Genomic DNA, 57,671 nt, shown 5'->3' on the forward strand with positions numbered 1-57,671 from the left:
GCTGCTCAGCACCATAACCGTACACCAGATTAATATTTTCTGCGCCAAGCGAATGGGCGGTATCAATGACATGTTGCACCATGGCGCGTTCGGCCACTTTATGCAGTACTTTCGGGAGGGTGGATTTCATCCGGGTGCCTTTACCGGCCGCCAGGATCACTACGTTTAACGCCATAAGAAGGGTCCCTGTAAATGGTGCGCTTAAGCTCTGTCGCGATATTCTAATTGATCAGGCTACAGATTACAGGGGGAGGGTGAAGTTTTGCTGAATATTGCCAGACGAAACAGCTGCCGGCTCTGACTTCATCCCGCACATCAGCACTATGCCGGCCCTGGTTACAGCTGATTCAGGCTATTTTGCCCGTCTGAGCAACACTGTGTTCTGGTTTAAAATCATCTCTTTATCTGCAACATTGATCGGTTCAAAGTCGACCCGCACAGCTGAATCGTACAGTGTCGGGTAACTGATAACCCTGAGCCGCACCGGTATCGGCTGATCTTCTGCAATTAACACATAGGCATGTTTGAGATCCAACATAGCGGCGTGGCGCCTGTGCAGCCAGAGTGTATTCAGCTGCGCCCCCGCAGGGTAGTCAATCCTGACATCATGCCAGTGCTGAGGATTCACCAAAGCATAAGGCGGCTTAGCCCTTGCTGTGTCCAGCATGGCTGAAAACAGCATCACAACCACAGCGATCACCCACAGATACCGCAATTGATGCAAAGGAGTCATGTTAATGTGGTCCCGGTAACATCAGCTGGCTGAGCAGCGTCAGCCCGGCCCAGTTCACTGAAATCCATACCATCAACCAGAGGCTGCTGCCGAAAATAACAGAGTGTTTTTCTATGATGAGCTTCATTTTTTTCTGACCTAATCAAACTGTAGAACCAGAGGCCCAACCGGGCCTCTGTTGTGATACCAACCAATGAACAACAGCTTTAGAAGCTTTGATGAAATTCAGTGACATCATCCAGCAGCGTAAAACCGGCTAAAGTTTTGTTGTTTTGCCGTTTTGCTTTCCCCTGCAATACAACTTGCAGTGCGGCTGAGGTTTCGTTTGCCAGAGCCTGCTGATAAAACTGTTTCAGCTGGGCTAACGTCAGGGATTCAACCGCGGCAATCAGCTGTTGTTTATCCGAAAAATCCAGTCTGTTGCGCAGCCAGTCGCGACTGAAGCTATCAAACTCTTCATCCAGGTTTGCCGGTGCCCGCTTTAATTCCAGTAGTTGCGTTTGTTTCAGGTTGTTAAACTCGGCTTCAGTCAGTTTTGCCAGCTGTTCGTTATACTGTTGCAGGAATAAATCGACCCGCTGCTGTAACTTCAAACCGGATAACACCGGGCTTTGGATCATCAGACCAAAACCGGCATGTTTATTCAGCGGCATTGGGATGGCCTGTACTACATAACCCAACTGTTCTTCAGTGCGGAGCTGGTTAAAAAACGCCTGATGCAGATGGCCTGACAACACCAGTGCCGCAGCTTTGCCGCTGTGTCCGCCATTGACTAAAAACTGCGCCCGGATCACTGAACTGTCGTTTTGTGGATTTGCCCGCTGCACTGTCAGACGCTGGCCTGGTTCAGGCTGCCAGCTGCGATAAGTCTGGTACTGGCGTGCGGTTTTTTTCGGGCCTGCCAGGGCTTTGGCAAAAGCAGATACATCCTGCTCAGCGTAGTTCCCTTGTGCCAATAAACGCAGCTGACTGTCCGCCAATGTCTGCTGAATGTATTGATTCAGCTCAGCCAAATTAATTTGTTTAACTGCGTCCAATAAGGCCGGCAGCTCATAACGGCCACTGGATAACACAGTTTTCACCAGCTCACTGGCCTGCTTTGCCTGCATTTGTTGCTCTGATGAGCGTAAGCTGCGTAACAGCAGGTCTTTACTCTGGTTAAATTGTTGCTCACTGATGGTTGCCGCCAGAGCTTTACCAATGTAACCGGTGAATGCGGCTTGTTTATCGGTAAAACCAGACAGTTTTAACACTAAATCATATTCATTCGCTTCCGGCTGTAATTTCATCCCTGCAGCACTGGCTTCCTGCAGCAGCGCCTGATTATTGATTAAAAAGTTAAACAACCAGAGGTGATGTAATACTGCCTGTTTGGCGCTGTTTTTTGCCTCCGGCTGGTGCCACTGCATCAATAATTGACCACGCGGCTGATCGGCAAAATGTTGGCTGCCGGCCAGCCAGGCACTGATCCCGTCAGCTTCCAATACTTTTACCGGTGTTTTGTTGCTGCTATGGTTGGTGGCGAAACTTTCCGGCTGGAAACGATTAAGCGCAGGTAAACTCATGGCAACTTTAGGCTGTTGCCAGCTTTGTATTTCATCCTTGTTAATATCAGTCACCGAATAGCGACCGGTAAAGTGCGGCACGTCCTGATCTGCCGGCTCGTTACGGCTGATATGCCATACAGTGAGCCGTTCCGGCACCAGTTGAGCCAGCAATGCATTCACAGCTTTTGGCTCAAATTTGTCATATTGATAAGGCGCGCTGATCACCGCTGGCAGCGGATAATATTGCATTGCAGCGCTGAGCCTGGCGGCATAACTAAAGCCATCGGTTTTTTCCAGGAAGTTAAACTGGTTTTGCAGTGAGGTGCGGATCTCATTGTAGTATTTTGCATCTACCCCCTTGCTGCGGATCAGGTCAAGGTATTGCATCATCACTGTGGTAATGGCTGGACGCTGTTTCATCCCGGCTTCGGTCAGCGCCATCACAATTTGCAGCGTGCCATAGTTGCCATACCATTTAGGGTCATAAGTAACCTGCACAGCATCCAGCAAACCCATGGTTTTCAGCTGCTGCGCCGGTGTACCCGGCATTTCAGAACTGATCAAGTGCGCAACAAATTCATTGGGTTTAACGCCAAAGTCGGCCAGATTGTTATCGATAATAAATTCCAGCTGCAGGCTTTGCGCTTCGGTGCCAGGCACATAATGCACCCGCTTCGGACCAAAGTTGCTAAAGTCAATCTTCGCCACAGGCCTTGGGCTATTGATCCCTTTATTTTTGATATCGGCAAAATAACGCTGTGCCAATAATCGCATTTGTGACAAAGGTTGCGGGCTGATTAACACCAGCTTCATCCGGTTGGCTGAATAGTGCTGCTGATAAAACGCCAATAACTCATCATGCAACTTGCTGTTGGTTTTATCACCCAGCGTTTCCAGATTACCAATCCAGAAACTATTTGCCGGGTGTTCACCCAATAATTGCGCCGCTATTTGCCGTTGTGCCCAGCCATCCTGATTACGGTTTAATGACCACTCCGAATTGACTGCGTTGCGTTCTTTATCCACATATTCGGGTAACAATAACGGCGCTTTAAAAAAGTCAGCAAAGCGGTCCAGTGCTTCCTCATACTTACTGTTATTAATTTCAAACATATAGTTGGTCAGCTGGTTGGTAAAAGCATTGGTGGTGCCGCCATGCTGTTTCATAAACTTCAGATAACCATCGGGTTGTGGGAAACGTTCAGTGCCCATAAACAGCAAATGCTCCAGAAAATGGGCTAAACCCTGCTGCTGTTTTGGATCGTTCAGCCAGCCCACATCCACACTTAACGCCGCTGATGATTTTTCGGCGGCCGGATCAGAGACCAGCACCACATCCAGCTGATTCTGCAGCGTAATAGCCAGGTACTGGCGCTGATCGTTAGGACTTGTTTTTATCTGCTGGCTCTGTACAACCGCAGCAGAAGACTGTCCGGTTATGGCAGGGTTTTGTGTGGCCAAGCTGTTCGCAGAAAACAGCAAACCGCTGCTAATAATGGCAATAGTCAGCGGTGTTAACGGGAAGGATTTGTTGAACATAAAAAGCTCCGTGTTTTAGTTGTGTGTTTGCAATCAGGTGTTGCTACAAACTAACCACGGAGCATTGGCTATTCGATAACCGGCAGCGGACTTTACTGTGACTTATTGCCTGAAAAGTTATAACCAAAGTTATAACCAAGCTTAACTAATTGATTCACAACTTCATTTTGCGTTGTAATGATGACGGAGCTGGCGTCATCATTAAAAGAAAACTGTGATTTTATCGGTAAAGTACTGCTCAGCTGACGCTGATAATCCTGCGTCACCAGGTTCAAACTGGCCAAAGCCCAGTTGCCATCAGCCATTAAATTGGTTGTCATCAACTTATCGCCGTATAAACCAACCTGATGCCGGTGTGCAACATTCAGTGTCAGCGGCAGTGTTTTGATTGGCTGATAATGGGCATCCAACAGATAAAACTTTCCCGTGGCATCAGCTGCAACATACTGATTTTTCCAGGGCAACAATAAACGGTAACCTTTTAATACCCGGCTTTGGCTGTTGGATTTTCTGTCGTAAATATTAACCAGCCATTCGTCTCCTATTTGTTCAGAAAAAATAATCTGCTCCCCGTTCAACACCGGGATGGCGTAGTGCACCTGCTGATTTTCAAAAGAGATGTTTTTGAGTTCGCTACTGTGCAGATCCAGCAGTTTTAACTGATATTGTTGCAGTAGCAGCAAATAGTCCGGCGTTTCGGCCAACACCATAAAGGGCTGGGCTTGCTCCAGACTGAGCTTTTTTTCACCGGTCTGCGGAAAAAAACGGGACAACTGATAGGTTGATTTTGCCTGTTCAACCAGCCAGAGCTGACCCGGTATGCGGCCATAGCTCAGGTTCAGCGCCTGACCATGAAATGAAAAATAACGCTGCACTGTCGTCAGATCTGCAAGTTGGACCTGAAAAAAATCTCTGTTTTGTGGTTTGAGCAAAAGACCAAAATAATTGCCTGCAGCATCGCGGCCAAAGCCGGTGAAACGTTCATGCCAGGGCAAAGCTGTCATGACACCATTCTGTATATTGAGTTTTTTATGCTTGTCGGCAAAATTAATCAGCAACTCTTCTGCATTAAGCCACATCAGGTTTAACTCATCAGCAACAACGGCCCCCTTCGCAAAGGACTCCTGCGCAATTAACTTTTTGTCGGCAACACGATAAATTTGTACGCTGTGACTGGCATCACTTCTGATCAGCGCAAGATGACGTTTATCCGGCGACAACACGGCGCCAAAATCGACACTGCCGGGCACAGAACTGTAGGTAAATTGCGTAAGCGCTGCGGTTTCGGTATCAAGCAGGTAGTACAAGCCATTGTGCTCACCTTTTTTGCGACCATTGAGCAGCACAAACTGATCTTTATAGGGCACCGCCTGGCCAATGTCAGATAATTCATCAAGTTCCAGCGTTCTGACAGGCACCTTTAAATCCGTGACCCCATACAAATACAACTTTGCTTTGCCATCTTCAAAAGAGGAAATAGCCAGGGTGTTGTTATTGACCATAGCGACAAGATGGTACAGAGCCTGTTCAGACACAGGGATACGTTGCAACTGACCTAACTTAAAATCGTATAAATAAGGTTGCCAAAGCCCGCTGTTACCCAGACTGCCGCTAAAGGTATGAAAGCGGCCGTCAGCGGACACGGACAAAAGTCGTTTTTCGCCGGCAATTTCAACCACAGGCTGGTGTGTGGCCATCAGCTGTTTTTTATCGTCCGGCAGCAGCGTGTAGAGAACCGTCAACATAACCAGTAATAAGACAGTGGCAAGGGGCCAAATTCTGAAGCGTTTCAGCGTGGGCTGCTGCGGCATGTCGGGCTGAGTTGGCGGGGAAAGGTACAGACTGCTGTCAGGCAAAGCAACATCAGCTGTAACCGCAGCTGCCGGATAAATAAACTGATAACCGCGTTTCATCTGCGACCTGATATAACGGGGGGTATCGGGATCGGTATCTTCCAAGAGCAGCCGCAGTTTGCTGATGGTTCTTCGAACTGCAGTGTCAGTGACCACCCGGCCTGACCAGACCTCGGCATGAAGTTCCTGCAAGCTGACAAAGCGATCCGGGTGCTGCATTAAATAACATAATACATCGATCACTTTTGGCTCGACCGGAAGCTCTCCCTCGTTGCTAAAAATACGCCGCCCGGGGACATCAACATTAAACTTCCCGATATTTACCACACTCATCAGCAAAACCACCTGTTAACCAAAAGCGCCCGCTCCAATCGCATGTTCACTATAAGAACCGGCATCCATGTTATGCAGAAGCTGTATCAAACAAAACTTCATTGAGCTTTTGACCGAACCTTGCCGACCATCAATTTATGTACTTAATAAATAATAACTTAATCTGTTGTCGTTCAACTGTTCGCAACAGCAGCGCCTGTTGTTGACAACAAGCGGCCGATTATACCTTTAATTTACAGTTGTAACATTCATCCGCGATAAATGCAGGTTCGAAGGAAGATGTGATAGATAAAAGTCCGGTGTCCATCGGGTTTGGTGTTGCAGTACGCCTGAATCAGCAATAAAAAAGCCACCTTGCGGTGGCTTTTTCAAACTCAGCAAAAATTACTTTTTGCGCAGTTTCTGGATCAGACGTAACTGAGCAATTGCTTCGGCCAATTGAGCCGCTGCTTCTGCGTAGTTAAAGTCAGCGCCGGCATGTTGCATCGCTTCCTGTGCCTGTTTTTGGGCGGCCAGGGCGGCTTGCTCATCCAGGTCTTCAGCACGGACTGCAACGTCGGCAAGCACGATCACACCATGCGGCTGAACTTCCAGCACGCCACCGGCAACATAAATCAGATGCTCTTCACCAAACTGTTTAACAATCCGCACCATACCTGGCTTGATGCCAGTCAGCAGTGGAATGTGGCCAGGTAAAATACCCAGTTCACCTTCGCTACCAGTAACCTGAATGGACTCAACAAGGCCAGAGAAAATTTTCTCTTCGGCACTTACCACGTCCAACTGTACTGTCATCGCCATTTCGCTCTCCTAAAGCTGTAAAATTACAGCTTCTTCGCTTTTTCGATTGCTTCGTCGATAGAACCAACCATGTAGAAGGCTTGTTCTGGCATGTGATCAAATTCACCTTCCAGAATGCCTTTGAAACCACGGATAGTTTCTTTCAGCGGAACGTATTTACCTGGCGAACCAGTGAATACTTCAGCAACGAAGAACGGCTGCGACAGGAAACGCTGGATTTTACGAGCGCGGAATACAGTAGTACGGTCTTCATCAGACAGTTCGTCCATACCCAGGATCGCGATGATGTCTTTTAACTCTTTGTAACGTTGCAGTACTGACTGTACGCCACGAGCCACTTCATAGTGCTCTTTACCGATCACCAGTGGATCTAACTGACGAGAAGTAGAATCCAGTGGGTCGATCGCCGGGTAAATACCCAGAGAAGCGATGTTACGGCTCAGAACTACTGTCGCGTCTAAGTGAGAGAACGTAGTCGCTGGTGACGGGTCAGTTAAGTCGTCCGCTGGTACGTAAACCGCTTGTACAGAAGTGATAGAACCAGTTTTGGTTGAAGTGATACGCTCTTGCAGTACACCCATCTCTTCGGCCAGCGTTGGCTGGTAACCTACTGCAGATGGCATACGGCCCAGCAGTGCTGATACTTCAGTACCGGCCAGGGTGTAACGGTAGATGTTATCTACGAAGAACAGTACGTCACGACCTTCGTCACGGAACTTCTCGGCCATGGTCAGACCGGTCAGAGCTACACGTAAACGGTTTCCTGGCGGCTCGTTCATCTGGCCATACACCAGTGATACTTTGTCCAGAACGTTTGAGTCGTTCATTTCGTGGTAGAAGTCGTTACCTTCACGGGTACGCTCACCTACACCGGCGAATACTGAATAACCGCTGTGCTCGATTGCGATGTTACGGATCAGTTCCATCATGTTTACGGTTTTACCAACACCGGCACCACCGAACAGACCAACTTTACCACCTTTTGCAAACGGACATACCAGGTCGATAACCTTGATACCTGTTTCTAACAGTGCGTTTGAAGCAGCCTGATCTTCGTAGCTTGGTGCAGAACGGTGGATAGCCCAACGCTCTTCTTCACCGATTGGACCGGCTTCGTCGATTGGCTCGCCCAGCACGTTCATGATACGGCCGAGTGTTGCTTTACCTACTGGTACGTGAATCGCTTTGCCAGTGTTGGTCACTTCAGCACCACGACGCAGACCGTCAGTTGAACCTAACGCGATGGTACGAACAGTACCGCCACCTAACTGCTGCTGTACTTCAAGTACTAAACCAGCCAGGTCGCCGTTTGTTACGTTTAACGCGTCATAGATACCAGGTACCGATTCTTGTGGAAAGTCGATATCCACAACGGCGCCAATGATTTGGACTACCTTACCTTGACTCATGTTAATTCCTCTAATTTCTCAAACCTGTAAACCTAAGCGTTAAACAGCGGCAGCACCGGCGACGATTTCGCTCAGTTCCTGCGTAATTGCTGCCTGACGGGCTTTGTTGTAAACCAGTTTCAAGTCATCCATCAGGTTGCCGGCGTTATCGGTAGCGGCCTTCATTGCCACCATCCGCGCTGCCTGTTCGCTGGCTGCGTTTTCCACAACACCCTGATAAACCTGAGACTCTACGTAGCGGTCCATTAACTTCTCGAGGATAGCTTTTGGATCTGGCTCGTAAATGTAGTCCCAGCTGTGACTTCTGGCTGACAGCTCTGCTTTTGGCAAAGGTAAGAGTTGCTCAATCACTGGCTCTTGCTTCATGGTATTTACAAAGTTGTTGTATACCAGGAACAAACGGTCAATTTTGCCTTCAGAATATTCATTCAGCATTACCCGCACAGTACCAATGACATCAGCCAAACGTGGTGTATCGCCTGAACCCACTTGTTGTGCAACTACTTTACCGCCAAAACGTTTGAAGAAGGCAGTGGCTTTGTTGCCGATCACGGCAAACTCAGCATTAGCGCCTTGTTCTTTCCACGCTTTGAGGTCGATCATCACACGTTTAAATTCGTTGGTATTCAAGCCGCCGCAAAGACCCCGGTCTGTTGATATCACAATGTAACCGACGTTTTTCACCGGACGTTCTGTTAAGAACGGGTGACGAAACTCGAGGGTACCATTGGCGATATTACCGATCACTTTGCGCATACCTTCAGCGTATGGACGGCTTTGTGCAACCCGCTCTTGCGCTCTGCGCATTTTGCTGACTGCAACCTTTTCCATAGCGCTGGTGATCTTACGAGTATTGTTAATACTCCCGATCTTACTTTTTATCTCTTTTGCGCCGGCCATGACTAATCTCCGAAAATTTCAACGAAGGGTGGTGTTGCCACCACCCGATGCCAACACCTGATTACCAGGTTTGAGTCGCTTTAAACTTCTCAATCGCGCCTTTGATAGTGGCTTCGATTTGGTCGTTGTAGTTACCGGTTTTGTTCAGATCAGCCATGAATGCGCCGTGCTCTGCGTGCATATAAGCCAGCAGGGCAGCTTCGAAGTCGAGAATTTTCGCAACTTCAACGTCTTTCATGTAGCCTTTTTCGATGGCAAAAATCGACACGCCCATATCAGCAACGCCCATTGGCGCATACTGTAACTGCTTCATCAGTTCAGTTACTTTCTGACCATGGTCTAACTGCGCACGGGTCGCGTCGTCCAGGTCTGAAGCAAACTGAGCAAATGCCGCCAGTTCAGAGAACTGAGCTAATGCCAGACGAATACCACCGCCAAGCTTTTTGATGATCTTGGTTTGCGCAGCACCACCAACACGAGATACCGAAATACCAGCGTTAACTGCTGGACGGATACCGGCGTTGAACAGGTTAGATTCTAAGAAGATCTGACCGTCTGTGATTGAAATCACGTTGGTTGGTACGAATGCAGAAACGTCACCACCCTGGGTTTCAATGATTGGCAGTGCAGTTAAAGAACCGGTTTTACCTTTCACTTCGCCGTTGGTTAAACGCTCAACATAATGCTCGTTTACACGAGATGCACGCTCTAACAGACGGCTGTGTAAATAGAATACGTCGCCCGGGTAAGCTTCACGTCCTGGTGGACGGCGTAACAACAGAGAGATTTGACGGTAAGCAACAGCTTGTTTTGACAAGTCATCGTATACGATCAGCGCATCTTCACCGCGGTCACGGAAGTATTCACCCATGGTACAACCAGAGTATGGTGCCAGGAATTGCAGCGCAGCAGCTTCAGAAGCAGATGCAACAACCACGATAGTGTGGGCCAGTGCACCGTGCTCTTCCAGCTTACGTACTACGTTGGCGATGGTCGAAGCTTTCTGACCGATACAAACGTAAATACATTTCACGCCAGAAGATTTCTGGTTGATGATGGCGTCGATGGCCAGAGCTGTTTTACCAGTCTGACGGTCACCGATGATCAGCTCACGCTGGCCACGGCCGATTGGAATCATCGAGTCTACTGATTTGTAACCAGTTTGCATTGGCTGGTCAACCGATTGACGGTCGATTACGCCTGGAGCAATTTTTTCTACCGGTGCAAATGCAGCAGCTTGTACCGGGCCTTTACCGTCGATTGGTTCACCTAAAGTGTTCACCACACGACCTAACAGACCTGGACCTACCGGCACTTCTAAAATACGGCCAGTGGCTTTTACTTTGATACCTTCACGCAGGTCCGCATATGGACCCATAACTACGGCACCTACAGAGCTGCGCTCTAAGTTCAGTGCGATAGCGTAACGGTTACCAGGAAGCTCAATCATCTCACCTTGCATACAGTCAGCAAGGCCATTGATACGGATGATACCATCGGTAACAGACACGATAGTACCTTCGTTACGAGCTTCACTGACAACTTCAAACTGAGCAATACGTTGTTTGATCAGTTCAGAGATTTCAGTGGAATTCAGTTGCATGCTCTAATCCCCAATTATGACTGCAGCGCAGTGGCTAAACGGTCTAACTTACCGCGAACTGAGCCATCAATAACCATATCACCGGCTTTGATTAACATACCACCGACAACAGTCGGGTCTACGCTACAGTTCAACTTAACATTGCGTGCTAAACGCTGTGACAAAGCTGTGACAAGCTTTTCCTGTTGTGCCGCGCTCAGAACCGTGGCAGAAACAACATCAACAGTTGCTTCTTTTTCGTGTTCGGCTTTTAACAACAAAAATGCTTCCAACACAGCAGGCAACGCCAATAAACGTTTGTTTTCAGCCATCACTTTAATCAAGTTCTGACCTTGTTCATTGAGTTGCGCACCACAAACCTGGATAAAAAACTCAGCCTGTGCTTCTGCACCGCTGTTGTTTTGCAGGCGCTCGGCAACAACAGCGTTGTTTGCTACTTCAGCAGCAAAAAACAGCATGTCGGCCCAGGCCGCCAAAGCGTTTTGTTCAACTGCATAGTCAAACGCCGCTTTGGCATAAGGACGAGCGACAATCGTCAGTTCAGACATGGCTCTTCCTCTTTATAGTTCTGCAACCAGTTTTTCCAGGATGTCGCTGTGGGCAGCTTCATCAATCGAACGTTGAAGAATACGTTCTGCACCGGCAACTGCCAGAGCAGCAACTTGCTTACGTAACTCTTCTTTCGCCCGGATGCGTTCAGCTTCAACTTCAGCTTTGGCCTGAGCCAGGATTTTCTCCCGCTCTGCCTGCGCTTTCACCGCAGCTTCGTCAATAATCTGCGCTTCGCGTTTTTTAGCCTGGTCGATCAGGGCAGAAGCTTGAGCTTTTGCTTCGATCAGCTGTTTCTTTGCATTCTCTTGCGCTAAACGCAGGTCCTGTTCGGCGCGATCACTCGCGGCCAGGCCATCTGCAATTTTTTGCTGGCGAGTTTCAATGGCGCCGATAATTGGTGGCCATACCCATTTCATACAGGCGATGACGAACACCAAAAACGCGATTAACTCACCAATGAGAGTGGCGTTAATATTCACGAACGCTTCTCCTTAATTACAAAAAGTAAATGTTCTGTTGGCTGCCAATTAGATAGCGAACAGCATGTACAGACCGATAGCAACACCGATCATCGCGATGGCGTCGATCAGACCAGCAACGATAAACATTTTACCTTGTAATGAAGGAGCTAATTCTGGTTGACGTGCAGCAGACTCCAGGAACTTACCACCTAAAGTACCGAAACCAATCGCAGTACCTAAAGCACCGAAACCGATTAACAGAGCTACAGCGATGTATTTTAAACCTAATACCATTTCCATGATTTTCTCCGAGTTTCTAAAGTTAAAGTTAAAGTTAAAACGAAATCGATATTAATGATGCTCGTGCGCCATACTCAGGTATACCACTGTTAACACCATGAAAATAAAGGCTTGCAGTGTAATAACCAGAATGTGGAACATCGCCCATGGGAAGTGCAGTGGTAACTGCCATACACCCAGAAGTGCAATCAGAATGAAGATCAGCTCGCCGGCATACAGGTTACCGAATAACCGCAGCGCCAGTGACAGTGGTTTGGCTAATAACGCCACCACTTCCAGAATAAAGTTGAACCAGTACAACCAAGGGGTATTAAACGGCTGAGTGGTCAGCTCTTTAATAAAACCGCCGATGCCTTTGATCTTGATGGAGTAACCAATCATCAGGATAAACACACCAATGGCCAGAGCGAAGGTCATGTTTAAGTCTGTGGTTGGTACAATTTTCATGTAAACGTGCGCCGGATCATAACCCATGGCAGCACCGATCATTTGGGCTGCGTAAGGGATGAAGTCAACAGGCACTAAGTCCAGCAAGTTCATCAGGAATACCCAAACAAAGATAGTCAGGGCTAAAGGCGCAATAACGGCGCTCTTGCCATGAAAGGTACCTTTGACGGTATCGTTGATAAACTCCACGACCATTTCAACGGCACATTGCCATTTGGTCGGGACACCGGCATTGGCTTTTTTGGCCACTGCACGGAAGGAGAACAGGAACACAAGTCCCATAAGAATTGACCAGCCTAAAGTATCAACGTGCCAGGTCCAAAAACCCTCGCCGACACTCCAGTTGGTCAAGTGGTGGGTAATATACTCTTTGCTTGTAAGCTCAGCACCAGATGCCATCGTTAGTCCCAATTATCGTAGTTAATCAAAATCGGTAAAAACACCTGTAATATCAAAGCGGAAACAATTCCGGCAAAAAATAGCCAATCGACTATTACAGCGTGTTTCAGCACTGCCATCACCAGCAATGCCATCAATAAAAATTTGAAGGTTTCGCCGCGATAAATGGACTTCAGAATCAGCTGTAACTGATCAGTCCCGCGAAAACGAAACACATACCACGTAAAGACACAATGGGGCACAACTACACATAACGCGCCATACAGGGCAGATTTAGCGCCTAAGGCATCAAAAGCCAGATAAACGCCAGCTGCAACTAACAATGCAGCAACAAACTGCCAGATAAAAGTCTTAAAAATCAGTCTGAAGCGCTGTTTTGTTGTGGTTAAAGTCAACGAATACCACCTGTAGAATGCTCAAACTACAGCGCAAAAAACTCGCGCAAGTATACTTAACTGCCTTATTTTTGCAACCAAAAGCGGCGCTAAGGCTTGATTTGTCGGTATTTTGGTAAACTAACTGCTTAGTTTTCAGTCGGGGTCAGACCAAGCTTTTCCAAAATGCCATCCAGTTCGTTCAGATTGCTATACCCGATCACCAGTTCGCCTTTGCCTTTTTTGCTGTAACTGATACTGACAGGCGCGGCAAAACGTTCACTTAACCGCTGCTCCAGCGCTGCTACGTCCGGGTCTTTTACCTTAGGTTGTGCTTCTGGTGCAGGTTCCAATAAACGACGCACCAGACTTTCTGTTTCACGTACTGTCAGCTGCTTAGCGGCAATAATACGACCGGCATCAGACTGCTGGCTTTCACTGAGCGCAAGCAAAGCCCGGGCATGACCCATTTCAATATCACCATGCTCCAGCAGGGTTTTCACATCGTCGGCCAGCTGATTCAGACGCAACAAGTTGGTCACAGTAGTGCGGGATTTGCCAACAGCGTCAGCAACCTGTTGATGAGTTAATTCAAATTCGGTTAAAAGCCGCTGTAATGCCACAGCTTCTTCCATGGCATTGAGATCTTCCCGCTGAATATTTTCAATCAGTGCAATGGCAACAGCAGCTTCGTCAGGCACGTTTTTGATGATACAAGGCACTTCGGCCAGACCGGCAATTTGTGAAGCGCGCCAGCGTCTTTCACCGGCGATAATTTCATAAGACTCAGCAGCAAGTTCGCGCACAACTATTGGCTGGATGACCCCCTGGGCACGGATAGAACTGGCTAAATCGTCCAGTGCTTCCTGCGACATGTCTTTGCGGGGTTGGTATTTGCCTGGTGTTAACCACTCAATCGGCAACTTTTGTAATTCGTGTGGATGACTTTCAGGCTGAGTTTCAGCAACTTCCTGGACCTGAACCTGCGGCCGGCCTGAAGTTAATAATGCGTCCAGACCCCGTCCTAAACCACGTTTTTTTACCGACATTGCGCCTTAATTCCTTAAAAATTCAGACAGAAGCTGCTGTTTTTACTTGTTTTTTATCCGAACGCCGCAAAATTTCCCCTGCCAGTGCCAGGTAGGCTTTTGCGCCGGTCGAGCTTTTGTCGTAATACATTACCGGAGTACCAAAACTGGGGGCTTCCGCCAGCCGGACATTACGTGGGATCACGGCACGATATACTTTTTCACCAAAATGCCGTTTTAACTGTTCAGAAACGTCGTTGGCCAGCCGGTTGCGCGGGTCGTACATAGTACGCAAAATGCCTTCAATTTTCAGATCGGCATTGACCACAGCAGCCAGTTTATTGATGGTTTCCACCAGAGCAGTTAAACCTTCCAGCGCATAATATTCACACTGCATCGGCACTAATACTGAATCAGCTGCTGCCATGGCATTGACGGTCAGCATATTGAGCGAAGGCGGGCAATCAATAAAAATAAAATCGTATTGGTCGCGGTAGTTTTTCAGTGCATTACGCAGGCGCAGTTCGCGGGCAAACACGTCCAGCAAACGCACTTCAGCTGCTGTGACATCTGAATTGGCAGCCACCAGGTGATAACCACCGGCAGTTTCTTTTACCACCACTTCCGGCAGTGGTTTTTCGTCCACCAACAACTCATAGGCTGTTGCCGGCACTTCGTATTTATCAACGCCACTGCCCATAGTGGCATTGCCCTGCGGGTCTAAATCAATCAGTAATACTTTACGTTTGGTTGCCGCCATCGAAGCGGCCAGATTGACTGCGGTTGTGGTTTTACCTACACCACCTTTCTGATTCGCAATAGCGATGATTTTTCCCACAGCATTCCCTCGAAAGTAAATCAGCCTGGTATTTTTTCGACGATGACCAAAAAGCGCTGCCCGGTCAGTTCCGGTACCAGTAAAGTCTCGTTGGCGACAACTTTAACAAAATCCGGCAAAGCTGCAATTTCTTCTGCAACCTGCGCACCTTTCATGGCGAGAAATTGGCCATGATCTGCCGGCAAATGAGCACACCAGCCGATCATATCACTTAACGAAGCAAAAGCACGACTCAGCACCTGATCATAACCCTGTACCGGCTGATGCTCTTCCACCCGGCTTTGCAGTGGAGTTACATTCTGTAAACCCAGCTGTAATTTCACCTGATTTAAAAAACGGATCCTTTTGCCCAGACTGTCGAGCAGGGTGAACTGTTTTTCCGGAAAACAAATAGCCAGCGGAATACCAGGTAAACCAGGACCAGTGCCAACATCTATAATGCGCTGCCCTTTGACAAAAGGAGCCACCGCCAGACTGTCCATAATGTGTTTGACCAGCATTTCCATTGGGTCGCGCACTGATGTCAGGTTGTAAGCGCTGTTCCATTTGTCCAGCAACTGCACATACTGCACCAGTTGTTGCAGTTGTTGTTCTGACAATTGCAGACTGGTTTGTGCCACCAGCTGACGTAATTTTTCTAACATGCAAACACAACCTTAAGCAGATTTACGCAACAAACCCTGTTTTTTCAGGAACACCAGCAACAGTGAAATAGCGGCTGGCGTAATGCCGGAGATCCGTGAAGCCTGACCCACGGTTTCAGGTTGCGCCTGATTCAGTTTCAGCACCACTTCATTGGATAAACCTTTGACCACGGCATAATCAAACTGAGCCGGCAAACGGGTATTTTCGTTGCGCTCCTGTTTGGCAATTTCGTCCTGTTGCCGGTTGATATACCCTTCGTATTTGATCTGGATTTCCACCTGTTCAGCTGCCGCCGCATCACTGAGGGCAGGCCCAACACCTTCAATAGCCATCAGATCCTGATAATTCACTTCAGGGCGGCGGATCAGATCTTCCAAGCTGGCTTCACGGCTTAACGGCGTTTTTAATAACGCATTTACTTCTGCCAAAGCCACATGCTGCGGATGGATCCAGCTTTGTTTCAGGCGCTGGCGTTCCAGTTCTATCTGTTCCATTTTGGCGTTAAATGCCGCCCAGCGGGCGTCGTCCACCAGGCCAAGTTCACGGCCTTTGGTGGTTAAGCGTAAATCGGCGTTGTCTTCACGTAACATCAGACGGTATTCAGCACGGCTGGTGAACATGCGGTACGGTTCTTTGGTTCCCATGGTGGTCAGATCGTCGACCAAAACGCCGGTGTAAGCCTGATCGCGGCTTGGCACCCAGGCTTCTTTTTCCTGTACAAACAGTGCGGCGTTTAAACCGGCCAGCAAACCCTGAGCACCGGCTTCTTCATAACCTGTGGTACCGTTAATTTGACCGGCAAAGAATAAACCTTTGATAAATTTGGTTTCTAACGATGTTTTTAGATCTCTTGGATCAAAAAAGTCATATTCAATGGCATAACCAGGGCGGGTGATGTGTGCATTTTCCAGACCCGGAATTGAATGCACTAAAGCCAGCTGCACATCAAAAGGCAGGCTGGTTGAAATACCGTTTGGATACAACTCGTGGGTGGTTAAACCTTCAGGCTCGATAAAGATCTGGTGTTTGTCTTTATCTGCAAAACGATTGATCTTGTCTTCAATCGAAGGGCAATACCTTGGGCCAATACCTTCAATCACACCAGTGTACATAGGCGATCTGTCTAAACCACCACGGATAATATCGTGCGTTTTTTCATTGGTGTAAGTGATAAAACAAGGGATCTGCTGCGGGTGATCGCTGACTTTGCCCATAAAAGACATCACAGGCAGTGGGGTATCACCAGGCTGAGGCTGCATTTTGTTAAAATCGACACTGCGCGCATCAATTCTTGGTGGCGTGCCGGTTTTTAATCTGCCAACTCTGAAAGGCAAGGCTCTTAAACGTTTTGCCAGGGCGATTGATGGTGGATCGCCTGCTCTGCCGCCTGAATAGTTTTCCAGGCCAATGTGAATCTGGCCACCGAGAAAAGTGCCAACAGTGAGTACCACAGTTTTAGCGGTGAATTTCAGACCCATCTGGGTGACAACACCACACACCTGATCCTGTTCAACAATTAAATCATCACAGGCTTGTTGGAAGATCTGCAGGTTTGGTTGGTTTTCCAGTATATTGCGGATAGCAGCACGATATAACTGACGGTCGGCCTGAGCGCGGGTAGCCCGCACAGCTGGGCCTTTAGAGCTGTTCAGAGTGCGGAATTGGATCCCAGCGAGATCTGTAGCTTTTGCCATAGCGCCGCCGAGTGCATCAATTTCTTTCACCAGATGGCCTTTACCAATACCACCAATCGCCGGGTTACAGGACATCAGACCCAGGGTCTCTACGTTATGGGTTAACAGCAAAGTTTGCATGCCCATGCGTGCGGCTGCTAATGCGGCTTCGGTACCGGCGTGGCCACCGCCGACTACAATCACATCGTAACTTTGTTGGAACAACATATCTGCCTCTGCAACTTCAAGGATAACGCGAAAAAAGGGCACGTATTGTAACTGGATCGGCACTGAAACGAAATGGCTAAAATCTGATCCGGATCCTCAGTTGACTTTAAATATATATAAGGATCTTTAAAGAGATCTTTTTATTATTCTTACTACTAAGCACCGAGTTTTAGGTGGATAACCAATTTTTGCTGAAAAGGATCAAGATCTTACGGAAGATCTAAACTGTGATCTGATCCGGATCTGTCTGCCGTGATCCTGTGATCAAGTTGAGGTTTTATCCACAGAGCAACAAAGTGAATATTTCATTAAGAGGATAATACCACGTTATTAAGCTAGTTATACGCTACTTATGCACATTTATATTTAAAGTATGATTAATTTGTGGATAAGCAGGTATAGTTGGATCATAACTCAGATCTGAGCTTTATCATGCATTTATCAGATTGATATTAAGAATTAGCCTGCTAAAAGACAGATACTTGGTTTTGTTGGTGTTTCATTGCTGATGCCAACATGGAAGTACGTTAGAAATCCAGTTTCTGGACAGTGACTTGTGTAGTTGGCGGGCTGAAAAGCCCGCTTTTTTTATTTCTAAATTCAGAGCTGTGTTAAGCACAGACCAAAAATAATGCCTGTGCCAGGTGTAAGCCGGATCAAACTTTTATATCAGTACTGTTTGAAAATTGTCTTTTAGCGCTGAAGCTCTGTCGTCGCTAAAGTTTTTATAAATTCAGGCAGCCAGGCACAAGCTGTGTCCTCAGGCAGTTCGGGTTGAAGTACATCAATATTCAAAGCTAAACCAAGACTTTGCGCGCCTTTTATCTGCAACAAAGCTTCCATTTTCCGACCGGCCTGACAAAAAGTATCATAGCTGGAGTCACCTAAAGTGATCACGGCATAAGAAACTGTGGTAAGATCACTTCGATCTTGTGCTAATTGATCCGCAAAGGGTTGGATATTGTCGGGCAGATCACCCGCACCGTAGGTCGAGGTGATCACTAACCAGATAGCGTTTCTGGATAGTTGTTCTAATTCGGGTGTCAGATGCAGCCTGACTTCATAACCCGCTTGTACCAGTGTATCAGCTACTTGTTCAGCAGTGTATTCAGCTGCGCCCATTTGGCTGCCCACGAGGATCTCAATCATCTGTCAAACCTTTGTCAGGAAAAATGATTGGCTATACTACTGGAATAAAAATGTGCAAAGCCACGCTTTTTGCACATTTGGGGTATTTTTACAGCAAAGCAGGCTCTGTAAAACTACAATAGCACAACCACCTATCGCCTGCGTGTTATTGAGGTTTATACAATATATGTCTGAGTCCCTGACTTTTTCCCAGCTTGATCTGCCAGATGCAATTTTGCGTGCAGTTACAGAATTGGGTTATGAAACTCCATCGCCAATCCAGGCGGCGGCCATCCCAAAACTGTTAGCGGGAGAAGACTTACTGGGTCAGGCGCAAACCGGTACAGGTAAAACTGCTGCTTTCGCGCTGCCACTGTTAGCCCGGCTTGATCCGGCCCAAAACGAACCACAAATTCTGGTATTAGCTCCAACCCGCGAACTGGCGATCCAGGTTGCAGAAGCATTCCAGGCTTATGCCCGCTTTATGCCGGCTTTCCATGTACTGCCTTTATATGGTGGTCAAAGTTATACCAACCAGCTGAAATCATTAAAACGTGGTTCTCAGGTGATTGTTGGTACCCCGGGTCGTATCCTTGATCACCTGGATCGTGGCACGCTGCAGTTAGATAAACTGCGCGCTATCGTGCTGGATGAAGCCGACGAAATGCTGCGGATGGGCTTTATTGATGACGTGCAGACCATTATGGATGCCACTCCGGCAGGCCGTCAGGTGGCGATGTTCTCGGCTACTATGCCGTCGCAAATCCGTGCTATTGCACAGAAACACCTGAAAAATGCCCAGGAAATCAAAATTGAATCCAAAACCAGCACCGTAGAGCGTATTACTCAGCGTTATGTCATGCTCGACAGTAATCAGAAGCTGGATGCGTTAACGCGCGTGTTGGAAGGCGAAGAATATGACGCCAGCATCATTTTTGTGCGTACCAAAAGTGCAACTGAGGAAATTTCCGAAAAATTAGGTGCTCGCGGTTATGCTGTAGCTTGCCTCAATGGCGATATGAACCAGGCCAACCGCGAACAAACCATTCGCCGCTTAAAAGCAGGTCAGATTGATATTATTGTGGCAACAGACGTTGCTGCCCGTGGTCTGGACGTTGAACGTATCAGCCTGGTTATCAACTATGACATTCCGTACGACAGTGAAGCTTATGTACACCGTATTGGCCGTACTGGTCGTGCCGGTCGTTTAGGTAAAGCCATTCTGTTTGTGTCACCACGTGAACGTCGTTTATTACGCACTATCGAACACGCTACCCGCCAACCGATTGAAAAAATGTCGCTGCCAACAGGTGAAGTGATCGAACAGCGCCGTATTGAGTCATTCCGTGAACAACTGGCCAACACCATCGAAGCTAAAAACTTAAGTTTCTTCCAGGACTTAATTAACGATTGGCGTGAAAAACTGGAAACAACAGATGCAGATTTAGCTGCGGCGCTGTTGTTCCTTGCACAAAAAGATCAGCCGTTAAACGTGGCCAAACAGTTCCCGGAAATCCGTGAACCTCATGCCCGTGGTGACAGACCGGATCGTCCTGAGCGTGGAGATCGTCCACGTTTTGAAAGGGGCGACAGACCAGAGCGCGGTGATCGCCCTGAGCGCGGCCCGCGTCCACGTCGTGAAATGCAAGGCAACTACAATACTTACCGTATTGAAGTGGGTAAAGAACACGGTGTGCGTGCAGGTGACATTGTTGGTGCTATCGCGAACGAAGCGAATATCGACAGCCAGTTTATCGGTAACATTAAACTGTTTGACCATTTCTCAACAGTTGAACTGCCGGCAGATATTCCAACCGAAATCTTCCAGCATCTGAAAAAAGTTTATGTGCGTAAGCAAAAACTGAATATCAGTGTGGATACCGGCGGTCATAGTGGTGGTGACCGGGGTGGTGATCGCGCTGAGCGTCCAGCCGGTGATCGTCGTCCTTCATCAGCGCCAGCTGGTGCAGGCCCGCGTCCAGGTGCAGCGCCAAAACGCCGTACCCGCGAATAACAGCGGATTGATAACAAAAAACCACCTTCGGGTGGTTTTTTTATGGCTGAAAATGCTCAGAGCCTGTGGTTGTTTGCCACTTTTTCATGAATAGCCCAGACGCTGTATGAATGACCGCAACAGATGCCGCTCAGCTATTCTCAGAGCACTTGGTTTGCCCAGAGTCTGACACCGGCGCCCGCACATATCAGGTGAGCACAAGCATGACTTTGAATAATGGGGCTGCGCCCTTGAAACTGCTGTGATTCCCCCTCAGATCCCACAGTATAAAACTGCTTCTGTCTGGAGATCCTGATGATTATTGCTTGCCCTCATTGTGCTGGATTAAATAGGGTGGCAGCTGCCAAATTGTCGGCAGTGCCTGTCTGTGGCAAGTGCAAAGCGCCTTTGTTTTCTGGTGTGCCGGTTGAGATCAACAATATGAATTTTGCCAATTTGGTACAAAAATCTGAATTGCCAATAGTGCTGGATTTTTGGGCCAGCTGGTGTGGCCCTTGCCAGAATTTTGCGCCTGTATTTGCCCTGGCTGCACGCGAGCTGGAACCCGACTTTCGTTTTGGCAAAATTAATACGGAACAACAGCAACAACTGGCTGCACAGTTTCAGATCCGCTCTATTCCAACCCTGATGTTGTTCCAGCAAGGTGAACTGATAGCCCAGTTATCCGGTGCTTTACCAAAACAACAGTTTTATCAGTGGTTGCAGCAACAAAAACCAAAACTGAAAAAAGCCGAATAAAGAAACATGTAAATTTTGTTTACAATTCAACGAATAACATTAATCTTTTTGGCTGGTGTTTTTCTGCGCTAATCCATTAGAGTTGCGTTTTTTTACAAACCAATCACAAATGGATCATTGATGAAAAAGTTAGCCTGGCCAGCCCTGTTGCTGTGCCTTCATGCCGAAGCAAAAAGTCCACAAGAGCAAAACTGGCAGTTGCTGGAAACCGAACATTTCCGGCTGATGTTTCCAAAAGAGTTTCAGGGGCTGGCGCAAAATGCCAGCCATGAGCTGGAGCAAAGCCGTGCTTTAGTATTAAAACAACAACAACGGCAGCTTGCCAAAAAAACGGATGTGGTGCTGCTTGACCCCGACAATGCTCCAAACGGTTTTGCCCTGCCGCTCAGTCACACACCAACCATGGCGCTTTTTGCCACAGCGCCGCAGTCTGACAGTGCTTTACATCATTTATCCGGCTGGATGCAGCTGGTTGCATTGCATGAATATATTCACCTGGTGCATCTGGCACAGCCGGAGCGTAGCGCCTGGCGTGACAAACTGAATCAGCTGTCACAGTTGTCAGATCTGACAAGGCTGGATAGCCCGCGCTGGGTCAGTGAAGGTTATGCCACTTTGCAGGAGTCGAAGCTGACCGGTAAAGGCCGGCTGTACAGCGCTTATGCTGAAGCCTGGTTACAGCAGCTGGCGCAGGAAGGTGCTTTACCACGTTATAACGAGTTGAATATTGCTGACGGACGTTATCAGGCCCGCGGTTTTGCTTATCTGGTGGGTGCCCGTTTTCTGGCCTGGCTGGAACAGAATTATGGTGTCGAAAAACTCGATACGGTCTGGACCCGTCAGGTGGCAATAAAAAATCGCAGCTTTGATCAGGCTTTTGAAGGTGTGTATGGCGTCAGTGCCCAGACTTTGTATCAACGTTTTGTCGCCGAATATAGTTTCCAGAGTATGCAGCTGCAGCAACAACTGCAGCCGCTGCAAGCCAAACTCTGGTTAAACAGCAAAGGCCGCCAGCAGAGCCCGGCGTTAAGTCCGGATGGTACTTTATTGGCTGTGGTGACTGATGACAGTCGTGAGCAAAGCCAACTGCAGGTGTTTTTAACTGCGGATAACCAAAAAGCCAGGGAAAAGTTTCAGCAAAGCCAGAAAGAACTGCTGGAAAACGACAAGCAGGATGTTGTTGATACTGAACCAGCCAGTTTTAACCCTGAGCAAAAATATCTGCTGGAACAGCGCAATTTCACTGGCATGCGTGACCCGCGTTGGTTAAATGCAGAGACATTAGTTTTTGGTGCGAACACCAAGGATCAATTTGGCAATTCGCAGCAGGATTTGTTTTTGTGGCACCTGCCTTCGGGTGAAGTGAAGGCGTTGAGTCAGAATGCTGGCTTACGCCGCTTTGATGTTAGCCCGGATGGCCGTTTTATTATTGCTGAGCGTCAGCAAGCCGGTTATGCCGATTTGGTACGGCTTGACATCGCCACCGGGGATATTCAGCCGCAGACTGAAGCTGCGCTTGAGCAAATTTATGATTTTCCTAGAATTTCACCAAATCAACAGCAACTAGCTGTGCTGCACTTTGCTCCGCAACAAGGCTGGCAATTACAGCTGCGTGATGTAGCCGGTCAGTTGCAGCAACTGGTGCCAATGCCGGAGGGTTATCAGTTTCTGTCGTATCCAAGCTGGAGCACTGATGGCAAGTCGTTGTTTTTTGTTGCCAGCCAGCAAGGACGTTTGTGCTTGTATCGATATGATTTATCAAGCAAAAAGCTTTGGCAGCTGACTCATGGCGCGGAAATGGTACAAATGCCGGTGCCAATGAAAAATGGTTCATTATTGTTGCAGCTGGTCAATCAGCAAGGGCCGGATTTGTATCTGACTGAACAATTTAATGCCGTTGAAGTGACAAGTTTTGCCGCTAATACCAACAGCGAAGGTTCCTGGTTACTGGCAAAAAACTCAATCAAGCCGGCCGTTGGTGATATCGCCAGCCAAACCCATACCAGCAGAACGGACACTGTGCCTGTACAAAATCATCTGCGGATGCCAGAGGTGCAGGTGCATCAGGGAGCGCCGGTTGGCGCCAGCCAACAGCCTTATGGTGTGGGTCCACAACAACAAAGTCTGACGCTGCATTACCACTTCAGTAACTTTACGCCTGATGCTATTGGCATTGCGTTAAAAGGTGGCGATCCGGTGAAAATGCTGGATTATCAGTTGGGTGTACAAAAGGACCTTAGCCACAACGATTTTAGCGCTGCTTTTGGCGCAGTGCGTTATCAGGGCTGGCCGGTTAAAGTTTTACTGTCACTGCAACAATCCAGGCTGGACCTGAGTGGTCAGCAAAATTTCGGGCAGGGTTTGGAAAAACAAAAATCTGCTTTATTGCAGCTGAGTTATCCATGGCGCGCCGGTGAGTGGCAATTTGACCAACAATTACAACTGCGTGAATTGGATTTAACCGGCAGTTTGGGTAACGGCGAGTTATTACCGGACGATCAAAACAGCAGTGCCAGTTTAGTGTTGACTCAGAGCTGGCAGCATCAACGCAACAGTTGGGGACTTGGTTTTGCCAACAGCTTTAGTTACCACCAGAGTGCCGGTGACAGCTGGCGTGGTGTGGACTGGGCACCTGAGGTGCATGGCCGCTGGCAAGACTGGATTTTAGCTGTGGAAGGCCGCTGGCAGCGCCGTTGGCAACAGGATGCGCTGCTGCGACTCGGTGGTTTTAGTTCAGCTGCGATGACTGCCGCAGTAGATCCAAACCGGATTTTGTCATCTGAACTGGCTTTTGCCACGCTGCAGGGCCAGGACTATCGTCGTTATCAGCTGAGCCTGGCGCATCAGTCGATGCCACCTTTGCGTCTGTTGTACCGTCGTCACCAGTTTGCCGGTACAGCGGATCTGGACACTTATGGTGTGGCTGTTGATCTGCCACTGAGTTTTGGTGTCGGGCCGGTCAGCCTCAGCGATCTGCAGTTGGATCTCGGCTTGTTCCGCATATCCCCTGAGGATGCAGAACAAGACACGGCGCTTTGGTTGCATCTGGGTTACCAGTTCTAAAGATCTGAGAATGCTGGCCTTGCCGGCCAGCTGTTGGCGCCGTTATAGTGCTTTACCATAAGCGATTTAGCGGCACTAACAAGAAGGAAATTTTATGTTAAAACAACTCTGTATCGCTGGTTCTTTTGTGTTGGCTTTACCCGTGCTGGCGCTGGAAGTCAGCAGTCCGGATATTCAGGAAGGTCACTTTATGGCAAAAACCTTCGAGTTTTCCGGTTTTGGCTGTGGCGGTGACAATAAGTCACCGGCACTGAACTGGAAAGACTTGCCGGCAGGCACCAAAAGTATTGCCGTAACAGTGTATGACCCGGATGCACCAACGGGTTCAGGCTGGTGGCACTGGTTGGTGGCCGATATTGCGGTGGAAAATACCGGTCTGGCGCAAGGCGCCGGTTCTGCCGGTGGTAAAATGCCTGCAGGCAGCCGCAGTTTCAACAATGACTATGGCATTAAAGATTTTGGTGGAGCCTGCCCGCCGGTAGGCCATGGGATGCACCGTTACCAGTTTACCGTCTGGGCTTTACCGGATGCAAAATTGCCGGTGCCGGACAACGCTAACGCTGCTGTTGTGGGTTACACCTTAAATTCCAAAGCATTAGCAAAAAAGACCCTGACAGCCACTTACGCCCGCTAAGATCAGCCGCTAAACAGTGCTGAGAATTGCCGGAAGTTAAAACAACAAAGCCAGCTTAATGCTGGCTTTGTTGTGAGTAGTGTTTAGCTGTTTTTAACAAGTGGGGTGCTGTTATGTGTTCGTGGCAGCTGTTATTTTCCGATACAAAACGAGCTGAAAATACGACCCAGCAAATCGTCTGAGCTAAATTCACCGGTAATTTCATTCAGATGTTGTTGGGTTAAACGCAGCTCTTCCGCCAGCAGTTCACCGGCCAGATGGTTATGCAGCTGATGTTCACCAATTTCCAGATGTTCCATAGCGCGTGCCAACGCATCGAGATGGCGGCGACGGGCAATAAAACTGCCTTCTGTGCTGGCTTCAAAACCAATACAGGCTTTGAGATGATCACGCAAAGCATCTATACCCTGATTGGTTTTAGCGGAAATATGGAACACCGGCGTGTCACCTTCGTTATTGGCGCCAATTTGTTCACCTGTTAAGTCGGCTTTATTGCGCACCACTGTCACGCCAAGAGTTTTGGGTAAACGTTCTATAAACTCAGGCCAGATTTGAGCCGGGCTTATTGCGGTGGTGGTGGTGCTGTCCACCATAAAGAGCACGCGGTCGGCTTGTTCAATCTCTTGCCAGGCGCGCTCTATGCCAATCTGCTCCACTTTGTCGGTGGCTTCGCGTAAACCTGCGGTATCGATGATATGCAGTGGCATACCGTCGATATGGATATGCTCGCGCAGCACGTCGCGGGTGGTGCCAGCAATGTCGGTGACAATAGCGGCTTCACGCCCGGCCAGCGCGTTTAATAAACTGGATTTACCGGCATTGGGGCGGCCTGCAATCACCACTTTCATGCCTTCGCGCAAAATACTGCCCTGAGTGGCCTGTTTTTGAATGCCGGCTAAATCCTGAATAATTTCTGCTAAATCGCCAGCCACTTTACCGTCGGACAAAAAGTCGATTTCTTCATCGGGAAAGTCGATGGCTGCTTCAACATAAATACGCAGGTAAATCACCTTTTCCACTAAATCATGGATTTTCCGTGAAAACTCACCCTGCAAAGACTGCATCGCAGAACGGGCTGCTTGCTCTGAACTGGCATCTATTAAATCTGCAATGGCTTCGGCCTGGGTGAGATCCAGTTTGTCGTTTAAAAAGGCCCGCTCAGAAAATTCGCCTGGTCTGGCAATACGTACATCCGGCAACTGCAATAACTGGCGCAGCAGCATATCCAAGAGCACCGGGCCGCCGTGGCCCTGCAGCTCCAGCACATCTTCGCCGGTAAAGGAGTTGGGGCCAGGGAAATACAGCGCAATGCCCTGATCCAGCACAGAACCATCAGCCGCATAAAAGGGCAGATATTCGGCATAACGGGCTTTGGGAATTTTACGCAAAATGGCGTGTGCCACCGCCTTTACCGCCGGACCTGAGATGCGCAATATGCCTACGCCTGCTCTGCCCGGCGCTGTGGCTTGTGCCGCTATGGTATCTGTGGCGAACATCTGAACCTCGAATTTTCTGCAGCAGCTTGTGCTGTTTTGTCATAAAAAAATGCCCATTAAAAGAATGGGCATTGTCAGGCGTTACGTCAAAAGGCGATTAGGCGTTTCGTACGTACAGGCCTTTTTTCTCCATACCGCGGTAGATGTAGAGCATCTGTGCCAGTGAAATCAGGTTGCTGATCACCCAGTACAGCACCAGACCACTTGGGAACCACAGGAAGAATACCGAGAATGCGACCGGCATCCACAGCATAATTTTGGCCTGCATTGGGTCTGTCACTGTCATTGGTGTTAATTTTTGCATGATAAACATGCTGATACCGTACAGCACCGGTAAAACATAATATGGATCTTTGACTGAAAGGTCGGTGATCCACAACATAAACGGTGCCTGGCGAAGCTCAACGCTTTCAACAAAGACCCAGTATAAAGCCAGGAAAATTGGCAATTGGATCAGCATCGGCAGACAGCCACCCATAGGGTTTACTTTTTCTTTGCGATACAGCTCCATCATAGCCGGGCCCATCTTCTGACGGTCGTCTTTGTAACGGGCCTGTAACTCGTCAATTTTTGGCTTCAGATTACGCATCTTGGCCATGGATTCGTATTGAACCTTAGTCAGCGGGAACATTAAGCCTTTGACTAATAAAGTGATGGCAATAATGGCCACACCCCAGTTACCAACAACACCGTGGATCAGTTGTAATAACCAGAACAGCGGCTGAGAAATAAACCATAACATGCCGTAGTCTACGGTCAGATCCAGACCATTAGCAATTTGCGCCAGATTATCCTGATCTTTCGGGCCGGCATAAAAAGTAGCGGCAAAAGTTTTTTGTTCACCTACTGCAATACTTTGTTGTGGCGCTTGTACACCAATCACACCCAGATTGTCAGCCACCATGCTGTACAACTGATTATTGCCTTCACCTTGTGGTACCCAGGCGGCGACAAAATAGTGTTCCAGCATACTGACCCAACCACCTTGTGTACTCAGATTCAGGTTGGCTTCTTTCATGTCGTCAAACGACAGTTTTTCGTAGCGTTGGTCTGCAGTTGAATAAGCACCACCACGGTACACAGGCATCATCATGTTGGTGCCTTCGCCGTTATCGATGGTCTGGGCAAAGTGGAAATAAGGTTGCACAACCTTGCTGCCATCACCCTGGTTGGTTACAGAATATTCTACCCGGACATCATATTTTCCAGCGGTAAAAATAAACCGTTTTTCAATAACTAAACCATTGTGTGTCATGGTCAGAGGCACAATCAGCTCTGTCTGACCATTGGCCAGCTGGTAGCTGTTTTGCGCTACCTGATAAATCTGCCTTGGCGCTTTTTTATCGTCCGGGCCATCACCTAATAAGCCAGATTGGGCAACATACTCAAAACCTGGTTGTTGACGCATCAGCTGATAAGCGGCTTTGTTTTCCTGAGAAACAGTAAAACCAGGCAGCTCCAGTGCCACAATGTCGCCACCGCGGCTGTCAATTTTTACCGTCAGTACGTCGGTTTTGACTTCTACCAGTTGGGCTTGTGCTGCTTTTACTTCCGGTGCTGCTGCAGTGTTGCTGCCGCTGGCGGAAAGTTGTAAGTCAGCAGCGCTGCTGGTGGTTTGACTGTTGCTGGCCGGTACTACAGGTTTTGGACCATAGTCCACCTGCCATTGTTGCCACATTAAAAAACTGACCAGGGCCAGGGCAATAACTAAAAAACTGCGTTGCGATTCCATGTGTGAGCTTATCTCTTTGGCTTTTCCGGAACGGGATCATCACCACCCGGGTGTAGGGGGTGGCATTTTAATAGACGTTTGGCTGTTAACCAACTGCCTTTTAGCGGACCGAAACGGGTTAGGGCTTCTACCGCATAATGCGAACAGCTGGGATAAAAACGACAACTGGGAACAAACAGAGGGCTGATACAGCGCTGATAGCCTTTAACAACCTTAATTAAGGCTTGGGCTGGGTAGCGTTGTATTGGCGGGAGATCTTGCTCCATAACCGCTCCAGTTGTTTATGTAGTTCTGCGTTATCCGTGTTGCTGATGTCACCTTTCACCATCAACACACAATCTACCGGAGGTAACTGATGTTGGTGTAAGCGAAAGCTGTCGCGGGCACAACGTTTGATTCTGTTGCGTTGCGTGGCTAATTTAACACGTTTTTTCGCGATCGTCAGACCAATACGCGGAACAGCTAACGAATTAGCTTTACAGAGGATGGTAAACAGGGGAGATGCAACCCGGAACGGGTTTTGGAACACATTGTCGAATTCGCGGGGAGTTAACAGACGTAACTCCCTGCTGAAGGTATAGCTGACCACGCAGCGCTTAAAAATTAAGCGACAGTTAAGCGTTTACGGCCTTTAGCACGGCGACGCGCTAATACTTGACGACCATTTTTGGTAGCCATGCGAGCACGGAAACCGTGAACGCGAGCACGTTTTAACACGCTAGGTTGAAATGTTCTTTTCATAACTTCGTCCGTCCGGTCGATATTTACTAAGGTTTATCTGTGTTTTAGTAAAAAACCAAAACGCAGCGATTTCAAAAGAGCGCGAATTTTAAGGACTAAGTACACGCTTGTCAATGCGATCCTTGGTTAAATAACCATCCGATCCTTGAAATAACGCTGATCAACCAGAGTTTTCCACAGGCTGACATTTTTTGTTGGATAAAATGTGCATGAATTGGTCGCAAAGCACTTGATATTTCCGAATCGCCTTGGAAAAAGCTGCGGTATTATCAATTTGAATAATGGATATAAATTCAATAAAAACATCAGCATATGTTGTTTTTTCTGCAAATGATGCTTTTTTCAGAAAGTCAATATTGCAGTTGTGGATAAGATCAGCCCATAATGCCAACCTTCGCTAAAAAACGCCTGCCTTGCTAAATACTAATTATTCGGGGCTGTTGGAGATATGGTGTATCAGTCAGTCTGGCAAAATTGCCTAGAAGCACTGCAGTCAGAATTGCCTGCGCAGCAATTCAGCATGTGGATCCGCCCTTTGCAGGCCGATAGTTCCCATGACGCTCTCACATTATTTGCCCCAAACCGCTTTGTGCTGGATTGGGTCCGGGATAAATATTTAAACCGGATCAACGAGCTGATCCACGATTATTGTGGTGATCATGCCCCACGTCTGCGTTTTGAAGTAGGCAGCAGTCAAAAAACCGTCAAAGTGGCACCAGCGCCGGTTAGCCGCAGTCAAGCTGCGGCAGCTGCGCCAGTAGCAGCGCCGGAAATTCCTGAACCTGCACCAAAAACCATAGTGCGCAGTAATGTCCGCGCCAATTACACCTTCGATAACTTTGTCGAAGGTAAGTCCAACCAATTGGCGCGCGCTGCTGCCAGTCAGGTGGCAGATAACCCCGGCACTGCGTATAACCCGCTGTTTTTATATGGCGGCACAGGTTTAGGTAAAACTCACTTATTACATGCAGTTGGCAACGGTATTCTGGCGAAAAAGCCCGACGCTAAAGTGATTTATATGCACTCTGAGCGTTTTGTGCAGGATATGGTGAAGGCACTGCAAAATAACGCTATTGAAGAATTTAAGCGTTATTACCGCTCAGTCGACGCTTTGTTGATTGACGATATTCAGTTTTTTGCCAAAAAAGACCGTTCACAGGAAGAGTTCTTTCATACTTTCAATGCGTTACTTGAAGGTAACCAGCAAATTATTTTAACGTCTGACCGTTATCCTAAAGAGATTGACGGCGTAGAAGAGCGGTTAAAAAGCCGTTTTGGCTGGGGTTTAACTATTGCGATTGAACCGCCAGAGCTGGAAACCCGGGTTGCCATTTTAATGCGCAAAGCCCAGGAAAATAATATTCGCCTGCCGGAAGAGGTGGCATTTTTTGTCGCCAAGCGATTGCGTTCCAATGTGCGTGAATTGGAAGGTGCATTAAACCGTATTACCGCCAATGCCAATTTTACCGGCCGGCCTATTACCATTGATTTTGTCCGTGAGTCATTACGCGATTTATTGGCATTACAAGACAAGCTGGTCACCATCGAAAATATTCAGAAAACCGTAGCTGAATATTACAAAATCCGTGTCGCCGATTTGTTGTCTAAACGTCGTTCCCGTTCTGTGGCCAGACCCAGACAAATGGCGATGGCGCTTTCCAAAGAATTAACGAACCACAGCTTACCGGAAATTGGTGATGCTTTTGGCGGCCGCGACCACACCACTGTATTGCACGCTTGCCGTAAAATTGAGTCTCTGAAAGAAGAAACTCATGAAATTAAAGAAGATTTTCAGAATTTAATTCGCACTTTGTCGTCTTAATAGGGAAAGGTTATGCAATTTTACATTGACCGTGACACGCTGCTGAAACCACTGCAAATGGTATCTGGTGCTATTGAGCGCCGTCATACTTTGCCTATTTTGTCGAATGTGCTGCTGGACGTAACGCCTGAAGCTTTATCCTTAACCGGTACAGATTTAGAAATTGAACTGGTCGCTGCTGTGCCTTTAACCCAGGTACAGGTGCCAGGCCGTGTCACTATTCCGGCGAAAAAGTTACTGGATATTTGCCGTTCTTTGCCAGAAGGTTCGCCGCTGCATATTTCATTACAAGGTGACAACTGTATTGTCAGTACCGGTAAAAGCAAATTTACCTTATCAACCTTAAGCGCCAACGATTATCCGAATCTTGAATCCTGGCAAGGCGAAGTGGAATTTGATTTAACCCGGGCGCAACTACGCAAGTTATTGGACGACACCGCATTTTCAATGGCGAACCAGGATGTACGTTATTACCTGAATGGTTTGTTGTTTGAAGTGGATAATGGCACTTTGCGCACTGTGGCGACCGATGGTCACCGTCTGGCATTAAGCTCAATGGAATTGGCTGTGACTGCAGGTCAGCAAAAGCAGGTGATTATTCCGCGTAAAGGTGTACTTGAGTTAATGCGGTTGTTAGTCAATGACGATCAGGTGATCCGCCTTGCCATTGGGCAGAACCATATCCGGTTGCTCGACAGCCAGTTTAGCTTCAGCAGCAAACTGATTGACGGTCGTTTCCCTGATTATCGCCGGGTGTTGCCGCGTAACAGTTCCAAACAAGTCACAGCCCATCGTTCGGTGTTAAAAGACGCCTGTGTGCGGGCTTCAATTTTATCGAATGAAAAATACCGTGGTGTACGTTTTACCCTGAGTTCAGGTGAGCTGCAGATAGTTGCCAACAACCCTGAGCATGAACAGGCTGAAGAAGTCATCGAAGTAGAGTATCAGGGTGATACGCTGGAAATTGGTTTTAACGTGGGTTATGTGTTGGATGTGTTAAACACGCTCAGTACAGATTTAATCATTATGCATTTAAGCGATGCCAACTCCAGCTCGCTGGTGGAAGGTGTGGGTAATCAGGGCGCCTTGTACGTCGTGATGCCAATGCGGTTGTAATTGTTGTAGTTTATGGCGCTGGCGCTGTTACAGCTGACAGGTTTTCGCAATATCGACAATGCGGCTTTGCAATTTTCGCCAACCATGAATCTGATTTATGGTGAAAATGGCAGCGGTAAAACCAGTATTCTGGAAGCTATTTATTTGCTGGCGCATGGTCGCTCTTTTCGCACCAGCAAACCGCAGAAAGTGATTGGCCACCAGCACGCGCAGCTGGTTTTGCACGGTAAAGTGCAATGGGCGGAGCAGCTGCTGAGTGTTGGTATGTTACGTGACAGGTTGGGCGAATGGCAATTGAAGCTGAACGGCGAGAAGGTGTTGCGGGTGGCCGACATTGCCACTTTGTTGCCGGTGCAGTTAATTACACCTGACAGTTTCAGATTGTTTTTTGGCGGACCAAAAGAGCGGCGGCAATTTTTTGATATGGGATTGTTCCACGTGGAACCTTCCTTTTTTGAACTCTGGGTGTTGTTTAATAAGGTTTTAAAACAGCGTAATGCCTTATTAAAAAGCAAACAGCCTTATGGCGACAACTACAGATTTTGGGATCTGCAGTTGTGTGAAACTGCGGTGGCGTTACAACAGATGCGACAGCAGTATATCAACCAGTTGTGTGCAGCCTTGACACCTTTGCTGCAAGACATCGACGCGTTACAGCAACTTGAGCTTGAGCTAACGCCTGGCTGGGCAATGAAAAAAGGTGACGCCGCTGAGTTGATGCAACAGCTGCAACAGAATTTCAGCAGTGATCTGAAGTTTGGTTATACCCAACTTGGGCCACAAAAAGCAGATTTACGGATCAAAATTTCCGGTGAATATGCCGATGAGTTTTTGTCCCGTGGTCAGCTGAAGATGTTGTTGTTTGCGTTAAAGGTGGCACAAAGCAATGTAATTTTTAGCAGGGGCCATAAACAGCCACTGCTGCTGATTGACGATTTGGCGTCGGAGCTGGATGACCACTCTAAACGCCATATTTTTAGTTTTTTACATCACATCAATTCGCAGGTGTTTATTACTGCAATTGAAGCTGCTCAGGTCTTGCCATTAGTGTCGGGCACTGAGGTTGGATTGTTCCACGTGGAACATGGGCAGATAGTACGGACGGATAATAATGGCCGAAGAACATAATTACGACTCCTCCAGTATTAAGGTACTGAAAGGTTTAGACGCAGTCCGCAAAAGACCGGGCATGTATATTGGTGACACTGACGACGGTTCAGGCTTACACCACATGGTGTTTGAGGTTGTCGATAACTCCATCGACGAAGCCCTGGCTGGCTACTGTAGTGATGTTTTTGTCACTATTCACAGCGATAACTCGGTGTCTGTGCGCGATAATGGTCGTGGTATTCCAACCGATATGCACGAAGAAGGTGTCTCTGCCGCTGAAGTTATCATGACAGTACTGCACGCCGGCGGTAAGTTCGACGACAACTCTTATAAGGTGTCGGGCGGTTTACACGGTGTGGGTGTATCGGTAGTAAACGCTCTGTCGGATAAACTGGAGCTGACCATTCGTCGCAAAGGCCAGGTGCATAACCAGATTTATCGTTTAGGTGTGCCGGACGAGCCACTCAAAGTGATTGGTGAAACCGATAGCACAGGTACAGAAATTCGTTTTTGGCCAAGCCCAACTATTTTTACCGATATCAATTACCACTACGATATTCTGGCCAAACGTTTACGTGAGCTGTCGTTCCTGAACTCTGGTGTCAGCATTATTCTGACCGATGAGCGTGACGACAAAAAAGATCACTTTAAATATGAAGGTGGTATCGAAGCCTTTGTGCAGTACTTAAACCGCACCAAAATGGCGATTCACCCTAAAGCCTTTTATTTTACTGCCAGCCGCGAAGATGGCATTTCGGTAGAAGTGGCGATGCAATGGAATGATTCGTTCCAGGAAAGCATCTTCTGTTTTACTAACAATATTCCACAGCGCGACGGCGGTACTCACTTAGCGGGTTTCCGTTCGGCTTTAACCCGGGTGTTAAATACATATATTGACGCCGAAGGGTACGCCAAAAAGATGAAAGTGGCAGCTACCGGTGATGACGCCCGTGAAGGTTTAACAGCTGTTATCAGCGTCAAAGTGCCGGATCCAAAATTCAGCTCACAAACCAAAGACAAGCTGGTTTCCAGCGAAGTGAAGTCGGCGGTTGAAAGTGTGATGCATGAAAAGCTGAACGAATATTTGCTGGAAAACCCAAACGACGCCAAAATCATCGTCACCAAAATTGTCGACGCTGCCCGTGCCCGTGAAGCTGCGCGTAAAGCCCGTGAAATGACCCGTCGTAAAGGCGTGCTCGATATCGCTGGTTTACCAGGTAAATTGGCCGACTGTCAGGAAAAAGATCCAGCATTATCAGAACTTTACCTGGTAGAGGGTGACTCTGCGGGTGGTTCTGCCAAGCAGGGCCGCAACCGCAAAAACCAGGCGATTTTGCCACTGAAAGGTAAAATTCTGAACGTAGAAAAAGCCCGCTTCGACAAGATGATTTCATCTCAGGAAGTTGGCACTCTGATCACCGCTTTAGGTTGTGGTATTGGCCGTGAAGAATACAATCCGGATAAAACCCGTTATCACAGCATCATTCTGATGACGGATGCCGACGTCGACGGTTCGCACATTCGTACGCTGCTGTTGACCTTCTTCTATCGCCAGACGCCTGAACTGATTGAGCGTGGTTATATCTATATTGCTCAGCCACCGCTGTATAAAGTGAAAAAAGGTAAACAAGAGCAGTACATCAAAGATGACGCTGCGATGACAGAATACCTGACCACACTGGCACTGGATGAAGCAACTTTACATGTAAACGCCGATGCCCCTGGTATTGGTGGTGCACCACTGGAAGCTTTGGTTGGCCAGTATCATAAGTGTAAAGCCACTATTGAACGTTTAGGCCGCAAAATCCCACTGAACCTGCTGAACGAGCTGGTGTATGTGCCGGGCATTACCGTTGAGATGTTAAAAGACGCCACTTTAACCAAAGAGTGGGTTGGCAAACTGGCAAAACGTCTGCAGGACAAAGAAGGTGATGGTTCCAGTTATACCTTTGATGTGACGGAAGACCGTGAGCGTAATCTGACGTTGCCAAAAATTGTTATTCGTCAGCACGGTATCGACAATGAATATGTACTGCATTACGACTTTATCACCTCCAGCGATTATGGCCGTATTGCCGCTTTAGGCGACGCGATTCGTGATCTGGTGGAAGAAGGTGGTTATATCCGCCGTGGTGAAAAAATCAAACCTATCACCAGCTTTGTTGAAGGCCTGGAATGGTTGATGACAGAGTCGAAAAAAGGCCTGTATATTCAGCGTTATAAAGGGTTAGGTGAAATGAACCCAGAGCAGCTGTGGGAAACTACTATGGATCCAAATACCCGTCGTATGCTGCGGGTTACCATTGAAGACGCCATTGGTGCCGACCAGCTGTTTAATACCCTGATGGGTGACGACGTAGAACCTCGCCGCGCCTTTATCGAAGAAAACGCGCTGCGGGTGGCCAACCTGGACGTGTAACTTTGTCGGATCTCATCTCTGGTGAAACGGCGTCTCAAAGTCGTGAACTGCCGTTTCATCTGAGATGAACAGACCAAACGATAGTAAACAAAAGCCCGGTTAATTAACCGGGCTTTTTTTATGATTATTCAAAGTGTTATGGAGCCTGCACCAAGCAGTGCTGTTTTCTGCTACAAAGCAATGGGTAGCTGTTGCTGATTCTTTTTCCGCAGCAATGTAGCAACCATAACAACCTGATTTTTATCGATAGTTGTTAAATCAGGCAACTACAGTTGCCATTTGATGTAGCAGAACTCTGCCAGTCGTCACGCCTGTATCTAATTTAGCAAAGTTGAATTGTCGTAATGTCAGGCCTATGGTTGGCGGGCAGTCAGGGAGCAGACGGCATGTAGTACGACTGGACAGTTGTATGGAGGTCATTCGTTCATCGGGCCCGCTTGTTTTCCATGTCTTTCATTACCGAATGACGCTGCAATCAGTTGTGCAGAACAGCTGAACCCTTTGCCAATAACGCTGCAAAAGGAGAGTGCAGATGAACAGCATATTTAATGAAATCACCGGCGACGATGACGTTGCCACCTTACCTGTTGAAATACAACTGCTCCAACGTGATGAGCACCCTGATTTTGTATCCCTTAAAATCAGTGAAGACAGCGCTGAGGAGATCCAGGCATATCAACCAACACCGGATTGGCCTGAGATGCCCAAACCGCAGCTGCCGGAGTTACCCTTACCATACCCGCCAAAACTACCGCTGCCAATTAAGGTATGTGCTGCAGTCAGCGGCCGCTACCGTTATCAGCCTGTCGCAAAACCGGGCACTTTCCCGCTGAATCTGCTGAACATCACAGTACGGATTGATGTAGACCGCTTTTTACCGCAACAACGGATATCCATTGAAGCGCGACGGCTATTTCCGGCGTCCAGTGCGCACATCATAGCGGAAGTCACGTCTGATGCATGTCTGGGACTTAATCACCGACGAGTGAAAGCAAACGTTGTGTACCGGCATGGTTCCGCAGCGCTATTACCGGCTGAGCAGCTGGTGTTTGAAGCTAAAAGAGGCGCTGTGGGCCTGAAGTACGCGAGCTATAAACTGACACTGATTAACGCCGGGACCAGCCGTACTTATCCGCTCAGTTTCTGGTCGCAGTATTTTGATGAAGTAGAGTTTGAGGTGGATCAGGTGGCTGGTGCCAATAATGTAACCACCAGCTATCAGACGCACAGCCACCCGAACCGGCCGGCCGATTTGCCCAATGAAACGTTAAACCTGACCACTGTGTTCCAGCGTGCCGGCTTTAACGCCACCTTGTCACCCCATCCATCAACTATTCCGGTTTCGGCTGCAGGGGCGAATGCCACCTGGTCTGACAGTGAAATGCACAATGCAATGGTCACCTACTGGCAGCGTTTTGCTGATAAACCTCAATGGGCGATGTGGGTGCTGTTTGCTGCCCGTCACGATAGCGGTCATGGTTTGGGTGGCGTGATGTTTGATGATATTGGTGCCAACCACCGCCAGGGTACGGCCATTTTCACCAATAGTTTTATTCAGGATGTGCCGGCAGGAGAGACAAATGCCGCCGCCTGGCGTCAACGGATGGTGTTCTGGACCGCAGTGCACGAGATGGGGCACGCTTTTAATCTGGCACACTCATGGCAGAAAGCGCTGGGGGTGCCGCAGGGCGCGCCGGGCAATCCGTGGTTGCCTTTGGCTAATGAACCGGAAGCCCGCAGTTTTATGAACTATCCGTATTTTGTTTCTGGCGGACAGTCGGCGTTTTTCAGTAACTTCCGTTTCCGTTTTAGTGATGATGAGTTGGAGTTTATGCGCCATGCGCCCCGTAGTTTTGTGCAGATGGGCAATAACAACTGGTTTGATCAACATGGCTTTGAAGCGGCACCAGCGCACAGCGAATCCGGCTGGCAACTGGAAATACGCAGTAACAAGGCAAGGCCTGGTTTTAACTTTATGGAACCTGTCTGGCTGGAGTTGAAGCTGAAAAATATCGCTGAACAGGCGCAGTTGATAGATGAAGATCTGCTGCAAGACGGCCAGCACTTTAGTTTGGTGATCCAGCGTGAAGGCGGCACCGCAAAATTCTGGCGGCCGATGATCACCCGTTGCCACCAGGCGCACCGCCATGCGATAACGCCAGGTGCTGCCATATATGGCAGCCATAATGTCAGCTGCACTACCAGCGGCTGGTTAATCGATGAACCAGGCTTTTATCAGGTTCAGGCTGCCATTGATCTGGGCCATGCCGTGGTGCGGTCAAACCTGTTGCGTATTTATGTTGCGGCAACCGGCTCAGTTGACGAGCATCTGCTGGCACCGGATTATTTCACCGAAGATGTGGGGCGGGTGTTGAGTTTTGGCGGAGCTCCGGCGTTAACCGCGGCTACGGACTTGCTACAGGAGCTGGAACAGAAGTGCCCGCAATCAGCGGCTGCCTTGCATGCCCGCTGGGCATTAAATGCGCCAGCTATCCGTTCGTACAAAACGCTGAGTTATGGCAAAGCAGGGCCGAGTTTTGTCTGTACTGCTACAGACAGCAAAGCGGCAGAGCGGCTAACAAAATTGCTGACCTCGGACGCGCAGACTGTCGCCAACAGCATGGGCAACATTCACTATTTTGCCGCAGTGCAGGAGCTGTCGGACTGCTACCGGCGTAACGACGACAAAAAGGCCGCCAAGGCCTTGCTGGAGCATGGGGTGAACAGTATGAAACAACGTCATGTACTGGCATCGCTGCAAACAGAATGGAGTCAGCAGTTAAAACAGCTGAAATAATAAGATAGTAAAGTTGCAGTTGCTGCGGGTCGGTGTGGATACGCAGTAACTGCAGACCTAAGTCCATTCCTCTGCTTTGTTGTTACCTTCTCTGATACCCGTTGTTCAGTTGGGTGTTGTCGAAAATAAAAACAAAATTTCTGTTGACCTACATGATTACAGGTGTAATCTTAATTGAATTACATCTGTAATCTATGGCGCAGTCTGAAGGAGTAACACATGAATAAAGACATTAGTCAGGCCGAATTGGAAGTACTTAAAGTGCTATGGGCCAGATCACCAATCAGCGCCAATGAGGTAGTTATTGCCCTGGCGGATGCCAGTGCGTGGCATGAAAAAACAGTCAAAACACTGTTAAACCGTTTGGTGGCAAAAGAGGCGGTGGGTTATGAAAAAGACGGTCGCGCCTATTTGTATTATCCGCTGGTGCAACAGGCTGATTATCAACAAAAAGAAAGTTTAAGTTTTATTCAGCGGGTTTTGTCGGGCCGTATCGCACCTTTGGTGGCTGGTTTTGCTAAACAGCAAAAGCTCGATGCCAAAGATGTAGCAGAGTTAAAGCAGCTGATTGCTGACTGGGAAAAGGAGCAAAAACATGACTAATTGGTTGCTCGGGCAATTATTACCACTCAGCCTGCTGCTGGTGTTGCTGTTACTGCTTCGCCCTCTGGTATTGCGTTTGTTGGGGGCGCGCTGGCAATACAGCCTCTGGGCTTTGCTACCGGCGCTGTTAGTGGTGTCGTTGCTACCTTTGCCGGCATATAAAGCAGCTGACAACAGCATCAGCCGTTTTCAGATTGGTATCAGTAAACTGAATGCGGATATCAGTGAGAACCTGTATGCCATTGACGGCCTGATGCTGGTCTGGCTGACAGGTGTGTTGTGCCTCGCTCTACTGCTATTTGTGCAGCAAAGGCAAATATGGGCACAGCTGGCAGTAGCTACTCCTCTGGTGAACTCTGCTGATATTCCACTTCGCTGTAAACAAAGTGATGGCCAGCATGGTCCATACGTCACTGGTTTGTGGCGGCCGCAACTGTTATTACCAAACGACTTTGCGGAACGATTTAGTAAAGAACAGCAACAACTCATCCTGCAGCATGAACTTACGCATGTGCAGCGGGGCGACTTACACGCTAATGGCCTGGCTTTATTGTTGCTGACCTTATTCTGGTTTCATCCACTTTGCTGGTGGGCGTATCGCCTGTACCGGCAGGATCAGGAACTGGCTTGTGATGCTGTAGTTCTGCAGCATGCCAACGCCAAACAAAAAATTGCTTACAGTCATGCACTGCTGAGTAATGCAGAAACTGCTGCCAAGAACTGGCAGTTACTTACCAACCCTTATGGAGATAAACACATGATGAAACAACGTTTAACGCTGTTACAGCAGCAACATGGCTTTAGCAAACCGCTTTTGAGTTTAAGCCTTGTGGTATTCACCGCAGTGCTGTTATTGCTGCAGCAACCGGTGTTGGCTGGTTCCGGCGACAATGCTGCGCCAATCAGCAGGGTTGAACCTCGTTATCCGCTTGAAGCGGCACAAAACAAAATAGAAGGTTATGTGGTGGCACAATTTGATATCAGTGCAGAAGGTAAGGTACAGAATGTGAAGATTCTGAAATCAGTACCAGCTCAGGTATTTGATAAAGAGTCGGTACGCGCACTGGAACAATGGACTTATGCCAAAACTATGGCCGGTCAGCAGGGCGTGAAGGTGCAGCTTGATTTTGCGATGGATCCAGTTGACTACAACATTGAGCGGGTTGAGGTGTCACCGTCAAAATAACCGTTATTGATGATTAGCCAAAACAGCAAAGGGGCCAGCGGGCTCTTTTGCTGTTTCGGTTACAGCCTGAGTGCAAATCGAGATAAATTCAATAATTTTCCCGTCATTCCTGCAGAAAATGCCGCGAAGCGCTACAGAAACGTCACGTAAATGGGTATACTTTTCGGTCATTTTTGCAGGTCTATCTCATTCAGCGAACAGGTGCGCCTTCTATGCACAATTACGATATTAAAACATTCCAGGGATTGATCCTGGCGTTACAGGATTATTGGGCCCGTCAGGGTTGTGTCATAGTGCAGCCCCTTGATATGGAAGTGGGCGCCGGTACTTTCCATCCGATGACCTTTTTACGTTCCTTAGGCCCGGAGCCAAGCAACGTGGCTTATGTGCAGCCGTGCCGCCGGCCAACCGATGGCCGTTATGGCGAAAACCCAAACCGCCTGCAGCACTATTATCAGTTCCAGGTGATTTTAAAGCCGTCGCCGGCCAATATTCAGGAGCTGTATTTAGGCTCGTTACGTGAGCTGGGTATTGATACCCTGGTACACGATATCCGTTTTGTTGAAGACAACTGGGAATCACCAACTCTGGGTGCCTGGGGTTTAGGTTGGGAAGTGTGGTTAAACGGCATGGAAGTGACGCAGTTCACTTATTTCCAGCAAGTCGGTGGCTTAGAGTGCCGTCCGGTGACAGGCGAAATTACCTATGGTTTAGAGCGCCTTGCCATGTACATTCAGGGCGTGGACAGCATTTTTGATCTGGTCTGGACCGACGGCCCTATGGGTCGTGTTACTTACGGTGATGTGTTCCACCAAAACGAAGTAGAGCAGTCGACTTATAACTTTGAATACGCCGATGTGCCTGCCTTGTTTGCCGCTTTTGACCAGTACGAAGCGGAAAGTCACAAACTGATTGAACTGGGTTTACCGCTGCCGGCTTATGAAAAAGTGATGAAGGCATCACATGCCTTTAACCTGCTGGATGCACGCCACGCTATTTCGGTGACAGAGCGTCAGCGTTATATTCTGCGGGTACGCACTTTAGCCAAGGCCTGCGCTGAAGCTTATTATGCTGCCCGCGAAAAGCTGGGTTTCCCGTTATGCCGTAACCAGTCACAAGCGCAGCAGGAGGTTTAAGTGGTGCAGGATTTTATTGTTGAGATTGGTACTGAAGAGTTACCACCGAAGTCGCTGCAAACTTTAGCAACGGCTTTTGAGCAGAATATCGTTGATGAGCTGAATAAACTCGGTTTGTCATTCAGCAACACCGCCTGGTATGCCGCGCCACGCCGTTTAGCAGTGCGGGTTAATCAGTTGGTGGCACAACAAGCTGACAAAGTAGTGGAAAAGCGCGGCCCGGCGCTCGCAGGTGCTTTTGACGCTGCCGGTCAGCCGACCAAAGCAGCGCAAGCCTGGGCCGCTTCTAACGGTATCAGCGTGGAACAGGCCGAACGCCTGGAAACCGACAAAGGCGCCTGGCTGGTCCATAAAGCCAAGGTGCTGGGTGCTGCCACCGTTAGTTTATTGCCTGAAGTGATTAACAACGCGCTGGCGAAGTTGCCAATCGCCAAGCCAATGCGCTGGGGCCACTCGACCGCTGAGTTTATCCGTCCTGTACATACTGTAGTGATGCTGTACGGTAATGACATAGTGCCGGCCACTGTGCTGGGTAAAACTTCAGGCCGCGCTACCCATGGCCACAGATTCCACGCGCCGGCATTGGTGGACATTGCCAATGCTGATGCCTATTTAAGCACGCTGGAGCAAGCTTTTGTGGTGGCCGATTACGCCAAACGCCGTGCTTTTATTGCCGCTGAAGTGGCAAAAACTGCAGCTTCATTGAATGGTATGGTGGCAACCGACGAAGCACTGCTCGATGAAGTCACTTCTTTAGTGGAGTGGCCAGTGGTACTGGTGGGTTCTTTTGAAGAGCGTTTCCTGGAAGTGCCGGCTGAGCCGTTAATTTCCACCATGAAGGACAATCAAAAGTACTTCCCGCTGCTGGACAAAAGCGGCAAGTTGCTGAATAAATTCATTTTTGTTGCCAATATCAACAGCAAAGACCCAAGCCAGATCATCTCGGGCAATGAAAAAGTAGTGCGGCCACGTTTAACAGACGCCCAGTTCTTTTTTACTGTGGATAAAAAGACCAAACTGGCTGATCGCCTTGAGAGCCTGGGCACTGTATTGTTCCAGCAGAAGCTTGGCACTTTACGCGAAAAGTCTGAGCGTATTGCCAAACTGTCGGCTTATATCGCCGGCAAAATTGGCGCCAATGTGCAACATGCTGAGCGTGCCGGTTTATTGTCTAAAACCGACCTGATGAGTAACATGGTGGGTGAGTTTCCGGAAACCCAGGGCATTATGGGTATGCATTATGCCCGTATCGATGGCGAGCCAGAGGCTGTTGCTGTTGCGCTGAACGAACAATACAAACCGCGTTTTGCCGGAGACAGCCTGCCAAGTCAGCTGGAAGCCTGTGCAGTGGCCATTGCCGATAAACTCGATTCTTTAGTGGGTATTTTTGGCATTGGTCAGGCGCCAAAAGGCGACAAAGACCCCTTTGCGCTGCGTCGTGCTGCCATTGGTGCGCTGCGCATTATGGTGGAAAAACAGCTGCCGTTGGACTTGCTGGACATTATTGGCTACGCCCAAAGCACCTTTGGCGACAAGTTAACCCAGGCCACTGTTGCTGATGAAGTGCTGGAATTTATGCTGGCGCGTTTCCGTGCCTGGTATGAAGGCGAAGGTTATGCAGTGGATGTGATCCAGGCAGTACTGGCACGTCGTCCAACCAACCCGGCCGATTTTGACCGTCGTGTCAAAGCCGTTGCTGAGTTCCGCAAATTAGAAGCTGCTTCTGCTTTAGCTGCTGCCAATAAGCGGGTGGCGAATATTCTGGCCAAAGTGGAAGGCGAGCTGCCACAACAAGTGAACAGCGCCTTATTACAAGCTGGCGCTGAGCAAGCCTTGTTTGCCGCTTTATCAGCCAAACAAACAGAGCTGGAAACGCTGTTTGCCAAAGGCGACTACAACACTGCGTTAAGTACTTTATCGTCACTGCGTCAGGTCATCGACCAGTTCTTTGATGAAGTCATGGTTAACGTTGAGGATGTGGCCGTACGGCAAAACCGCCTGGCGCTGTTAAACCAACTGCGTTTAGCCTTCCTGCATGTAGCTGATATTTCTGTGCTGCAGTAACACTGCAGTCCCGTATTGATATCAAAATAAAACCCGGCCAAAGCCGGGTTTTATTTTTGCCCTTTGCCATCAGCTTGCTTCAGGCCTGGTCAAGGTTGCAGCGTACAGTATCAGGCCGTCATGCATCAGCTCTGCTGTGCCCGCACCAAACCTGTTGTAATACATCTTAAAACGTTCATCCTGCACATACAGGCTTGCCAGTTGCAACAGCCGCTGTGCCGGGCAAGGGCCATAACTCAGTAACCATTGGTGCTGTGCCTGCATCAGTTGTTGTACTTCAGCTGAATCCGCACTCAGATGCCGCAGTTGCGACAATTGCGACGCTATCTGCTCGCCTTGTTGGGCTTGTTCCTGTTGTTCGCGCTCAGACAACTGTTGCTGTTGCTGCTCGTGCTGTTCAACTTCAGTGGCGCCCCAGCGTTGTATCGCTTCTTCACGCAGCACTTGCGGGCTGAAATGTTGAAATAAAGCCGAATGATTTGGGTTAGACATAGTCTCAGACTCCAGTTGTAACAAGGATTGATCCAGCATGCCTAACAGTTTGGTCAGATGGTCCAACCTTGCCTTTAGCTGCTGCTTTTGCGCCAATAAACAAGAAACTAAGTTGTAGTCGGGGTTTTGCAGCAGACGCTGAATTTCAGCCAGCGGCAATTCCAGTTCACGATACATCAGGATTTGTTGCAACTGCAGCAGTTGTTGCTGCTGATACAAACGATAACCGCCAGCACTGCGTGCCATAGGTTTAAATAAATCTATCTGATCATAATGGTGCAAGGTGCGGACACTAATGCCGGCAATCTTTGCTAACTGGCTGATGGTAAAAGACATAACTTGGTTTCTTCGCTTAGGCTTAACTGCAGTCTGGGCCCTGACGTTACGTCAGACGCAAGTGGTTTTTTTAAATTTTCAGGGTGGCTAAGCAAAGCTCAGTGTTAATTCACCTGATTACGGCCGTTGGCTTTGGACAGATACAGCTGTTGATCGGCTCTTTTAATTGCAGCCGGAATATCCTCAGCGGCTGTGGCTTCGGCCACGCCAAAACTGCCGGTGATCACCAGGTCGGGGTGCTGGGGTAACAACCTTTTTTGGGCAATAGCAGCACGAATTTTATCAGCCACCCTTACGGCGTCCTGCAGGCTGGTTTTGGGCAACATCAATAAAAACTCTTCACCACCATAACGGCAACAGATATCCTGAGTGCGCAGTTTTTGCCGGAACAGCAGCGCCGCCTGCTGTAACACTAAATCGCCCTGATCATGACCAAAACTGTCATTGATATGTTTAAAGTGGTCGATGTCGGCCATCACTACCGCCATCGGGAAAAACAGCTCAGGTTGTTGTTTGGTGTGTTCCGGTAATACATCCTCCAGAAAACGCCGGTTGGCGAGGCTGGTCAGTACATCGGTATTGGCTTGTTGTTCTTTGCTGTGCTGCAACACACTCATCGAATGGTGGCTGCGCTCGCGGAAATGTTCGTTGATCCAACCAACCGCCAGCACAGTGCTAAAAGAGGCGAGAAAACGGGCCACTTCGGCTGTGGCATAACGGGCTTGATGTAACTCGGGACCAAATAGTAAAAACACCAGTCCGGCAAACATCAGCAGATTCATAATAATACCGGCTTGGGCGCCTAGCAGACCAAACAGAATAAGCGGCACCGGAAATACCCAGTATAAAGCGGTGTTTTGCGAACCGCCGTGCCACACCAGTAACAACACAAAAAACAACGCAAAAAAGGCCACCAGAGAGCAGGCCAGCCGGAGCTGCTGTGAGCGGTGAAACCAGATGGAAATCAACAGCAACGCCAGTGCAGCGCTAAATAACAGCAGTTGCAATGACAAATCAGCACTGAATAAATGATAAAAGCCCATCAGCAATAACGTCAGTGAGCTGATATAGCTGGCAAATAACAGAATATAACGCCGTCTGAGCTGATCGATAGAAGCGGCTTTATGATGGCTTTGCGACAGTGGCAAAACGGCAGTTCCGAAGCTGTTGAATAATCAAGAGTCTGCGACCGGATCGCAGAAATAACAAGTTTAACCGGCGCTTTTTTTCAGCAGATAACGATAAGGCAGCTCTGAGGTATCCATCGCAACCAGTTCGTGATCCATAAAACGGCAAAATGCCGGAATATCGCGGGTGGTCGCCGGGTCGTCGGCCAGAATTAACAAGGTTTGGCCTGCGGCCATTTTCCGGATCGTCAGCCTCACCATCATCACAGGTTCAGGGCAGCGTAAACCCAAAGCGTCCAGTTGTTGATCGGCATTGGCAAACACATCGGTCATGGTGCATTCCGCGAAAGTAAAACAGGCGCTTATGGTAACGGCTCGGCTGGTGGATTTCAAAATATAAAAAACGGCCGGTAAAGGCCGTTTTTGCGGATGAGGGTGCTGAGGCTCGTTATCAGGCTAAACCTAAATCCCGGGTCATATTTTCATTACGATCCCGGTGCACTATGACGTTATCTTCAATCCGGATGCCGCCAAATTTACGCATCGCATCTACTTTATGCCAGTTTACGTATTTGCCATGTTCACTTTGTTTCAGACTAGCCAATAACGAATCAATAAAATACAAACCAGGTTCTATGGTGAACACCATGCCAGGTTCTACCAAACGGGTGGATCGCAGGAAAGGGTGATTATCCGGTGCTGCCACATGAGTACCACGTTCATCCGCCATAAAACCACCGACATCATGCACTTGCAGCCCTAAATGATGGCCAATGCCATGTGGGTAAAAAGTGCGGCTGATTTCGGTTTCGACTATGGCGTCGGCGCCCAGCTGCACTAAATCAAAATCGGCCAGAATATTGGCAATCAGCTGGTGTGATTTTAAATGCACTTCAGTGTATTTAATGCCGGGTTTTAAGCTGTCGACCAATTGTAATTCAATGGCATTCATCGCCTGAATCAGCGCGGCAAATTCATCATTTTTAGCGCTGTAAGTGCGGGTAATGTCGGCGGCATAACCATGAAATGACGCGCCGGCGTCTATTAAAAACGAATGATGCTCAGCCGGTTTTTGCCGCTCCAGCACTGTGTAGTGCAAAATGGCAGCGTTTTGGTTAAGCGCAATAATATTGCCATAAGGCACTTCGTTTTCGCCCTGACCTACCGCAGCTAAATACGCCAGCTGAATCTCAAATTCGCTGCCGCCAGCGCGAAAAGCCGCTTCTGCCGCTCTGTGGCCATTGACGGCAATACGGTTCGCTTCGCGCATACAGGTCAGTTCGTAGTCGGTTTTATAAGCGCGGTGATAATGCAGGTAGTTCAACACAGCTTCCGGGTTCAGTTCGGTAAAACCCAGGGCACGAGCCAGTTCCAGCTGTTCGCCCAGATAGGCCATCCGCGCTTTGTCGTAGGGCAGCAGTTGTTCAACTTTGGTTGCTTTATCAATCAGCTGAATATCAAAAAAACCGGCCCAGAAATCGGTTGGGGCGTCCGGCACCTTGTGCCAGAAATCAACAGGTAAATAAAACACCAGTTTGGGTTTATTCACGCCGTCGACAATCAGCCAGCAGTGTGGGTTGTCGACCAGCGGCAACCAGGCTTTAAACAGCGGGTTTACTTTAAAGGGATAATCCATGTCGTCGAGAAACTGACGTTTAGCCTGGCCTGAATGGATCACCAGTGCGTCCAGATTTTCCCGTGCCAGCACGGCTTTAGTGCGTTGTTGCAGCTCAAACAGGTGAGCGGCGTACAGAGGTTGGTAAGCTGGTCGCATGGCTGTTCCTATTATTAGTGATCAAATTAAGTTACCGCAGCCGCTTTTGCGGCTGCAACAGGCCAACAAGGGGCAACTCAGGTTTTTGTGATGGCTCAGGAGCTTTCACCAACCTGCATAGTGCTTAATGGCACAAAAACGTCGTGGTTCTGATTCATTCTGATGTTGTAAATCTGATAATAAGCCAGCACCGCTTTGACATATTCCCGCGTTTCTTTAAACGGAATGGTTTCAATCCAGATATCCAGCGGCATTTGCTGGCCTTTGGGCAACCAGGTTTTTACTCTGCTGTAACCGGCATTATAAGAGGCGGTGGCAAATACCAGGTTGTTGTTATTTTGCCGCATCAAATAGTTCAGATAGTCGGTGCCCATATCGATATTTACATTCGGGTTATACAAAGTTTGTACCGCCACCCGCCGGCCCGAGATGTGTTTGGCCGTTTGCGGCATAATTTGCATTAAACCATGAGCGCCTACCGGCGATTTAGCTGTTGGAATAAAAGTACTTTCGCGCCTGGTAATGGCCATAGCCCAAGCCGGGTCTACGCGGGCTGCTTTGGCATGCTTTTGAATTTCCTGATTAAACACCATAGGGAAACGCATTTCTACATCGTCCCAATAACCGGCATCGGCCAAAGCAAAAATAGCTCTGTCATACCAGCCTTTGTCGTAAGCGTATTTGGCGGCGCTGAGTTTTTCCGGTTCAGTGCCATATTTTTGCAGGAAAGTCAGTTCCCGCTTGGCTGCATTGGGGCGACCAATGGCTTGCCATTCATACATCCGGGCTATGGCCGCACTCTTTTTAAAGGCCTGATATTGTTCAGCTGTGACCGGTACTGGTTTATGTGCCAGGCTGGGTTTTAAGCCCAGTTTGGCTGCAGCCATAAAACCATAATAGCTGCGCTCTTCGGCCAGTTTTGCCAATACCTGTTTAGCTTGTTCCTGCTGACCAAGCTCCTGCAGCACACGGGCTTGCCAGTATCTTAAGTTATCTTTGTTACGGCTTTCTGCCGGCAGTTCTGCCAGCATTTGCTGAATTTGTTGCCATTGGTTTTGCCTGAGCAGCCAGGCCAGTTGCCACTGAATAAATAAATCGTCTTTCAGCGCCACAGGTACCATGGCAATAAACTTGCTGGCACGGGCGTCGTTTTTACTGGCCAGCGCAATGGCAAACTGGCGGGCCACATCGGTACGCTGCGCTTTGGTAAATTGTGGATCTGTTTCAAATCGTTGCCATACCCGCAGTGCTTGTTCCGGCTGTTTCCACACCATTTTTTTCAGCGCATAAGTCAGAATTTCGCGCTCCCAACGATGCTTGAGCGGTAAAAACTTTTGTCTTTGTACCAGGCCAGGGTTTTCAATCACCTGTTTCCATTTATCGCCAAGATATTGCAGGTTTTTTGGCAGCAGGGTGCGTAAATAAGGAATGATACGCTCGTCACCCCCATCGGCGGCTTTGGTTAAACGTGCCCAGACGACTTCTGGCGTACGCTGACCGGCTTTTTGCCAGCGGGAAAACAGGTTGTCACACTCTTTGGGCAACGATTTGCCCACAGTCCAGAGTTTGCTCACTTCAGGCCAGATGGTTTTGGCGGGTTCATTCAGCAGCCGCAGTTGCAGTGCGTAACAGTCCAGCACAGTGTCTGTGCCCATCTGATAGTTCTGTAAAAACGGCTGACTCAGGCCAACACTGGCTAAATAAATCAGCCAGCGTTTTTTCATTGGCCATTCCAGCGGTGTGCCCTGGTGGCGTTTTAAAAAGTCTTTAACGTCGGCAGTTTTGCCCAGCGCGCGGCTTAAGTACTCCAGCTCAACATAAGGTTTCAGCGGGTAATGGTGTAAATCACGCAGGATTTTTTGCGCTTGTTCCGGGCTTGCTTTCTGAATGTTTTTTTCTGCTTTAAGAAAACGTTCCCGCAACACCTGATCTGAAGGTGCTGCCAGAGTGCTGCAGCTGAAAACCAGCAGCAGCGACACAAAAAAGCCAGTTCCTGAGATGCCGAACTTCGGTTGCCACATCTGTATAAATACCACCTATAGTTACACAGGCGTCGACGGCGAATTCAAACAAGCGTTTAAATAACGGTTGAATTTTTTCCTGAACCGCGACACACTGGACCCGCACAAGACTCATCTGACCTGTTGCGATAAAAAAGCATTTGTCACCTACGCGACGAAGGAGAACATCCATGATCTACCAGAGTTCCAGCATTACCGTGCAATACATTGCTGACGGTATTGCCGAGTTTACCTTTAACGCAGCCGGCTCGGTAAACAAATTTGACCAGCAGACGCTGGCTGATTGCCGCGCAGCGCTGGAAATCCTGCACAAAGATGCAAATCTCAAAGGTTTAATTTACAGCAGCGCCAAAGAAACCTTTATTGTTGGTGCTGATATTACTGAATTTTTAGCCACTTTCCAAAAGCCTGAAGCTGAATTAATCCCGTGGATCAAACAAGCTTCAGACATCTTCGACCTCGCTGAAGATTTACCAGTTCCAACAGTTGTGGCATTAAATGGTTTTGCGTTAGGCGGCGGTTGTGAATGGTCTTTAACGGCCGACTACCGAGTGGCCGACACCACCACCAAAATTGGTTTACCAGAAGTCAAACTTGGCCTGATGCCAGGTTTTGGCGGTACAGTGCGTTTACCCCGTATTGTCGGTGCTGATACGGCGATGGAGTGGATTACCACAGGTAAAGAGCGTGGCGCTGAACAAGCCTTAAAAGAAGGTGCTGTGGATGCGGTAGTAGCTCCGGCCAAATTAAAACAAGCTGCACTTTCCATGGTGCAGGATGCCATTGCCGGCAAGCTGAACTGGCGCCAGAAACGTGCTGCCAAGTTATCGCCACTGAAACTGAATAAAACCGAAGCTACTATGAGCTTTAATACCGCCAAAGGTATGGTGTTTGCCAACGCAGGTAAACATTACCCAGCGCCAATGTTAGCGGTAGAAACTATTGAAAAAGCCGCGCGCCTTGATCGCGCCGGTGCAGTAGCACTGGAAAACGCCGGTTTTGCCAAACTGGCAAAAACAGACGCCGCGACTGCGCAGATTGGTTTATTCCTGAATGATCAACTGATTAAAGGCAAAGCCAAACAAGCCGGTAAAATGGCGAAAAAAGCCATCAATAAAGCAGCGGTATTAGGCGCTGGCATTATGGGTGGTGGTATTGCTTACCAGTCAGCCTCTAAAGGCGTGCCAGTTGTGATGAAAGACATCAACGACAAAGCCTTAGAGCAGGGCATGGGCGAAGCCATTAAGCTGTTAGGCAAACTGGTTGAGCGTAAACGTTTAGACGCTGCCGGCATGGCCAAAGTGGTCGCCTCTATTACCCCAACTTTGTCGAACGAAACTGTGAAAGGTGTCGACATTGTGGTGGAAGCCGTGGTGGAAAACCCGAAAGTCAAAGGCGCAGTATTAAAAGAAATTGAAACTGTGGTGGGGCCGGATGCCATTATCACCTCCAACACTTCTACAATTTCGATCAACTCTTTAGCAGCAAACCTGGAAAACCCAAGCCGGTTCTGCGGTATGCACTTCTTTAACCCTGTGCACCAGATGCCATTGGTGGAAATTATCCGTGGTAAAGACACTTCAGACGAAACCATTGCTGCAGTAGTGGCTTACGCCGCAAAAATGGGTAAATCACCAATAGTTGTCAACGACTGCCCTGGTTTTTACGTGAACCGTGTGTTGTTCCCTTATTTTGCCGGTTTTAGCAAGTTAGTGCTGGATGGTGCCGACTTTGCCAAAGTCGACAAAGTGATGGAAAAACAATTCGGTTGGCCTATGGGCCCGGCTTATCTGCTGGACGTGGTGGGTTTAGATACTGCCCATCACTGCACCGACGTGATGGCGGCTGGTTTCCCAACCCGGATGGCCAAAGTAGATAACGACCCGGTCAGCGCTATGTATAACGCGCAGCGTTTTGGTCAGAAAAACGGTGTTGGTTTTTACGCTTACAGCAAAGACGCCAAAGGCAAACCGAAAAAAGACCTGGACGCAGCAAGCGGCGCTTTATTAGCGGGCATTGCAGCACCAGCGAAAGACTTCTCAGCTGATGAAATTATCGCCCGCACAATGATCCCAATGATTAACGAAGCCATTCGTTGTTTAGAAGAAGGCATAGTGGCATCAGCGGCGGAAGCCGACATGGGCCTGATTTACGGTTTAGGTTTCCCTCCGTTCCGCGGTGGTCCGCTGCGTTATGTGGACACCATGGGCCTGGCCAACTTCGTAGCTTTAGCTGACAAATACGCAGACCTGGGTGAAATTTACCAGGTTACAGATAAAACCCGCGCCATGGCTGCCAGCGGCCAGGTGTTTTACCCGGTTTAATTGCGGAGAATTACCATGAAACAAGCTGTGATTGTCGACTGCATCCGGACCCCTATGGGTCGCTCTAAAGGCGGTATTTTCCGTAATATCCGTGCTGAACAACTGTCTGCTTATGTAATGAGCGGCATTTTAGAACGTAACCCTGGCCTGAACCCGAGTGACATCGACGATGTGATTTGGGGTTGTGTACAACAAACGCTGGAGCAAGGTTTTAACGTGGCGCGTAACGCGGCGTTATTGGCCGGTATTCCGCATTCTGTGCCGGCCGTTACCGTAAACCGTCTATGCGGTTCTTCGATGCAAGCGTTGCACGACGCGGTACGCTCTATCGCCATGGGCATGGGCGAAGTGTATTTAATCGGTGGTGTGGAGCATATGGGCCATGTGCCTATGACCCACGGTGTCGATTTCCACCCTGGCTTAGGGGTATCTGTTGCCAAAGCCGCCGGTATGATGGGGTTAACTGCTGAATTGCTTGGCAAACTGCATGGCATCAGCCGTCAGGAGCAAGACGAATTTGGTGCCCGTTCACACCGTTTAGCCCATGAAGCCACGTTAGAAGGCCGTTTTAAAAACGAAATTCTGCCATGTTTAGGCCACGATGCCGATGGTGTGCTGAAGCTGTTTGATACCGACGAAGTGATCCGCCCTGAAACCACAGTGGAATCATTAGCTGCGCTGCGTCCGGTGTTTGACCCGGCCAACGGTACTGTAACAGCCGGTACTTCTTCGGCGTTATCAGACGGCGCATCCGCCATGCTGGTGATGAGCGAAGACAAAGCCCGCGCTTTAGGCCTGAAGATCCGCGCCCGCGTCATTGGTATGGGTGTGGCCGGCTGTGACCCGTCGATCATGGGTTACGGCCCTGTGCCGGCGTCGAAAAAAGCGCTCAAAGCCGCTGGTTTAGACATTGGTCAAATCGACTTCTTCGAGCTGAACGAAGCTTTTGCTGCCCAGGCTCTGCCGGTGATGAAAGACTTAGGTTTGCTGGAAGTGAAAGAAACCAAAGTGAACTTAAACGGCGGTGCTATTGCGCTGGGTCACCCGCTGGGCTGCTCAGGCTCACGTATTTCCACCACCTTATTAAATGTGATGGAAAGCAAAGGCGGCAAATACGGTTTAGCCACTATGTGTATCGGTTTAGGCCAGGGTATTGCCACTGTGTTTGAGCGCGTTGATGCTTAACTAGCAGAGCAAACACCATTGCGGATAAGGGCTTTTGTTCTTGAATCCGGCAAAAACCAAAAAGGGCTGATAAATTATCAGCTCTTTTTTATGGTCAATTGAAAACCATCTTTAACGCTGTGGTTTTGGTAGGGTGTACCCGCCGCAAAGCGGCAGTAAGTCGAGGGGAATTAATTTTTTCAGCAGCTGTGGTTATGGCATGAGTTGTGGTGCGGCCGACAACCAACCACCGGCAACTACTGCGTTCGCCCGTTCGCGCCTCCCGCGCTCACTCTTGAATGCTCACTCCGCAGCTCCCGGTTGTTGGTTGGGGGGCTCATTTTGCGATTTGTTTTTTAACACACTTCAGCGCTACTTTTGTTAAAGTAGCCTTTTTATTGTTTTCAATTAATTAATGGAGTGTAGTCGGATGAAAGGGAGAATTTTAAAACAGCCCCTGATATGGTTAAGTCTGTTGTTTTGCACAAGTCTACCGGTTAGTGCAAACAGCCTGCCGGACTTTCCTTTCGTGGTGGCAAGTGGCAGTGCTGAGCGTTCGGTAAAGCCCGATACTGCAACTATTAGCATCCGACTTTTGGCATTTCATCAGGATTCTGCAGTGGCTCTGCAACAAGTGAGCGAAAGCTCAAGCAAACTGACAACTATTTTGCAGCAACTAAAAATCCCGCTAAGCGCTTTGGAAGCGTCAGATCTGGAAAAGGATGTAAAACGGCAGCGTGGTGACAACTATGAAGATTTACAAATTTTAGGCTACGAAGTGGCACGCAGTTTTACACTAAAACTGCGTGGGCTTGAGCAGTATCCAGAGCTGGCAGCTGAGTTGGTCGCGCTGAATCATCTCAGCAGCCTGTCTGCTGAATTTGACAGCAGTCAAAGAATAAAACTTGAGGCGGAATTAGTGACTGCTGCGGCGAAAGATGCGGCAACCCAAGCAGAGAGAATGGCGCAAAGCTTAGGAAATAAAATTCATTCGGTATATGCCATGTCGCAAGCTTCCAATTTTGGCAATTTTTTCGCGACCTTTGGTAGCTTGGACATGGGGATTGGGCGAGCTATGATGCGCGATGGCGGGCCGAGAGAAATGAAGATGTTTATTCCGCAAACAATAACAATTCAACAAGGTATTAATGTGGTGTTCCGGCTGGAGACAGGAAAATAATCTTCTGATGTCTACATTTCGCTGGACGCGCAACAAAGTGTTGGCGTCAGAAAATTGTTCTGACACCAACACAAATCCCAGACACTTCCGCATCAAGCAACCGCCAGCTTCACCGCAATCCCTGCCAAAGTCGTTGGGGTCAGGTCTTGAACTGTGCGTTGTTTTAGTTATTTTCGCAATCTAGAACCATACCAGCGCTTTTCCTCCCCGTTGAGACGAGCCGATAAAAATTGAAAGTTTGAGGTTTTAAGACGCCAACTGTTTGAGACGGCTGACGCTAGCAGCCGTCGAGTTTTGGCGGCGCCTCAAACTTTCAATTTTTAGCGGGCTTTCGAAGGCTCACCGGGGTGATTTCTTTACGTCTCTTTCTTTGTCAGCAAAGAAAGAGACTCGCCCGCTGGGGCGAGACCCGGCATACGCGCCATGCCGCAGGGCATCAAAATAATCAAACTACTGCAAGTTTGAAAGCAATCCCTGCCAAAGTCATAGCCACCAAGCCATCAAACACCCGCCAGCGTTTTGGTGAACTCAGGACAACTTTAAGCTTGGGTGCCAAAGCGGTCAGGCTGCTAAACCAGCATAAAGAAGCCAGGCAAGCGCCGACCGTGAACCAACCCGGTTGTGGCTGCAAAGTGCCCACACCACCAATCAGCACCACAGTGTCCAGATACACATGAGGGTTGAGCAAAGTAATGGCCAAAGCGGTCACAGCGGTTTTTGGCCAGGGTTGCACCTGTATTTGTTGGTTGGCCAGCAAACCTTCGTTACCTTGCCAGGCACGGCGGGCGGCGCCGTAAGAGAGCCACAGCAGCATCAACACACCACACCAGGTGAGCACCGGCACCAGCGGCGGCAATATTTGTTGTAACCACTGCACACTATAAACCCCGGTGATAATCAGCAGCGCGTCACAGCTGATACATACCAGCGCTATCACCAGCCGGTTGGCGCCGGCCATACTTTGGCTCAGCACCCAGATATTTTGTGCGCCAATGGCCACTATCAGGCTCAAACCAACGGTAAAACCGGTAAAAAATGACAACATAGGGCGCTCCTCAAAAAAGCCGTGGGCAAAGCTGGTATCGGGGTGAACAATCGCTGCGCTAATCGCAGCCAGAACTGCGATTGGACGGCTAAAGACCCATTTCAGATCTGTCAGTCAACACTGGTCAGAGTGTAAAGAATCGCACTAGAATGAATCCAACGAATAATTTTTAGCCTACATGAGTTTTAATCATGATTGATTATCGGCTATTACAAGCGCTGGCGGCTGTGATTGAACAACAGGGTTTTGAAAAAGCAGCGTTGCAGCTGTGTTTAACCCAGTCGGCCGTTAGCCGGCGCATTAAACAACTGGAGTTTTTATTGGGTCAGCCGGTGTTGCTGCGCACTTCACCTCCTGTGGCCACTGCTGCAGGCCAGCGGCTGCTGAATCATTTGCAACAGGTGCGGCAAATGGAAGCTGCATTAGGGCTCAGTGACGACACCGAGCAGATGCTGGTGCGGCTGGCTACCAATGCCGATTCTTTGGCTACCTGGTTGCCAGAGGCGCTGGTATTGCCGGAACACCCCGGCGTGCAGTTTGATTTAGTGGTGGAAGATCAGTCGGTTGGTTTAAAGCGCATGAAACAGGGCGAGGTGATGGCTTGTGTTTGTGACGCCGCCCAGCCGGTGAATGGTGGGGCCGTGTTGTATCTGGGGGCGCTGCGCTACCGCGCTGTCGCCAGTGTGGATTTTGTCAAAAAGCATCAGCTCGATGAAAATCTGCCAGCCAAAATAGCCGCTGTGCCCTGTATGGTGTTTAGCCAGCACGATCAGCTGCAACATCAATATCTGCAGGATATCGCAGGTGCCAGCCCACAGCGGGTGCATTTATGCCCATCCTCTGAGGGGTTTGTGCGTGCTGTGCAGGCTGGTTTAGGTTTTGGCTTATTGCCGGAGCAACAATGTCGGCATTTGCTTGATGCAGAGCAACTGATTGATTTATCTCCCGGTTATTATCTGGATACACCTTTGTACTGGCATTATTGGCAAACTGAAAGCCCGCTGCTGCAGCTATTGCGACAGCGGGTTGAGCAAACAGCTAAACAGTATTTAGTTCAGCCAGCATTGTTGTGAGCACCGGCGATCACCGGCAGTTCAGCTGCTTTAAAGCGCCTGAGCGGGTGATGATGCGAATGCGGGTGCTTTGGCTGTTGTGGCAGTACCCCGCCAGCGCCATAACAACCAAAGCGCCAGACAATCCACCAGCAACGCAAAAACACTGGCCTCAGCACCAAAATGGCCACCGGTCAGCCAGTCTGGTTGCGCTTGCAGTTGAGGTAATAACCAGCCGTTATGTTCATAACCACTGACCTGAAAACCCAGCAGATAACCTTGTGCCCAGTTCCAGCCAAAATGTAGCCCCAGGGGTAAAGCTAAACTGCGGGTTTTGAGATAAGCCAGGCCAAAGAGTAAAGACGCTAATGCCAAATCCAGTGACGCCACCACTTTAGCACTGCCTGTAAGGCCAGGATTGTCCCAATGACCTAACGCAAAAACCGTGGCAAACAACAGCTGGGTAGGCCAGATGCCTATGCCATCCAGCAGGCGCTGAAACACAAAACCACGGTATAACAGCTCTTCCAGCGCTGCTGCTATCAATAACAAATAAGCACCATAGATTAAATCTGAGGCTTGAAACTTAGGGTTCAGGCTAAAACTGACGGTGGCGCAACTCCACATCAGCGCCGCTATCAGCAACATCATCAACACGCCGGCACCGGTGCCCAGCAGCAACTGTTGCCACCAGGTTTTGTTCAGTTGCAAACCTAAGTCACTGAAGTGCTGCCGGCGCAGCAATAAACAACACCAGCTCACCAGCAATAAAAACAGCAGTGCCAGCGGTTCCAATTGAGTGGTGCTGGCACCAAGGCTTGCCAGCCAGTTTTTTGTGGGTTTATACAGCTGCTGTGATACAACCAGAATGGCCACAAACACCAGCACCCACCAGCCGTTTCTCAGTTGTTGTTGGCTATTAAAAAAAATTTTGTTCATACAATCTGTCCGTTTATTGGAATGATATTTCGGATAAGGTGCCCACCAGGGCAGGTGCGGGTGGCAAGTTAAATGCCACAAAAAATATTATTTATATTCAGTTGGTTAGGTGTGTTTCTGTTTTGGTTTTTCGGCAGAACCACCAGTTAATGGTCATTTATGTAATAAAGTGGTTACAATGGCGAAAAATGATTGCTGAGCAATGAGTTACAGCTACAAAGTGGTCAAATTTTTCTGGCCTGAAGGGTTTTGTACGGCATTTGGGCCGGTGAAAGGATAAAAAATGGCAGATTTTGTATTACAACCTGTGTTAACCGGCAAACAGATCACGTTATTGCCATTACAAGCCGATGATTTTGAAGCGCTGTTTCAGGCCGCCAGCGACCCCTTGATCTGGCAGCAGCACCCTGAGCCAAACCGTTATCAGCGGGAGGTATTTGCGCGTTTTTTTGACAGTGGCATTCAATCCGGCAGCGCTTTTAAAGTGGTGGATAACCAAAGTGGTTTTATCATTGGCTCCAGCCGTTATTACGATATCAATCTGCCAGAGCGTGAACTGGCAATAGGCTACAGCTTTTTGGCGCGCAGCCATTGGGGCGGGGCTGTGAACGGCGAAATGAAACAGCTGATGCTGCAGCATGCTTTTTTACATGTGGATAAAGTCTGGTTGCATATTGGCGCTAACAATATCCGTTCCCGCCGTGCCGTGGAAAAAATTGGTGGGGTATTTTCCCATCAGGTGGAAGACATCAATG

48 protein-coding genes (2 of these 48 running past the window's edge) are annotated in these 57,671 nt (G+C 48.7%); 18 read left to right on the forward strand and 30 right to left on the reverse strand.

Features of this window, described 5'->3' with window-relative positions; genetic code table 11:
* The 18 genes from glmU to mioC form a co-directional block, all read right to left on the reverse strand.
* Nucleotides 1-175 carry the 5' end (the start) of a bifunctional UDP-N-acetylglucosamine diphosphorylase/glucosamine-1-phosphate N-acetyltransferase GlmU gene (glmU, locus tag N3Z11_RS12640; RefSeq protein ID WP_260657549.1) on the reverse strand. The gene continues 1,196 nt to the left of window position 1, outside the view, so the window shows 175 of its 1,371 coding nt (coding positions 1-175); it begins with the start codon at nt 173-175; its stop codon lies off the left edge, out of view.
* Nucleotides 176-352: 177 nt separating this feature from the next.
* Nucleotides 353-733, reverse strand: a complete 381-nt coding sequence (locus N3Z11_RS12645; protein WP_260657550.1) for a hypothetical protein — start codon at nt 731-733, stop codon at nt 353-355.
* A 206-nt stretch (nt 734-939) separates the two neighbouring features.
* A complete protein-coding gene (locus N3Z11_RS12650; RefSeq protein ID WP_260657551.1) occupies nt 940-3,819 on the reverse strand; it encodes an insulinase family protein in 2,880 nt (959 codons plus the stop codon).
* Nucleotides 3,820-3,911: 92 nt separating this feature from the next.
* Complete coding sequence (locus tag N3Z11_RS12655; protein ID WP_260657552.1) at nt 3,912-6,005, reverse strand: transcriptional regulator; 2,094 nt, start codon at nt 6,003-6,005, stop codon at nt 3,912-3,914.
* 384 nt (nt 6,006-6,389) lie between these two features.
* Nucleotides 6,390-6,806 (reverse strand): F0F1 ATP synthase subunit epsilon, encoded by a 417-nt coding sequence (locus N3Z11_RS12660; protein WP_260657553.1) that lies wholly within the window; start codon nt 6,804-6,806, stop codon nt 6,390-6,392.
* A 23-nt stretch (nt 6,807-6,829) separates the two neighbouring features.
* Nucleotides 6,830-8,215, reverse strand: coding sequence for a F0F1 ATP synthase subunit beta (gene atpD / locus N3Z11_RS12665; protein WP_260657554.1), 1,386 nt, complete (start codon nt 8,213-8,215; stop codon nt 6,830-6,832).
* Between the two features lie 39 nt (nt 8,216-8,254).
* Nucleotides 8,255-9,115, reverse strand: coding sequence for a F0F1 ATP synthase subunit gamma (atpG, locus tag N3Z11_RS12670; protein WP_260657555.1), 861 nt, complete (start codon nt 9,113-9,115; stop codon nt 8,255-8,257).
* 61 nt (nt 9,116-9,176) lie between these two features.
* Nucleotides 9,177-10,718, reverse strand: coding sequence for a F0F1 ATP synthase subunit alpha (gene atpA / locus N3Z11_RS12675; RefSeq protein ID WP_260657556.1), 1,542 nt, complete (start codon nt 10,716-10,718; stop codon nt 9,177-9,179).
* Nucleotides 10,719-10,732: 14 nt separating this feature from the next.
* Complete coding sequence (atpH, locus tag N3Z11_RS12680) at nt 10,733-11,266, reverse strand: F0F1 ATP synthase subunit delta (RefSeq protein ID WP_260657557.1); 534 nt, start codon at nt 11,264-11,266, stop codon at nt 10,733-10,735.
* Nucleotides 11,267-11,278: 12 nt separating this feature from the next.
* A complete protein-coding gene (gene atpF, locus N3Z11_RS12685) occupies nt 11,279-11,749 on the reverse strand; it encodes a F0F1 ATP synthase subunit B (protein ID WP_260657558.1) in 471 nt (156 codons plus the stop codon).
* Between the two features lie 48 nt (nt 11,750-11,797).
* Nucleotides 11,798-12,031 (reverse strand): F0F1 ATP synthase subunit C, encoded by a 234-nt coding sequence (gene atpE / locus N3Z11_RS12690; RefSeq protein WP_260657559.1) that lies wholly within the window; start codon nt 12,029-12,031, stop codon nt 11,798-11,800.
* 51 nt (nt 12,032-12,082) lie between these two features.
* On the reverse strand, nt 12,083-12,877 hold the full coding sequence (gene atpB, locus N3Z11_RS12695; protein WP_260657560.1) for a F0F1 ATP synthase subunit A: 795 nt from the start codon (nt 12,875-12,877) through the stop codon (nt 12,083-12,085).
* 2 nt (nt 12,878-12,879) lie between these two features.
* On the reverse strand, nt 12,880-13,272 hold the full coding sequence (locus tag N3Z11_RS12700) for an ATP synthase subunit I (protein ID WP_260657561.1): 393 nt from the start codon (nt 13,270-13,272) through the stop codon (nt 12,880-12,882).
* A 128-nt stretch (nt 13,273-13,400) separates the two neighbouring features.
* A complete protein-coding gene (locus N3Z11_RS12705) occupies nt 13,401-14,300 on the reverse strand; it encodes a ParB/RepB/Spo0J family partition protein (protein ID WP_260657562.1) in 900 nt (299 codons plus the stop codon).
* 22 nt (nt 14,301-14,322) lie between these two features.
* On the reverse strand, nt 14,323-15,117 hold the full coding sequence (locus N3Z11_RS12710) for a ParA family protein (protein ID WP_260657563.1): 795 nt from the start codon (nt 15,115-15,117) through the stop codon (nt 14,323-14,325).
* Nucleotides 15,118-15,137: 20 nt separating this feature from the next.
* Nucleotides 15,138-15,761, reverse strand: a complete 624-nt coding sequence (gene rsmG / locus N3Z11_RS12715) for a 16S rRNA (guanine(527)-N(7))-methyltransferase RsmG (protein WP_260657564.1) — start codon at nt 15,759-15,761, stop codon at nt 15,138-15,140.
* A 12-nt stretch (nt 15,762-15,773) separates the two neighbouring features.
* Nucleotides 15,774-17,663 carry a tRNA uridine-5-carboxymethylaminomethyl(34) synthesis enzyme MnmG gene (mnmG, locus tag N3Z11_RS12720; RefSeq protein WP_260657565.1) on the reverse strand — a complete coding sequence of 630 codons (1,890 nt, stop codon included), beginning with the start codon at nt 17,661-17,663 and terminating at the stop codon, nt 15,774-15,776.
* A 693-nt stretch (nt 17,664-18,356) separates the two neighbouring features.
* Nucleotides 18,357-18,812, reverse strand: coding sequence for an FMN-binding protein MioC (gene mioC / locus N3Z11_RS12725; RefSeq protein ID WP_260657566.1), 456 nt, complete (start codon nt 18,810-18,812; stop codon nt 18,357-18,359).
* 166 nt (nt 18,813-18,978) lie between these two features.
* On the opposite strand from mioC, the gene N3Z11_RS12730 reads away from it, so the two are divergent.
* The 4 genes from N3Z11_RS12730 (at nt 18,979) to N3Z11_RS12745 (ending at nt 25,240) form a co-directional block, all read left to right on the forward strand.
* On the forward strand, nt 18,979-20,805 hold the full coding sequence (locus N3Z11_RS12730) for a DEAD/DEAH box helicase (RefSeq protein ID WP_260657567.1): 1,827 nt from the start codon (nt 18,979-18,981) through the stop codon (nt 20,803-20,805).
* Nucleotides 20,806-21,099: 294 nt separating this feature from the next.
* Complete coding sequence (trxC, locus tag N3Z11_RS12735) at nt 21,100-21,543, forward strand: thioredoxin TrxC (RefSeq protein ID WP_409566869.1); 444 nt, start codon at nt 21,100-21,102, stop codon at nt 21,541-21,543.
* A gap of 120 nt (nt 21,544-21,663) precedes the next feature.
* Nucleotides 21,664-24,606 carry a TolB family protein gene (locus N3Z11_RS12740; protein ID WP_260657568.1) on the forward strand — a complete coding sequence of 981 codons (2,943 nt, stop codon included), beginning with the start codon at nt 21,664-21,666 and terminating at the stop codon, nt 24,604-24,606.
* Nucleotides 24,607-24,700: 94 nt separating this feature from the next.
* Nucleotides 24,701-25,240 carry a YbhB/YbcL family Raf kinase inhibitor-like protein gene (locus N3Z11_RS12745; RefSeq protein ID WP_260657569.1) on the forward strand — a complete coding sequence of 180 codons (540 nt, stop codon included), beginning with the start codon at nt 24,701-24,703 and terminating at the stop codon, nt 25,238-25,240.
* 131 nt (nt 25,241-25,371) lie between these two features.
* Here N3Z11_RS12745 and mnmE read toward each other — a convergent pair whose 3' ends face one another.
* The 5 genes from mnmE to rpmH form a co-directional block, all read right to left on the reverse strand.
* Nucleotides 25,372-26,736 (reverse strand): tRNA uridine-5-carboxymethylaminomethyl(34) synthesis GTPase MnmE, encoded by a 1,365-nt coding sequence (gene mnmE, locus N3Z11_RS12750; RefSeq protein WP_260657570.1) that lies wholly within the window; start codon nt 26,734-26,736, stop codon nt 25,372-25,374.
* Nucleotides 26,737-26,833: 97 nt separating this feature from the next.
* Entirely contained in the window at nt 26,834-28,468 is a 1,635-nt protein-coding gene (gene yidC, locus N3Z11_RS12755) for a membrane protein insertase YidC (RefSeq protein ID WP_260657571.1), read from the reverse strand.
* 8 nt (nt 28,469-28,476) lie between these two features.
* Nucleotides 28,477-28,734: a membrane protein insertion efficiency factor YidD gene (yidD, locus tag N3Z11_RS12760; RefSeq protein ID WP_260657572.1), complete on the reverse strand. Its 258-nt coding sequence runs from the start codon at nt 28,732-28,734 to the stop codon at nt 28,477-28,479.
* Entirely contained in the window at nt 28,686-29,057 is a 372-nt protein-coding gene (rnpA, locus tag N3Z11_RS12765; protein WP_260657573.1) for a ribonuclease P protein component, read from the reverse strand. Before rnpA ends, yidD begins: the two co-directional genes overlap by 49 nt.
* A 14-nt stretch (nt 29,058-29,071) precedes the next feature.
* The gene (gene rpmH / locus N3Z11_RS12770) at nt 29,072-29,209 is read right to left on the reverse strand and encodes a 50S ribosomal protein L34 (protein WP_046519750.1); all 138 of its coding nucleotides are present in this window, start codon (nt 29,207-29,209) and stop codon (nt 29,072-29,074) included.
* A 451-nt stretch (nt 29,210-29,660) separates the two neighbouring features.
* Here rpmH and dnaA point away from each other — a divergent pair, with 451 nt between their 5' ends.
* From dnaA to glyS, 9 genes are all read left to right on the forward strand, one after another.
* Entirely contained in the window at nt 29,661-31,031 is a 1,371-nt protein-coding gene (dnaA, locus tag N3Z11_RS12775) for a chromosomal replication initiator protein DnaA (RefSeq protein ID WP_260657574.1), read from the forward strand.
* Between the two features lie 12 nt (nt 31,032-31,043).
* Entirely contained in the window at nt 31,044-32,147 is a 1,104-nt protein-coding gene (gene dnaN, locus N3Z11_RS12780) for a DNA polymerase III subunit beta (RefSeq protein WP_260657575.1), read from the forward strand.
* Nucleotides 32,148-32,159: 12 nt separating this feature from the next.
* The gene (gene recF, locus N3Z11_RS12785; protein WP_260657576.1) at nt 32,160-33,275 is read left to right on the forward strand and encodes a DNA replication/repair protein RecF; all 1,116 of its coding nucleotides are present in this window, start codon (nt 32,160-32,162) and stop codon (nt 33,273-33,275) included.
* Complete coding sequence (gene gyrB, locus N3Z11_RS12790) at nt 33,259-35,676, forward strand: DNA topoisomerase (ATP-hydrolyzing) subunit B (RefSeq protein ID WP_260657577.1); 2,418 nt, start codon at nt 33,259-33,261, stop codon at nt 35,674-35,676. Before recF ends, gyrB begins: the two co-directional genes overlap by 17 nt.
* A gap of 532 nt (nt 35,677-36,208) precedes the next feature.
* Entirely contained in the window at nt 36,209-38,473 is a 2,265-nt protein-coding gene (locus tag N3Z11_RS12795) for a hypothetical protein (RefSeq protein WP_260657578.1), read from the forward strand.
* A gap of 219 nt (nt 38,474-38,692) precedes the next feature.
* Entirely contained in the window at nt 38,693-39,076 is a 384-nt protein-coding gene (locus tag N3Z11_RS12800; protein ID WP_260657579.1) for a BlaI/MecI/CopY family transcriptional regulator, read from the forward strand.
* On the forward strand, nt 39,069-40,262 hold the full coding sequence (locus N3Z11_RS12805; RefSeq protein WP_260657580.1) for a M56 family metallopeptidase: 1,194 nt from the start codon (nt 39,069-39,071) through the stop codon (nt 40,260-40,262). The genes N3Z11_RS12800 and N3Z11_RS12805 overlap by 8 nt, the downstream gene beginning before the upstream one ends.
* A 212-nt stretch (nt 40,263-40,474) precedes the next feature.
* Nucleotides 40,475-41,398 carry a glycine--tRNA ligase subunit alpha gene (glyQ, locus tag N3Z11_RS12810; protein ID WP_260657581.1) on the forward strand — a complete coding sequence of 308 codons (924 nt, stop codon included), beginning with the start codon at nt 40,475-40,477 and terminating at the stop codon, nt 41,396-41,398.
* A gap of 3 nt (nt 41,399-41,401) precedes the next feature.
* Complete coding sequence (glyS, locus tag N3Z11_RS12815) at nt 41,402-43,462, forward strand: glycine--tRNA ligase subunit beta (RefSeq protein ID WP_313771357.1); 2,061 nt, start codon at nt 41,402-41,404, stop codon at nt 43,460-43,462.
* A 69-nt stretch (nt 43,463-43,531) separates the two neighbouring features.
* Here the strand turns inward: glyS and N3Z11_RS12820 are convergent, their stop codons facing one another.
* The 5 genes from N3Z11_RS12820 to N3Z11_RS12840 form a co-directional block, all read right to left on the reverse strand.
* Nucleotides 43,532-44,290, reverse strand: coding sequence for a MerR family transcriptional regulator (locus N3Z11_RS12820; RefSeq protein ID WP_260657583.1), 759 nt, complete (start codon nt 44,288-44,290; stop codon nt 43,532-43,534).
* Nucleotides 44,291-44,394: 104 nt separating this feature from the next.
* Nucleotides 44,395-45,438, reverse strand: a complete 1,044-nt coding sequence (locus tag N3Z11_RS12825) for a diguanylate cyclase (RefSeq protein WP_260657584.1) — start codon at nt 45,436-45,438, stop codon at nt 44,395-44,397.
* Between the two features lie 63 nt (nt 45,439-45,501).
* On the reverse strand, nt 45,502-45,750 hold the full coding sequence (gene tusA / locus N3Z11_RS12830) for a sulfurtransferase TusA (RefSeq protein WP_260657585.1): 249 nt from the start codon (nt 45,748-45,750) through the stop codon (nt 45,502-45,504).
* Between the two features lie 118 nt (nt 45,751-45,868).
* Nucleotides 45,869-47,191 carry a Xaa-Pro dipeptidase gene (pepQ, locus tag N3Z11_RS12835; protein ID WP_260657586.1) on the reverse strand — a complete coding sequence of 441 codons (1,323 nt, stop codon included), beginning with the start codon at nt 47,189-47,191 and terminating at the stop codon, nt 45,869-45,871.
* 95 nt (nt 47,192-47,286) lie between these two features.
* Nucleotides 47,287-49,170 (reverse strand): transglycosylase SLT domain-containing protein, encoded by a 1,884-nt coding sequence (locus tag N3Z11_RS12840; protein ID WP_260657587.1) that lies wholly within the window; start codon nt 49,168-49,170, stop codon nt 47,287-47,289.
* Between the two features lie 212 nt (nt 49,171-49,382).
* On the opposite strand from N3Z11_RS12840, the gene fadB reads away from it, so the two are divergent.
* The 3 genes from fadB (at nt 49,383) to N3Z11_RS12855 (ending at nt 53,880) form a co-directional block, all read left to right on the forward strand.
* Nucleotides 49,383-51,536 (forward strand): fatty acid oxidation complex subunit alpha FadB, encoded by a 2,154-nt coding sequence (fadB, locus tag N3Z11_RS12845; protein ID WP_260657588.1) that lies wholly within the window; start codon nt 49,383-49,385, stop codon nt 51,534-51,536.
* Nucleotides 51,537-52,721, forward strand: a complete 1,185-nt coding sequence (gene fadA, locus N3Z11_RS12850) for an acetyl-CoA C-acyltransferase FadA (RefSeq protein ID WP_313771358.1) — start codon at nt 51,537-51,539, stop codon at nt 52,719-52,721.
* Nucleotides 52,722-53,130: 409 nt separating this feature from the next.
* A complete protein-coding gene (locus N3Z11_RS12855; RefSeq protein ID WP_260657590.1) occupies nt 53,131-53,880 on the forward strand; it encodes an SIMPL domain-containing protein in 750 nt (249 codons plus the stop codon).
* Between the two features lie 445 nt (nt 53,881-54,325).
* On the opposite strand, the gene N3Z11_RS12860 is transcribed toward N3Z11_RS12855, so the two are convergent.
* Nucleotides 54,326-54,925 carry a LysE/ArgO family amino acid transporter gene (locus N3Z11_RS12860; RefSeq protein WP_260657591.1) on the reverse strand — a complete coding sequence of 200 codons (600 nt, stop codon included), beginning with the start codon at nt 54,923-54,925 and terminating at the stop codon, nt 54,326-54,328.
* Nucleotides 54,926-55,116: 191 nt separating this feature from the next.
* Between N3Z11_RS12860 and N3Z11_RS12865 the strand changes: the two genes are divergently transcribed.
* The gene (locus tag N3Z11_RS12865; protein WP_260657592.1) at nt 55,117-55,998 is read left to right on the forward strand and encodes a LysR family transcriptional regulator ArgP; all 882 of its coding nucleotides are present in this window, start codon (nt 55,117-55,119) and stop codon (nt 55,996-55,998) included.
* Between the two features lie 30 nt (nt 55,999-56,028).
* Here the strand turns inward: N3Z11_RS12865 and N3Z11_RS12870 are convergent, their stop codons facing one another.
* Nucleotides 56,029-56,916: a CPBP family intramembrane glutamic endopeptidase gene (locus tag N3Z11_RS12870; RefSeq protein ID WP_260657593.1), complete on the reverse strand. Its 888-nt coding sequence runs from the start codon at nt 56,914-56,916 to the stop codon at nt 56,029-56,031.
* A 283-nt stretch (nt 56,917-57,199) separates the two neighbouring features.
* Between N3Z11_RS12870 and N3Z11_RS12875 the strand changes: the two genes are divergently transcribed.
* Nucleotides 57,200-57,671 carry the 5' portion of a GNAT family N-acetyltransferase gene (locus N3Z11_RS12875; RefSeq protein ID WP_260657594.1) on the forward strand. Its footprint extends 71 nt past the window's final position, so the window shows 472 of its 543 coding nt (coding positions 1-472); its start codon is at nt 57,200-57,202; its stop codon lies off the right edge, out of view.

This window comes from Rheinheimera sp. 4Y26 (genome assembly GCF_025245835.1).
Classification (GTDB): domain Bacteria; phylum Pseudomonadota; class Gammaproteobacteria; order Enterobacterales; family Alteromonadaceae; genus Pararheinheimera.

Coding starts and splice junctions, on each gene's coding strand:
- N3Z11_RS12645 (WP_260657550.1), bottom strand. CDS start 733: ATGACTCCTTTGCATCAATTGCGGTATCTGTGGGTGATCGCTGTGGTT.
- N3Z11_RS12650 (WP_260657551.1), bottom strand. CDS start 3,819: ATGTTCAACAAATCCTTCCCGTTAACACCGCTGACTATTGCCATTATT.
- N3Z11_RS12655 (WP_260657552.1), bottom strand. CDS start 6,005: ATGAGTGTGGTAAATATCGGGAAGTTTAATGTTGATGTCCCCGGGCGG.
- N3Z11_RS12660 (WP_260657553.1), bottom strand. CDS start 6,806: ATGGCGATGACAGTACAGTTGGACGTGGTAAGTGCCGAAGAGAAAATT.
- atpD (WP_260657554.1), bottom strand. CDS start 8,215: ATGAGTCAAGGTAAGGTAGTCCAAATCATTGGCGCCGTTGTGGATATC.
- atpG (WP_260657555.1), bottom strand. CDS start 9,115: ATGGCCGGCGCAAAAGAGATAAAAAGTAAGATCGGGAGTATTAACAAT.
- atpA (WP_260657556.1), bottom strand. CDS start 10,718: ATGCAACTGAATTCCACTGAAATCTCTGAACTGATCAAACAACGTATT.
- atpH (WP_260657557.1), bottom strand. CDS start 11,266: ATGTCTGAACTGACGATTGTCGCTCGTCCTTATGCCAAAGCGGCGTTT.
- atpE (WP_260657559.1), bottom strand. CDS start 12,031: ATGGAAATGGTATTAGGTTTAAAATACATCGCTGTAGCTCTGTTAATC.
- atpB (WP_260657560.1), bottom strand. CDS start 12,877: ATGGCATCTGGTGCTGAGCTTACAAGCAAAGAGTATATTACCCACCAC.
- N3Z11_RS12705 (WP_260657562.1), bottom strand. CDS start 14,300: ATGTCGGTAAAAAAACGTGGTTTAGGACGGGGTCTGGACGCATTATTA.
- rsmG (WP_260657564.1), bottom strand. CDS start 15,761: ATGTTAGAAAAATTACGTCAGCTGGTGGCACAAACCAGTCTGCAATTG.
- mnmG (WP_260657565.1), bottom strand. CDS start 17,663: ATGTTGTTCCAACAAAGTTACGATGTGATTGTAGTCGGCGGTGGCCAC.
- mioC (WP_260657566.1), bottom strand. CDS start 18,812: ATGATTGAGATCCTCGTGGGCAGCCAAATGGGCGCAGCTGAATACACT.
- N3Z11_RS12730 (WP_260657567.1), top strand. CDS start 18,979: ATGTCTGAGTCCCTGACTTTTTCCCAGCTTGATCTGCCAGATGCAATT.
- trxC (WP_409566869.1), top strand. CDS start 21,100: ATGATTATTGCTTGCCCTCATTGTGCTGGATTAAATAGGGTGGCAGCT.
- N3Z11_RS12740 (WP_260657568.1), top strand. CDS start 21,664: ATGAAAAAGTTAGCCTGGCCAGCCCTGTTGCTGTGCCTTCATGCCGAA.
- N3Z11_RS12745 (WP_260657569.1), top strand. CDS start 24,701: ATGTTAAAACAACTCTGTATCGCTGGTTCTTTTGTGTTGGCTTTACCC.
- mnmE (WP_260657570.1), bottom strand. CDS start 26,736: ATGTTCGCCACAGATACCATAGCGGCACAAGCCACAGCGCCGGGCAGA.
- yidC (WP_260657571.1), bottom strand. CDS start 28,468: ATGGAATCGCAACGCAGTTTTTTAGTTATTGCCCTGGCCCTGGTCAGT.
- yidD (WP_260657572.1), bottom strand. CDS start 28,734: ATGGAGCAAGATCTCCCGCCAATACAACGCTACCCAGCCCAAGCCTTA.
- rpmH (WP_046519750.1), bottom strand. CDS start 29,209: ATGAAAAGAACATTTCAACCTAGCGTGTTAAAACGTGCTCGCGTTCAC.
- dnaN (WP_260657575.1), top strand. CDS start 31,044: ATGCAATTTTACATTGACCGTGACACGCTGCTGAAACCACTGCAAATG.
- recF (WP_260657576.1), top strand. CDS start 32,160: ATGGCGCTGGCGCTGTTACAGCTGACAGGTTTTCGCAATATCGACAAT.
- gyrB (WP_260657577.1), top strand. CDS start 33,259: ATGGCCGAAGAACATAATTACGACTCCTCCAGTATTAAGGTACTGAAA.
- N3Z11_RS12795 (WP_260657578.1), top strand. CDS start 36,209: ATGAACAGCATATTTAATGAAATCACCGGCGACGATGACGTTGCCACC.
- N3Z11_RS12800 (WP_260657579.1), top strand. CDS start 38,693: ATGAATAAAGACATTAGTCAGGCCGAATTGGAAGTACTTAAAGTGCTA.
- N3Z11_RS12805 (WP_260657580.1), top strand. CDS start 39,069: ATGACTAATTGGTTGCTCGGGCAATTATTACCACTCAGCCTGCTGCTG.
- glyQ (WP_260657581.1), top strand. CDS start 40,475: ATGCACAATTACGATATTAAAACATTCCAGGGATTGATCCTGGCGTTA.
- N3Z11_RS12820 (WP_260657583.1), bottom strand. CDS start 44,290: ATGTCTTTTACCATCAGCCAGTTAGCAAAGATTGCCGGCATTAGTGTC.
- tusA (WP_260657585.1), bottom strand. CDS start 45,750: ATGACCGATGTGTTTGCCAATGCCGATCAACAACTGGACGCTTTGGGT.
- pepQ (WP_260657586.1), bottom strand. CDS start 47,191: ATGCGACCAGCTTACCAACCTCTGTACGCCGCTCACCTGTTTGAGCTG.
- fadB (WP_260657588.1), top strand. CDS start 49,383: ATGATCTACCAGAGTTCCAGCATTACCGTGCAATACATTGCTGACGGT.
- N3Z11_RS12855 (WP_260657590.1), top strand. CDS start 53,131: ATGAAAGGGAGAATTTTAAAACAGCCCCTGATATGGTTAAGTCTGTTG.
- N3Z11_RS12860 (WP_260657591.1), bottom strand. CDS start 54,925: ATGTTGTCATTTTTTACCGGTTTTACCGTTGGTTTGAGCCTGATAGTG.
- N3Z11_RS12865 (WP_260657592.1), top strand. CDS start 55,117: ATGATTGATTATCGGCTATTACAAGCGCTGGCGGCTGTGATTGAACAA.
- N3Z11_RS12870 (WP_260657593.1), bottom strand. CDS start 56,916: ATGAACAAAATTTTTTTTAATAGCCAACAACAACTGAGAAACGGCTGG.